Origin of the sequence: Actinoplanes sp. NPDC049668, assembly GCF_044465445.1 — a bacterium.
Classification (GTDB): Bacteria; Actinomycetota; Actinomycetes; order Mycobacteriales; family Micromonosporaceae; genus Actinoplanes.
On record NZ_JBITLR010000001.1, the window covers coordinates 1221511 to 1277678 of the forward strand.

Annotated in this window: 56 protein-coding genes (2 of these 56 only partly in view); 17 read left to right on the forward strand and 39 right to left on the reverse strand. The window is 72.9% G+C overall.

All coding sequences use genetic code 11. The annotated features are described in order from the left end of the window. Window positions 1-1706, reverse strand: the 5' portion of a protein-coding gene (locus ACIBSW_RS05715; RefSeq protein ID WP_354718362.1) for a BTAD domain-containing putative transcriptional regulator. The gene continues 1312 nt to the left of window position 1, outside the view; the window shows 1706 of its 3018 coding nt (coding positions 1-1706); its start codon is at window positions 1704-1706; the stop codon falls past the left edge of the window. 316 nt (window positions 1707-2022) lie between these two features. On the opposite strand from ACIBSW_RS05715, the gene ACIBSW_RS05720 reads away from it, so the two are divergent. Further along, entirely contained in the window at window positions 2023-2544 is a 522-nt protein-coding gene (locus ACIBSW_RS05720; RefSeq protein WP_354718360.1) for a hypothetical protein, read from the forward strand. 2 nt (window positions 2545-2546) lie between these two features. Here the strand turns inward: ACIBSW_RS05720 and ACIBSW_RS05725 are convergent, their stop codons facing one another. Further along, on the reverse strand, window positions 2547-2789 hold the full coding sequence (locus ACIBSW_RS05725; RefSeq protein WP_354718358.1) for a hypothetical protein: 243 nt from the start codon (window positions 2787-2789) through the stop codon (window positions 2547-2549). Window positions 2790-2946: 157 nt separating this feature from the next. Here ACIBSW_RS05725 and ACIBSW_RS05730 point away from each other — a divergent pair, with 157 nt between their 5' ends. Further along, window positions 2947-3174 carry a hypothetical protein gene (locus ACIBSW_RS05730; protein ID WP_354718356.1) on the forward strand — a complete coding sequence of 76 codons (228 nt, stop codon included), beginning with the start codon at window positions 2947-2949 and terminating at the stop codon, window positions 3172-3174. Between the two features lies 1 nt (window position 3175). Here the strand turns inward: ACIBSW_RS05730 and ACIBSW_RS05735 are convergent, their stop codons facing one another. From ACIBSW_RS05735 to ACIBSW_RS05745, 3 genes are all read right to left on the reverse strand, one after another. Then, window positions 3176-4852 carry a fumarate hydratase gene (locus ACIBSW_RS05735; protein WP_354718355.1) on the reverse strand — a complete coding sequence of 559 codons (1677 nt, stop codon included), beginning with the start codon at window positions 4850-4852 and terminating at the stop codon, window positions 3176-3178. A gap of 70 nt (window positions 4853-4922) precedes the next feature. Beyond that, window positions 4923-6239, reverse strand: coding sequence for a hypothetical protein (locus tag ACIBSW_RS05740; RefSeq protein WP_354718354.1), 1317 nt, complete (start codon window positions 6237-6239; stop codon window positions 4923-4925). A 62-nt stretch (window positions 6240-6301) separates the two neighbouring features. Continuing rightward, on the reverse strand, window positions 6302-6787 hold the full coding sequence (locus ACIBSW_RS05745) for an Lrp/AsnC family transcriptional regulator (protein ID WP_184988298.1): 486 nt from the start codon (window positions 6785-6787) through the stop codon (window positions 6302-6304). A gap of 88 nt (window positions 6788-6875) precedes the next feature. Between ACIBSW_RS05745 and hppD the strand changes: the two genes are divergently transcribed. From hppD to hisC, 4 genes are read left to right on the forward strand one after another with little or no spacing between them, the layout of a single operon-like run. Then, complete coding sequence (gene hppD, locus ACIBSW_RS05750) at window positions 6876-8030, forward strand: 4-hydroxyphenylpyruvate dioxygenase (RefSeq protein ID WP_354718352.1); 1155 nt, start codon at window positions 6876-6878, stop codon at window positions 8028-8030. Between the two features lie 10 nt (window positions 8031-8040). Further along, window positions 8041-8727, forward strand: coding sequence for an RDD family protein (locus tag ACIBSW_RS05755; RefSeq protein WP_354718350.1), 687 nt, complete (start codon window positions 8041-8043; stop codon window positions 8725-8727). After that, window positions 8724-9740 carry an RDD family protein gene (locus ACIBSW_RS05760; protein ID WP_354718348.1) on the forward strand — a complete coding sequence of 339 codons (1017 nt, stop codon included), beginning with the start codon at window positions 8724-8726 and terminating at the stop codon, window positions 9738-9740. Before ACIBSW_RS05755 ends, ACIBSW_RS05760 begins: the two co-directional genes overlap by 4 nt. Then, a complete protein-coding gene (gene hisC / locus ACIBSW_RS05765) occupies window positions 9737-10813 on the forward strand; it encodes a histidinol-phosphate transaminase (protein WP_354718346.1) in 1077 nt (358 codons plus the stop codon). Before ACIBSW_RS05760 ends, hisC begins: the two co-directional genes overlap by 4 nt. A gap of 40 nt (window positions 10814-10853) precedes the next feature. Here the strand turns inward: hisC and ACIBSW_RS05770 are convergent, their stop codons facing one another. After that, window positions 10854-12053, reverse strand: a complete 1200-nt coding sequence (locus ACIBSW_RS05770; protein WP_354718344.1) for an MFS transporter — start codon at window positions 12051-12053, stop codon at window positions 10854-10856. A gap of 46 nt (window positions 12054-12099) precedes the next feature. Here ACIBSW_RS05770 and ACIBSW_RS05775 point away from each other — a divergent pair, with 46 nt between their 5' ends. Beyond that, a complete protein-coding gene (locus ACIBSW_RS05775) occupies window positions 12100-13212 on the forward strand; it encodes an ROK family protein (RefSeq protein WP_354718342.1) in 1113 nt (370 codons plus the stop codon). Here the strand turns inward: ACIBSW_RS05775 and ACIBSW_RS05780 are convergent, their stop codons facing one another. From ACIBSW_RS05780 to ACIBSW_RS05800, 5 genes are all read right to left on the reverse strand, one after another. Further along, entirely contained in the window at window positions 13213-14361 is a 1149-nt protein-coding gene (locus ACIBSW_RS05780) for a PQQ-binding-like beta-propeller repeat protein (protein ID WP_354718340.1), read from the reverse strand. Window positions 14362-14376: 15 nt separating this feature from the next. Further along, window positions 14377-14835, reverse strand: coding sequence for an SRPBCC family protein (locus ACIBSW_RS05785; protein WP_354718338.1), 459 nt, complete (start codon window positions 14833-14835; stop codon window positions 14377-14379). Between the two features lie 39 nt (window positions 14836-14874). Beyond that, the gene (locus ACIBSW_RS05790; protein WP_354718336.1) at window positions 14875-15999 is read right to left on the reverse strand and encodes a fumarylacetoacetate hydrolase family protein; all 1125 of its coding nucleotides are present in this window, start codon (window positions 15997-15999) and stop codon (window positions 14875-14877) included. After that, complete coding sequence (locus ACIBSW_RS05795; RefSeq protein ID WP_354718334.1) at window positions 15996-16841, reverse strand: hypothetical protein; 846 nt, start codon at window positions 16839-16841, stop codon at window positions 15996-15998. Before ACIBSW_RS05795 ends, ACIBSW_RS05790 begins: the two co-directional genes overlap by 4 nt. A 117-nt stretch (window positions 16842-16958) precedes the next feature. After that, window positions 16959-18200: a chitosanase gene (locus tag ACIBSW_RS05800; RefSeq protein WP_354718332.1), complete on the reverse strand. Its 1242-nt coding sequence runs from the start codon at window positions 18198-18200 to the stop codon at window positions 16959-16961. Between the two features lie 273 nt (window positions 18201-18473). On the opposite strand from ACIBSW_RS05800, the gene ACIBSW_RS05805 reads away from it, so the two are divergent. Further along, window positions 18474-19658 (forward strand): ROK family transcriptional regulator, encoded by a 1185-nt coding sequence (locus ACIBSW_RS05805; RefSeq protein ID WP_354718330.1) that lies wholly within the window; start codon window positions 18474-18476, stop codon window positions 19656-19658. A 10-nt stretch (window positions 19659-19668) separates the two neighbouring features. Here the strand turns inward: ACIBSW_RS05805 and ACIBSW_RS05810 are convergent, their stop codons facing one another. The 4 genes from ACIBSW_RS05810 to ACIBSW_RS05825 all read right to left on the reverse strand — a co-directional run bounded on the left by ACIBSW_RS05810 (window position 19669) and on the right by ACIBSW_RS05825 (window position 22589). Then, entirely contained in the window at window positions 19669-20754 is a 1086-nt protein-coding gene (locus ACIBSW_RS05810) for a hypothetical protein (protein WP_354718328.1), read from the reverse strand. Between the two features lie 61 nt (window positions 20755-20815). Then, a complete protein-coding gene (gene ispF / locus ACIBSW_RS05815; protein WP_354718438.1) occupies window positions 20816-21313 on the reverse strand; it encodes a 2-C-methyl-D-erythritol 2,4-cyclodiphosphate synthase in 498 nt (165 codons plus the stop codon). Between the two features lie 13 nt (window positions 21314-21326). Then, on the reverse strand, window positions 21327-22043 hold the full coding sequence (gene ispD, locus ACIBSW_RS05820; RefSeq protein ID WP_354718326.1) for a 2-C-methyl-D-erythritol 4-phosphate cytidylyltransferase: 717 nt from the start codon (window positions 22041-22043) through the stop codon (window positions 21327-21329). 60 nt (window positions 22044-22103) lie between these two features. Further along, window positions 22104-22589, reverse strand: a complete 486-nt coding sequence (locus ACIBSW_RS05825; RefSeq protein WP_184988251.1) for a CarD family transcriptional regulator — start codon at window positions 22587-22589, stop codon at window positions 22104-22106. A gap of 332 nt (window positions 22590-22921) precedes the next feature. On the opposite strand from ACIBSW_RS05825, the gene ACIBSW_RS05830 reads away from it, so the two are divergent. Further along, a complete protein-coding gene (locus ACIBSW_RS05830; protein ID WP_354718324.1) occupies window positions 22922-23695 on the forward strand; it encodes a hypothetical protein in 774 nt (257 codons plus the stop codon). 31 nt (window positions 23696-23726) lie between these two features. Here the strand turns inward: ACIBSW_RS05830 and ACIBSW_RS05835 are convergent, their stop codons facing one another. The 4 genes from ACIBSW_RS05835 to ACIBSW_RS05850 are packed head-to-tail and all read right to left on the reverse strand — an operon-like array spanning window position 23727 to window position 27179. Next, window positions 23727-24185, reverse strand: a complete 459-nt coding sequence (locus ACIBSW_RS05835; protein ID WP_404799230.1) for a DUF6023 family protein — start codon at window positions 24183-24185, stop codon at window positions 23727-23729. A 3-nt stretch (window positions 24186-24188) separates the two neighbouring features. Next, complete coding sequence (locus ACIBSW_RS05840; RefSeq protein ID WP_354718320.1) at window positions 24189-25247, reverse strand: type III polyketide synthase; 1059 nt, start codon at window positions 25245-25247, stop codon at window positions 24189-24191. Window positions 25248-25296: 49 nt separating this feature from the next. Then, window positions 25297-26454 (reverse strand): acyl-CoA dehydrogenase family protein, encoded by a 1158-nt coding sequence (locus tag ACIBSW_RS05845; RefSeq protein ID WP_354718318.1) that lies wholly within the window; start codon window positions 26452-26454, stop codon window positions 25297-25299. Then, window positions 26451-27179, reverse strand: a complete 729-nt coding sequence (locus ACIBSW_RS05850) for a methyltransferase domain-containing protein (protein WP_354718316.1) — start codon at window positions 27177-27179, stop codon at window positions 26451-26453. Before ACIBSW_RS05850 ends, ACIBSW_RS05845 begins: the two co-directional genes overlap by 4 nt. On the opposite strand from ACIBSW_RS05850, the gene ACIBSW_RS05855 reads away from it, so the two are divergent. The 4 genes from ACIBSW_RS05855 (at window position 27178) to disA (ending at window position 31619) form a co-directional block, all read left to right on the forward strand. Then, window positions 27178-28062 (forward strand): UbiA family prenyltransferase, encoded by an 885-nt coding sequence (locus tag ACIBSW_RS05855; protein WP_404799231.1) that lies wholly within the window; start codon window positions 27178-27180, stop codon window positions 28060-28062. The genes ACIBSW_RS05850 and ACIBSW_RS05855 overlap by 2 nt on opposite strands. A gap of 91 nt (window positions 28063-28153) precedes the next feature. Beyond that, on the forward strand, window positions 28154-28876 hold the full coding sequence (locus ACIBSW_RS05860; protein WP_354718313.1) for a hypothetical protein: 723 nt from the start codon (window positions 28154-28156) through the stop codon (window positions 28874-28876). A 36-nt stretch (window positions 28877-28912) separates the two neighbouring features. Beyond that, a complete protein-coding gene (gene radA, locus ACIBSW_RS05865) occupies window positions 28913-30334 on the forward strand; it encodes a DNA repair protein RadA (RefSeq protein ID WP_354718311.1) in 1422 nt (473 codons plus the stop codon). Window positions 30335-30434: 100 nt separating this feature from the next. After that, entirely contained in the window at window positions 30435-31619 is a 1185-nt protein-coding gene (gene disA / locus ACIBSW_RS05870; protein WP_354718310.1) for a DNA integrity scanning diadenylate cyclase DisA, read from the forward strand. A 30-nt stretch (window positions 31620-31649) separates the two neighbouring features. On the opposite strand, the gene ACIBSW_RS05875 is transcribed toward disA, so the two are convergent. The 3 genes from ACIBSW_RS05875 to ACIBSW_RS05885 form a co-directional block, all read right to left on the reverse strand. After that, window positions 31650-32402 (reverse strand): adhesin, encoded by a 753-nt coding sequence (locus ACIBSW_RS05875; protein WP_354718308.1) that lies wholly within the window; start codon window positions 32400-32402, stop codon window positions 31650-31652. Window positions 32403-32483: 81 nt separating this feature from the next. Further along, window positions 32484-33035: a peptide deformylase gene (locus tag ACIBSW_RS05880; RefSeq protein WP_354718306.1), complete on the reverse strand. Its 552-nt coding sequence runs from the start codon at window positions 33033-33035 to the stop codon at window positions 32484-32486. Then, window positions 33032-33535 carry an ACT domain-containing protein gene (locus ACIBSW_RS05885; protein WP_354718305.1) on the reverse strand — a complete coding sequence of 168 codons (504 nt, stop codon included), beginning with the start codon at window positions 33533-33535 and terminating at the stop codon, window positions 33032-33034. Before ACIBSW_RS05885 ends, ACIBSW_RS05880 begins: the two co-directional genes overlap by 4 nt. Before the next feature lie 25 nt (window positions 33536-33560). Here ACIBSW_RS05885 and ACIBSW_RS05890 point away from each other — a divergent pair, with 25 nt between their 5' ends. After that, the gene (locus tag ACIBSW_RS05890) at window positions 33561-34463 is read left to right on the forward strand and encodes an A/G-specific adenine glycosylase (RefSeq protein ID WP_354718303.1); all 903 of its coding nucleotides are present in this window, start codon (window positions 33561-33563) and stop codon (window positions 34461-34463) included. 54 nt (window positions 34464-34517) lie between these two features. Here ACIBSW_RS05890 and ACIBSW_RS05895 read toward each other — a convergent pair whose 3' ends face one another. The 10 genes from ACIBSW_RS05895 to ACIBSW_RS05940 all read right to left on the reverse strand — a co-directional run bounded on the left by ACIBSW_RS05895 (window position 34518) and on the right by ACIBSW_RS05940 (window position 46584). Continuing rightward, window positions 34518-35129, reverse strand: a complete 612-nt coding sequence (locus tag ACIBSW_RS05895; protein ID WP_354718301.1) for a DUF4291 domain-containing protein — start codon at window positions 35127-35129, stop codon at window positions 34518-34520. A gap of 100 nt (window positions 35130-35229) precedes the next feature. After that, window positions 35230-37752, reverse strand: coding sequence for an ATP-dependent Clp protease ATP-binding subunit (locus tag ACIBSW_RS05900; RefSeq protein WP_354718299.1), 2523 nt, complete (start codon window positions 37750-37752; stop codon window positions 35230-35232). Between the two features lie 355 nt (window positions 37753-38107). After that, the gene (locus tag ACIBSW_RS05905; protein WP_184988208.1) at window positions 38108-38461 is read right to left on the reverse strand and encodes an Lsr2 family protein; all 354 of its coding nucleotides are present in this window, start codon (window positions 38459-38461) and stop codon (window positions 38108-38110) included. Between the two features lie 129 nt (window positions 38462-38590). Next, the gene (gene lysS / locus ACIBSW_RS05910) at window positions 38591-40096 is read right to left on the reverse strand and encodes a lysine--tRNA ligase (RefSeq protein WP_354718297.1); all 1506 of its coding nucleotides are present in this window, start codon (window positions 40094-40096) and stop codon (window positions 38591-38593) included. A gap of 59 nt (window positions 40097-40155) precedes the next feature. Further along, window positions 40156-40914, reverse strand: coding sequence for a type III pantothenate kinase (locus ACIBSW_RS05915; protein ID WP_184988202.1), 759 nt, complete (start codon window positions 40912-40914; stop codon window positions 40156-40158). A 196-nt stretch (window positions 40915-41110) separates the two neighbouring features. Then, window positions 41111-41983, reverse strand: coding sequence for a carboxylating nicotinate-nucleotide diphosphorylase (gene nadC / locus ACIBSW_RS05920; protein WP_354718436.1), 873 nt, complete (start codon window positions 41981-41983; stop codon window positions 41111-41113). Window positions 41984-42039: 56 nt separating this feature from the next. Then, window positions 42040-43686: an L-aspartate oxidase gene (locus tag ACIBSW_RS05925; protein ID WP_354718295.1), complete on the reverse strand. Its 1647-nt coding sequence runs from the start codon at window positions 43684-43686 to the stop codon at window positions 42040-42042. A gap of 61 nt (window positions 43687-43747) precedes the next feature. Continuing rightward, entirely contained in the window at window positions 43748-44680 is a 933-nt protein-coding gene (locus ACIBSW_RS05930; RefSeq protein WP_354718293.1) for a septum formation family protein, read from the reverse strand. A 102-nt stretch (window positions 44681-44782) separates the two neighbouring features. Continuing rightward, window positions 44783-45616, reverse strand: coding sequence for a pantoate--beta-alanine ligase (gene panC, locus ACIBSW_RS05935; RefSeq protein ID WP_354718291.1), 834 nt, complete (start codon window positions 45614-45616; stop codon window positions 44783-44785). A 56-nt stretch (window positions 45617-45672) separates the two neighbouring features. Continuing rightward, window positions 45673-46584 (reverse strand): Rossmann-like and DUF2520 domain-containing protein, encoded by a 912-nt coding sequence (locus ACIBSW_RS05940; RefSeq protein WP_354718289.1) that lies wholly within the window; start codon window positions 46582-46584, stop codon window positions 45673-45675. A gap of 147 nt (window positions 46585-46731) precedes the next feature. Here ACIBSW_RS05940 and ACIBSW_RS05945 point away from each other — a divergent pair, with 147 nt between their 5' ends. Both ACIBSW_RS05945 and ACIBSW_RS05950 read left to right on the forward strand, forming a co-directional pair. After that, window positions 46732-47718, forward strand: a complete 987-nt coding sequence (locus ACIBSW_RS05945) for an SAM-dependent methyltransferase (RefSeq protein ID WP_354718434.1) — start codon at window positions 46732-46734, stop codon at window positions 47716-47718. Between the two features lie 14 nt (window positions 47719-47732). Beyond that, the gene (locus ACIBSW_RS05950) at window positions 47733-48857 is read left to right on the forward strand and encodes an NADH-quinone oxidoreductase subunit D (RefSeq protein ID WP_354718433.1); all 1125 of its coding nucleotides are present in this window, start codon (window positions 47733-47735) and stop codon (window positions 48855-48857) included. A gap of 5 nt (window positions 48858-48862) precedes the next feature. Here ACIBSW_RS05950 and ACIBSW_RS05955 read toward each other — a convergent pair whose 3' ends face one another. The 4 genes from ACIBSW_RS05955 to ACIBSW_RS05970 form a co-directional block, all read right to left on the reverse strand. Further along, a complete protein-coding gene (locus ACIBSW_RS05955; RefSeq protein ID WP_354718287.1) occupies window positions 48863-50695 on the reverse strand; it encodes a hypothetical protein in 1833 nt (610 codons plus the stop codon). A 190-nt stretch (window positions 50696-50885) separates the two neighbouring features. Further along, the gene (locus ACIBSW_RS05960; protein WP_354718286.1) at window positions 50886-51884 is read right to left on the reverse strand and encodes a glycine betaine ABC transporter substrate-binding protein; all 999 of its coding nucleotides are present in this window, start codon (window positions 51882-51884) and stop codon (window positions 50886-50888) included. Between the two features lie 140 nt (window positions 51885-52024). Beyond that, on the reverse strand, window positions 52025-52741 hold the full coding sequence (locus ACIBSW_RS05965) for an ABC transporter permease (RefSeq protein ID WP_354718284.1): 717 nt from the start codon (window positions 52739-52741) through the stop codon (window positions 52025-52027). Beyond that, window positions 52738-53460: an ABC transporter permease gene (locus ACIBSW_RS05970; protein ID WP_354718282.1), complete on the reverse strand. Its 723-nt coding sequence runs from the start codon at window positions 53458-53460 to the stop codon at window positions 52738-52740. Before ACIBSW_RS05970 ends, ACIBSW_RS05965 begins: the two co-directional genes overlap by 4 nt. Before the next feature lie 2 nt (window positions 53461-53462). Between ACIBSW_RS05970 and ACIBSW_RS05975 the strand changes: the two genes are divergently transcribed. Continuing rightward, window positions 53463-54476, forward strand: a complete 1014-nt coding sequence (locus tag ACIBSW_RS05975; protein ID WP_354718280.1) for an ATP-binding cassette domain-containing protein — start codon at window positions 53463-53465, stop codon at window positions 54474-54476. A 42-nt stretch (window positions 54477-54518) separates the two neighbouring features. On the opposite strand, the gene ACIBSW_RS05980 is transcribed toward ACIBSW_RS05975, so the two are convergent. From ACIBSW_RS05980 to ACIBSW_RS05990, 3 genes are all read right to left on the reverse strand, one after another. Next, the gene (locus ACIBSW_RS05980; RefSeq protein ID WP_354718278.1) at window positions 54519-55010 is read right to left on the reverse strand and encodes a hypothetical protein; all 492 of its coding nucleotides are present in this window, start codon (window positions 55008-55010) and stop codon (window positions 54519-54521) included. 79 nt (window positions 55011-55089) lie between these two features. After that, entirely contained in the window at window positions 55090-55374 is a 285-nt protein-coding gene (locus tag ACIBSW_RS05985; protein WP_354718276.1) for a hypothetical protein, read from the reverse strand. Between the two features lie 30 nt (window positions 55375-55404). Further along, a protein-coding gene (locus ACIBSW_RS05990; protein ID WP_354718274.1) for an ABC transporter permease crosses the window boundary here: on the reverse strand, window positions 55405-56168 show its 3' portion. The gene runs 499 nt beyond the window's last position; the window shows 764 of its 1263 coding nt (coding positions 500-1263); the start codon falls outside the window, past its right edge; it ends in the stop codon at window positions 55405-55407.

Sequence of the window (56168 nt, forward strand, 5' to 3'; positions counted from 1 at the left end):
GCGTACTGCCGCAGCAAGTCGTGCAGCCGGAACAACTCCGGCTCCGGCTCCTCGATCAGATTCACGTCCACCAGGTCGTCCAGGACGTCCTGCGCCCGGTCCCGCGGCAGCCCGGTCAGCGCCGCCACCGCCAGCGTCTCGAACCGCTCTCCCGGGTGCAGACCGAGCAGCCGGAACACCCGCTGCGCGGGCTCGCTCAGCTGCCGGTAGGAGAGTGCGAAGGCGCTTGCCACCGTCCGGTCCTCGGCCGCCAGCTCCGGCAACACCGACTCTCCCAGCCGCCGGACCAGGTCCGTCACCCGCCACCGCGGCCGGTGCGCCAGCCGGGAACCGGCCAGCCGGATCGCCAGGGGCAGCCGCCCGCAGCGCTGCACCACCTCCAGCGCCGCGGTCGGCTCCGCGGCCACCCGGAAACCGACGATCTTCTCCAGCAGCACGTACGCCTCGGACGCGCTCAGCACCGGCAGCGACTCCAGGCGCACGCTGTCGAGGCCGGCCAGCCGGCGCCGGCTGGTGATCAGACCCAGGCTTCCCGCCGAGGTGGGCAGCAGACTCGTGATCTGCGCGCTCGATGCCGCGTTGTCGAGAACGACCAGCGCCCGGCGCCGGCTGAGCTCGGTCCGCCACAGCGCGACCCGCTCGACCAGGCCCGCCGGTATCAGCTCCGCCTGCACGCCGAGCTGGCGCAGCAGGATCAGCAGCGCGGCGCCCGTCTCGAGCGGCTCGTTCTCGCTGTGTCCCTGCAGGTCCAGAAAGAGGTGGGCGTCCGGGTAGCCGTCGCCGACTTGGCTCGCGACGTGCAGCGCCAGCGTCGTCTTGCCGCAGCCGGCCATGCCGTCGATCATCACCAGGGCCGGGCCGTCGGCGGCGCCCGCCGCCGCGGCGGCGACCAGCCGGCGGACCGCGTCCTCGCGCCCGGTGAAGTCACCGACGGTGCGTGGCAGGCAGCGCACCGGGGCCGGCGACGGCACCGCCGCGGGCGCGATGTCGCCGGTCAGGACGCGCCGCTGCATCTCCTGCAACGCCGGACCGGGGTCGATACCCAGCTCGGTCTGTAGCAGTTCGCAGATCCGGCGGTACTCGGCCAGCGCGTCGGCCTGCCGGCCGATCCGGCACAGCGACAACATCAGCTGCCCCCGCAAGCGCTCGCGCAGCGGGAACCGCTCCACCAGCCCGGTCAGCTCGGCCACCAGATTGGGATCGCCGCCGCCGGCTAGCTCGAGTTCGGCCCAGTCCTCGGTCGCGACGGCGTGCCGCTCGTCCAGGGCGGCGGCGCGGTGCCGGACCGCGGGGGCGTCGAGTCCGGTCAGCGCCGGTCCCCGCCACAGCGCGAGCGCCTCCCGGAGGGACTTGCGGGCGGCGTCGGCATCGGCGCCCGCGACCGCCCGCGCCTGATCGACCAACCGGGTGAACACGGCGGCGTCGAGGTCGTCGTCGCCGAGCCGGATGCCGTACCCGGCGGGGTCGGTCAGGATCGCGCCCGGCGGCAGGTCGCGCCGCAGCCGGGAGACGCAGGTCTGCAGCTGGCCGCGCGCGGTGGCCGGCGGGCCGTCCTCCCAGACCGCGTCGATCAGGACATCCGCGCCGACGATCCGGCCCGGGTGCAGCAGGAGCATCGCCAGCACGACCCGGTCGCGGGCGGCGGTGATCGCCACCTCCCGCCCGGCAGCGGTCACGGAGAGGGCACCCAGAATGCCGAATCGCATCAGGCCACCCCCCGGTTCCGCCCGTCGAGGGATAGACGATAACGAACGCGGGCTCGGCGGGCGGCCCCGACGAGAGCCGTACGACAGCGGAACGAGAGCGACATCACCCAGCCTGTTCGGCAGGCCGTTCCGCTCCGGATGTCTCGACATCGCCCCAGACGGTGCGGAACGGCTTCGAACGGGGGCGTCCAGCTCGTCCGGCGCGGTGTCGCGGGCGGGCTGTTCGCGTATGGAGGATTACTCCCGGTTGGACGACGCCCGGGGCGGAACGTATCGTCGCGAAGGGTTTGGACCCCCCGACGAACAGGACTCTGTCATGCGAAGCGCCCTCCTCGCCGTCACCCTGTGCGGCCTGCTCCTCACCGGAGCCGCCTGCGGCAGCGGCGGCGACAGCGGCACGGAGAACATCGCAGAGGCACCCGCGGTGGACGTCACAGCACCGGCGACCACCGTCGCGGCGCCGAACTACTACGCGAACACCCGCATTGTCTGCACCGCGGTCAACAAGATCTTCGACGCGGACGTCGCCGAGTTCGGCACCGCGATGGGCCGGATGATCGCCTACAAGGAGGCGAAGCAGGCCGACGAGGCCGAGCTGGCCCGCAAGGCCGCGAGCAAGGAGCTCAAGGACGTCGGCGACAAGATCCGCAAGGAGACCGCGAAGGCCGAGGATCCCGACCTCAAGGCCGCGGGCCAGGTCTCGGCGACCAAGTTCTCCAAGAGCGCCGCGGACAAGGGCCTCTTCGACAAGGTCAAGACCACGACGGACCTGAACAAGACCCTGCTGGCGAAGATGCCGGACTGGATGGACCCGGTCGCCGGCCTCTGCGCCACCTGAGGCTATCCGGCCTCGACGCCCGCGGAGCGCAGGATCCGACGCACCTGCTCCCGGGAGTAGCCCGAGGCCGCCATCACGTCGACCTGGCGGACGCCCGCGAGGGTCGCCCGGACGATCTCCTGGCCCAGCCGCTCCCGGGCGGCGGGAACCTCCGCGCGGGCCTCGGCGACGCGTTGCTGGGCCTCGGTCACGGCGTCCTGCGCGGCCCGGTAGGCACGCGCCGCGTCCTCAAGGTCACTCAGCACGCCAGCGAGTCAAGCACCCGCGAGCGTGAGGCCACGCGAGAACCGGCGCAGATGGCCTCCTGCGGGTGACCGAAGAGGCCACATGGCACTACGGTATGGGGCACCCGTTGATCGGCACCGGCCGGTGCCCCGACCGACCCCGGAGGTCGACCCCGCCGTGACCGCACCCGATCTGGCCGTCTCGTTCCGGGACGGAGACGCGCCCCGCGCGCTGGCCGACCGGCCGCTCGCCTTCGCGCACCGGCACACCCGGGGCTGGACCCTGAACCTGGCCGGCGCGGGCCCCACCGAGCACCCGACCTTCGACGCGGTGGCCGACACGGTGGTCCGCGCGACCCGGGTCCGCCGCCTCCTGATCGTCTGGCCCGGCCTGGACGGGCCGTGACCTAGGTGCGGTTGCCCACCTGAAGAACGGTCTTGGGGCGGGTCACGTCGGCGAAGAAGTCGTTGCCCTTGTCGTCCACGACGATGAACGCCGGGAAGTCCTCGACATCGATCTTCCAGACCGCTTCCATGCCCAGCTCGGGGTACTCCAGCACCTCGACGTGCCGGATGCAGTCCTGCGCCAGCCGGGCCGCCGGGCCGCCGATCGAGCCGAGGTAGAAGCCGCCGTGGCTCTGGCAGGCCTTGGTCACCTGGCCGGAGCGGTTGCCCTTGGCCAGCATCACCAGCGAGCCGCCCGCGGCCTGGAACTTCTCCACGTAGGCGTCCATCCGGCCGGCCGTGGTCGGCCCGAACGAGCCGGACGCGTAGCCCTCGGGAGTCTTCGCCGGGCCCGCGTAGTAGACCGGGTGGTCCCGCAGGTACTGCGGCATCGGCTCGCCCGCGTCGAGGCGCTCGGCGATCTTCGCGTGCGCGATGTCGCGGGCGACGACCAGCGAGCCGGTCAGCGACAGCCGGGTCTTGACCGGGTACTCGCTCAGCTGGGCACGGATCTCGGCCATCGGTCGGTTGAGGTCGACGCGGACTACCTCGTCGGTCTCCAGCGTCTCGTCGGTCACGTCCGGCAGGAAGCGCGCGGGGTCCGGCTCGAGGCGCTCGAGCCACACCCCGGACGGGGTGATCTTCGCGAGCGCCTGGCGGTCGGCCGAGCAGGAGACCGCGATCGCCACCGGGCAGGAGGCGCCGTGCCGGGGCAGCCGGATCACCCGGACGTCGTGGCAGAAGTACCGGCCGCCGAACTGGGCGCCGATGCCGAAGTCGCGGGTCAGCTCGAGGACGGCCGCTTCGAGCTCGACGTCGCGGAAGCCGTGCGCGGTCATCGAGCCGGCGCGCGGCAGGTTATCCAGGTACTTGGCGCTGGCCAGCTTCGCGGTCTTGAGCGCGTACTCGGCGCTGGTGCCGCCGATGACGATGGCCAGGTGGTACGGCGGGCACGCGGACGTGCCGATGAGCCGCAGCTTCTCGTCCAGGAACTCCATCATCCGCGCCGGGTTCAGCAGCGCCTTGGTCTCCTGGTACAGGTACGACTTGTTGGCCGAACCGCCGCCCTTGGCCATGAACAGGAACTTGTACGCGTCCGGCTGGCCGCCCGGGTCTTCGGCGTAGAGCTCGATCTGCGCGGGCAGGTTGGAGCCGGTGTTGCGCTCGTCCCACATCGTCAGCGGCGCGAGCTGCGAGTAGCGCAGGTTCAGCCGGGTGTACGCCTGGTAGACGCCGAGGGCGATGGCCTGCTCGTCGGCGCCGTCGGTCAGCACGTGCCGTCCGCGCTTGCCCATGACGATCGCCGTGCCGGTGTCCTGGCACATCGGCAGCACGCCACCGGCCGAGATGTTCGCGTTGCGCAGCAGGTCCCGGGCGACGAAGCGGTCGTTCGGCGACGCCTTCGGGTCGTCGATGATCGCGCGCAGCTGCGCCAGGTGCGCGGGGCGCAGGAAGTGGGCGATGTCGTGCATCGCCTCGGCGGTCAGGAGCGTCAGCGCGCTCGGGTCGACGGTGAGAAACCGTCGGCCGCCGGGCCCCTCGACCACGTCGACGCCCTCGTCCGAGAGCAGTCGGTACTCGGTCAGGTCGTCAGCTTGCGGCAACAGCGGCGAATACGAGAAAGCGGCGGCTCTGCTCATGACGGGCAAGCCTAGGCCAGCGTGTGCACCAGGCGCGAACCAACCGGGTCACGCCCGGATACCGGTTCGATCAACCCGCCGGCGAGCCGCCGAACGGGAGGTAGGCCATGTCCCTGCCGGAGACCAGGATCATGCCGCCGCGGCCGACCGCGAAGACCTTCGCATCGGTACGCGCCTGCGTCAGCACGCCGCCGGTACGCGGACTCACCGCGACCACCCGGAACGGCTTCGTCTCGGCCACCACCGCCGCGTACGGCGTCAGCGCCGCCTGCGCGCCGGGGGTGACCGCCCGCCGCCAGCCGGCCCGGCCGCGGCCGAACGAGCGGGCCGCCAGGGTCGCCTGGTCCGAGCTGCGGATCAGCGCGTACGAGTCGTCGACGGCGAGCACGGTCTGCCCCTTCTCGCCGTGCCAGAGCACCCGCCCGTCGTGCGCGGCGATCAGCTCCTGCCGGCCGACCGGGTCGACGCCAAGCACGACGTCCTGGCCGCCGGCCGGGTCCCGGTCCTGCTTGCAGGCCGAGCCGTTGTCGGCCGTGCGCAGGTTGAGCCCGTCGCGCTGCCACACCGCCTGCCCGTTGGGCGGGTCGTGCGCGACGACGCCGTAGTAGCAGGTGCCGTCGCGCGCCTCGCCGGTGACCGTGAGCACCCGGGCGCCAACGACGGTGACGCGCTGGTCCCGGCCCGGCGTCCGGGTCTGCACGACCCGGCCCTGCGCGGTGTCGATCACCTGGATCCGGCCGTCGCCGGGCAGCCCGATGAGGTTGGGCAGCGGTCTCGGCCCGGCCGCGCCCTCGGCGAACTGCGACGAGGTGAGCGGCTGGGTGTCGGGCAGGTCGGGGTTCGACGCGTTGAGCACGAAGCCGATGCCCGGCGCGGCGATCGTCCACATCGGCCGGCTGCCGCGCGGTTCCCAGGCGCTGAGCTCGCAGTCGCCGGCGCCGGCGCAGCGCAGGTCGAGCACGGCGTCGGCGTACGTCCAGACGGCCGTCGCCTCGGTGTCCCGGCGCCGGACCGCGCCGGTGGCCGGGTCGAGCACCTCGTAGCCCTTGGTCAGCAGCCGCCCGACGACCACCACCGCGTCACTGTCGCCGCCGGCGACGCCGGCCCAGTCGGCGTCCGACTTCCAGAGCTTCACCCCGGCGGTGATCCCGTACGCCTCGACCGAGGTGCGGTACTCGACGACGACCGCGCCGCCGCTGATCGTGACGCTGCGCGGTGAGCCGCCGATGGTCGTCTGCCAGCTGGCGACACCCTCGGCGATCGGATCGCTCTGGTTGATCCAGGACCAGATCTTCGGGAACGGATTCCACACCCCGGTGGTGGCCAGGACGATGACGACCACGACGCCGACCAGCGCGTAGCCCTTCGCCGACCCGCCGGAAGCCACGCGGACACGGTAACGAGATCGACATGCCTCGACGATGAGCCCGAAAAGCCCGTGTCGAGTTGCTATGCCCCGCTTGCCGCCTTGACCAGCGGCATCGTGCGGTAGGGAATCTGCTCGGCCAGCGCGATGATCGTCGACGCCCGCAGGATCCCCTCGTAGGCCAGGATGGTGTCGATCACCCGCTGCAGGTCGGCGTTAGAGCGCGCCACGATCCGGCACATCAGGTCGCCGCTGCCGGTGATCGTGTGCGCCTCCAGGACCTCCGGGATGTCGGCCAGGTGGGTGGTGACGGCGGTGTGGCCGTACCGCTGACTGATCTCCAGGGTCACGAAGCTCATCACGCCGTAGCCGATCGCGGCGGGTGAGACGTCCGGGCCGAAGCCACGGATCGCGCCGCGCGCGGTCAGCTTGTCGAGGCGGGCCTGCGCCGTGCCGCGGGCGACCGCGAGCCGGCGCGACAGCTCGAGCACGCCGATCCGCGGCTCCTCGGCGAGCAGCGCGAGCAGGCGGCCGTCGAGGGCATCTAGTTGGACATCCTGTATAGCCATGTTGCCTGTGCACTCTACCGAATGCGCATACTGACCAGCAATTTTTTCCACTATTGCCCACGGCGCGGCAACGAGCAAGCCTCTGCACATGACCCAGGTGATGGAAAACGCCCAAGAGACCGTCGACGTGTTCCCCGTCAAGGGCGTCGACCATCTCCAGTTCCTGGTCGGCAACGCCAAGCAGGCCGCCCACTACTACTCGACCGCCTTCGGGATGACCTGCGTGGCGTACCGCGGGCCGGAGCAGGGCTACCGCGACCAGGCCGAGTACGTGCTGGTCAGCGGTTCGGCGCGGTTCGTGGTCACGGGCGCGGTGCACGCCGGCGCCCCGGGCTCCGAGCACGTCGCCAAGCACAGCGACGGCGTGCGCGACATCGCCCTCGCCGTACCGGACGTGGACAAGGCCTACGCGCACGCGCTCTCCGCCGGCGCCCGCGGCGTCACCGAGCCGCACGACGTCTGCGACGAGCACGGGATCGTCCGGCTGGCGTCCATCGCCGCGTACGGCGACACCATCCACACCCTGGTCGACCGGTCGAAGTACGACGGCCCGTTCCTGCCCGGCTTCGTGGCCCGCGACCCGATCGTCGACCGGCGGCCCGCGATCGACGCCGGCCTGCAGCCCAAGCGCTTCTTCCAGGCCGTCGACCACGTGGTCGGCAACGTCGAGCTCGGCAAGATGGACGAGTGGGTCGCGTTCTACGGCCGCGTGATGGGCTTCACCAACATGGCCGAGTTCATCGGCGACGACATCGCCACCGACTACTCGGCGCTGATGTCCAAGGTCGTCGCCGACGGCACCCGCAAGGTCAAGTTCCCGCTCAACGAGCCCGCCGTCTCCAAGCGCAAGTCGCAGATCGACGAGTACCTCGAGTTCTACGGCGGCCCGGGCGCCCAGCACATCGCGGTGGCGACCAACGACATCCTGGCCAGCGTCGACGCCATGCGCGCCGCCGGCGTCGAGTTCCTCGCCACCCCCGACTCGTACTACGACGACCCGGAGCTGCGCGCCCGGATCGGCGAGGTCCGGGCGCCGATCGAGGAGCTGAAGAAGCGCGCGATCCTGGTCGACCGGGACGAGGACGGCTACCTGCTGCAGATCTTCACACGGCCGGTGCAGGACCGCCCGACGGTCTTCTTCGAGCTGATCGAGCGGCACGGCTCGCTCGGATTCGGCAAGGGCAACTTCAAGGCCCTGTTCGAGGCCATCGAGCGGGAGCAAGAGCTGCGCGGAAACCTGTAACACTGTCTCCGTGACGCAAGCCAACGACGATCTGGTGCGGGCCGCGGCCCACCCGCCTGTGGGTGGGCCGGTCCGCCCCCCGGTGCCGCCGCAGGCCGGTGGCCCGCCCAGGGGCGGCCCACCGCCGCCCCCTCAGTACGGGTACCACGGGCCGCCGCGGCAGCCGTACCGGTGGCAGCCGCCGCCGCTGGCGCCGGACGGGCGGCCGCTGGCCGACTTCGCCACGAGGCTGCTGTCGTACCTCATCGACTACGCGATCATGACCGGCGTCATGATGGTCGTCCTCGTGCCCGCCGCGGTCGTCTTCATGTTCAAGGTGATGCCGGACTTCGACGAGGCACTGGACAGCCCGGCCCCCCTCGACTTCGGCGAGGTGGTGGTGCCGTTCCTGCTGCTCGAGCTCGGACTGCTCGTGCTGACGCTGGTGGGCTACTACGTCTACAACGTCGAGATGATGTTCCGGAGCGGCCAGACCGTCGGCAAGAAGCTGATGAAGATCAGGGTGGTCCCGCTCACGCCCGGCGCGGCACTGACCCGCGGCATGGCCGCGAAGCGGTACCTCATCGAGTACATCTGCGGGGTGTTCGTGCCGTTCTTCGCCTACCTGGACGGCCTCTGGCAGCTCTGGGACAAGCCCTTCCAGCAGACCCTGCACGACAAGGTCGCCAAGACCGTCGTGGTAAAGGTTGCGCCATGACTTCGCTGCCTGCCGGTTGGTACAAGGACCCGGCCGACCCGTCGACCCAGCGCTGGTGGGACGGCGACGGCTGGCTGGGCAAGGCCATACCGGCCGACGCGACCCCGCCCGACGGGCCACCGCCCGCCGAGGAGGAGGAGGACGAGACTCCCGAGCCCGCCGCTCCGGCACCGGCGTCGCCGGCTCAGACCGCTCAGCCCGTTCAGCCGGCTCAGCCCGACGCGCAGCTCGCCGGCGGTCCGCCGCCGGGTTATCAGCAGCCGCCGCCGGGATGGACCCTGCCGCCGCCGGGCGGTACGCCCCCGCCGCAGGGCTGGCAGCCGCCGCCCGGATATCCGCAGCCGCCGGCCGGCTGGCAGCCACCGCCGGGCTGGGTGCCGCCGCCCGGCTGGGTGCCGCACGCCTACGCGTACAAGGTGCAGGCCCGCCCGCACGGTCTTCCGCTGGCCGGCGTCGGTCAGCGCTTCGTCGCCCGGATCGTCGACATCCTCGCCCTGCTGGTCCTGAACGTCGTGGTCAACGGCTGGCTGGCGTACCAGTGGTGGCTCGAGGTCGAGCCGGTCTTCCGCTCCGCGATGGCCGACCCGTTCGCCACCCCCGAGCCGGTCTCGCCCCGCTCGAGCTATCTGGTCCTCACGATGCTCCTCATCGCGACGGCGCTCTGGTTCGCCTACGAGGTGCCGGCCCTGGCCAACAGCGGACAGACCCTCGGCAAGCGCCTGCTCCAGGTCAAGGTCGTGAAGCTGGAGGACACCGAGCCGCTGGGCTTCGGCCGGGCGTTCCGGCGCTGGTTCCGGTTCGGCATGTGGACGCCGCTGTGGAGCTGCTACGGCGTCGGCTTCCTGGTTCAGCTGGCCATGTCGGCGTCGGTCCTCTTCGACCAGCAGCTGCACCAGGGTTGGCACGACAAGTCGGCCGCGACGGTGGTCGTCGCGGTGCCGCCGGGTCGGCCGGAACAGCAGGTAAAGGCGGCGCCCGACCACGCCGACGACTCCACCGGAGGACAGAGATGAGCAGGTTGACCCGCGCCGACCTGGAGGCGCTGCCCGCGTACGTGCCGGGGCGCAACGTCGCCGACCTGGCCCGCGAGCTGGGCATCGCGGAGGCGATCAAGCTGGCCAGCAACGAGGTGCCGTTCGGGCCGCTGCCGGGCGTCGCGGAGGCGGTGGCCAAGGCGGTCACGGAGTCGCACCGCTACCCCGACATGGGCGTGATCGCGCTCCGTGGCCGGCTCGCGGAACGCTACGGAGTGGACCCCGACCGCATCGTCACCGGCTGCGGCTCGGTGGCGCTGGCCGAGCACCTGGCCAAGGCGACCTGCCTGCCGGGCGACGAGATCGTCTACTCGTGGCGCTCGTTCGAGGCCTACCCGATCATCGCGGCGGGCGTCGGCGCGACGAGCATCCGCGTCCCGAACACCCCGGAGCACGGCCACGACCTGCAGGCGATGGCCGACGCGATCACCGACCGCACCCGCCTGGTGATCGTCTGCAACCCGAACAACCCGACCGGCACGAGCGTACGCAGGCAGGAGCTGGACCGCTTCCTGTCCCGGGTCCCGTCGGACGTGCTGGTGGTCCTGGACGAGGCCTACCGCGAGTTCGTGACCGACGAGCAGGTGCCGGACGGCCTGGAGGCCTACGGCGACCGCGCGAACGTCGTCGTCCTGCGCACCATGTCCAAGGCCTGGGGCCTGGCCGGGCTGCGGGTCGGCTTCCTGGTGGCCCAGCCCGAGGTCGCGGCGGCGATCCGCAAGGTGCTGACCCCGTTCTCGACCAGCGCGGTCGCGCAGGCGGCGGCGCTCGCGGCGCTGGACGCGGAGGCCGAGGTGACCCGCCGCTGCGCGCTGGTCATCACGGAGCGCGAGCGGGTCACCGAGGCGCTCCGCAAGCTCTACCCGGACGTGCCGACCAGCCAGTCGAACTTCGTCTGGCTCCCGCTCGGCGACGGCGCTCTCGACTTCGGCGCGGCCTGCGAGAAGCAGGGCGTGATCGTCCGCCCGTTCGCGGGCGACGGCGTCCGCGTCACGATCGGCACACCGGAGGAGAACGACGCCTTCCTGGCGGCGGCTGAGGCGGCCCGGTAGGCAGAGCGGCCTGAGCGGCGCGAGCACAGCCTCGCGCCGCTCAAGCCGGCGCGGGGACCTCCTCGGGCGCCGGGAGGTGTGCCGGGAAGGTCCGCCGGGACGCCATCACCACCAGCACCGCCGCCAGGGCGAGCACCGCGGCCAGCGCCGGCAGCCAGGCCAGCAGGCCGGCCCGGACGAAACGCTCGCCGAGCAGCGCACCGGCGCCGATGCCGACCTGGAACGCGACGACATAGACCGCCGAGGCCGCGTCGCGGGCATCGGGCGCGACGCGCAGGATCGCGGCCTGCAGGATCACCGGCGTCGCCGTGAACACGCCGCCCCAGGCCAGCGCCGCGAGCACCGTCGGCACCGCGCCCAGCACCGGGATCAGCACCACCAGCGACGCGATCATGACGCCCCCGAGGGCGACGAGCAGCGTCCGGGGATGCCGGTCGACGAACCGCCCGACGATCCAGGTGCCGAACAGGCCGGCCGCGCCGTAACCGAGCAGCAGCGCGCTCAGCCCGGCACCCTCCAGGCCGCCGTCGCGCCGCACCAGCGGCGCGAGGTAGGTGTAGGCCGCGAAGTGCCCGGTCACCAGGACCGCCGTGACCAGGCAGACCACCGCGACCGGCCCGCGGCGAATGATCCTGATCGAGGCCTTGAGCTGTGCGCCCACCCGGACGGCCAGGTCCTGGGGCAGCGCCGGCAGCCTCGGTAGCACCGCGACCACCGCTACCGCGCAGATCGCGCCCGCGCCGGCCAGCACCGCGAGCGCGACCCGCCAGCCGAGCCACTGGCCCAGCGCGGTGCTCAGCGGCACGCCCAGCACGATCGCCAGCGAGTTGCCGAGGAAGACCAGCGCCGTCGCCCGGCCGGCGCTGCCCGGCGGCACCAGCCGGGCCGCCACCGGGGCGATCGTCGACCAGAAAACGCCGTGCGCCACGGCGCAGATCAGGCGCGACAGGGTGAGGATCGTGAACGTTGCCGCGAAAACGGCGTTGAGCTGGGAGATTGCAAAGATCGCCACGGTCGCGGCGATGAGCAGGTGTCGCGGTACCCGCATGGTGAGCGCGGTCAGCGGGATGGTGGACAGCGCCGCCACGACGGCGTAGCTGGTGAGCAGCAGACCGACGTCCGCCTCGCTGACCGACAGTCCGTCCGCGATCTGCGGGAGCAGCCCGACCGGGATGGTCTCCGCGGTGACATAGACGAAGCAGGATGCGCCGAGCACGAACAGCGCGCCGCGGTGTTTCATCGACCGACAATAAACTCCTGTTCCGAGCAAAAGAAGGGGGAACGCTGTGACGACGCGCGCAACCGAGCTGTTGCGGGTGGTGCACGCCCGACCCGGAGTCACCCGCGCCGACGCGGCCCGGATGATCGGCGTCGGCACCGGCGCCGCCACGGAACTGGTCGGCCGGCTCGGGCAGGCCCAGCTGCTCGCCGAGGGGCCGACGGCGCCGAGCGGCGCCCGGGGCCGCCCGACGACCGCGCTGATCCCGCACCCGCGCGGGCCGCTGATCGCCGCCGCCTCGATCACCCACGAATCCTGGCGGGTGGACGTGGTCGAGCTGGGCGGCAGCGTCCTGGCCACGGCGGGCGAGGAGCTCGCCGGCCGGGGCGGCGACGAGGTGGTCGCGGCGCTGGGCGCGGCGGTGCAGCGCCTGCGCCTGGAGCACGGCGACCGGATCCGCGGCATCGGCATCTCGGTGCCGGGCACGGTCTCCCGCGATCTGATGCTGGACGCGAGCCAGCTCGGCTGGCACGAAGTCGACCTGGCGGCCGCCTGGCCGCGGGCCGAGACGTTCGTGGCGGGCAACGACGCCACCCTCGCCGCGTCGGCCGAGTCCCGGCGCGGCGTGGCCGTCGGTGCGGCGGTGGCGCTGCACCTGCGCATCGAGGCCGGCCTCGGCGGCGCGGTAGTGGACGGCGGCAAGGTGCTGATCGGCGCGCTGGGCGCGTCCGGCGAGTTCGGCCACATGCCGTTCGGCGACCCGGCGGTCCGCTGCCCGTGCGGCGCGTACGGCTGCTGGGGCACCGCCGTCGACGGCTCGGCGCTGGCCCGCCTGCTCGGCCACGCCGCGCCCCGGGACCCGGTCTCCTACGCCCGCCGGATCATCAACTCGCCGGAACCGGGGCCGGTTGCCGCGACGGCGGCCGTGGCGACGGCCCTGGGCCGGGGCATCGCGGGCCTGGTCAACGGCCTGGACGCCGACCTGGTGACGCTCGGCGGCCTGGGCGTCGACCTGCTGGCGGCGGCGCCGGAGCGGATCGCCGCCGCGTACGGCGCCGGCCTGATGGACTTCCGCCGCGCGGCGCCACCGCCCGTGCTGCCGGCCCTGCTCGGCGACGACGGCCCGATCGCGGGCGCGGCCGAGGAGGCCTGGACGGCCCTGCTGACCCGCCTGGTGTAGCTAGAGCGCGGCGATGATCACCGGGTCCATCGTGTAGTAGTGGTTCGGCTCGTCCGGGTCGGTGCCCGCCGCCGGCCGCAGGCGCTCGATCGCCACGTAGCCGTCCGTGAGCTGCCAGGCGTGCGGCTTCCAGGCGTCCACCCGCTCCTTCGCCACGTACAGCGGGAAGGTCGCACGCTGCGCCCCGGTCGCCGCGTCCACGATGACCAGCCGGTCGTCCGGGGTGAGCAGCACGGCCTTGCCGGCGCGGACCCCGAGCACCCGCGCCGCGCCGTCCCACCGCCACAGCTCGCGGCCCGCGCGCGTGGCGGTCACCGCGACGCCCGACGCGGTGAGCACCAGGTCGCCCGCGGCGGTCGCGGCGGGGTCGTCGAGCGCCGGCGCGCGTTCGGGTCGCCGGCCGGCGACCAGCCAGCCCTGCCCGGACGCGTCGCGCAGGCCCGCGCACCCGGAGCGGGCCACGTCGCAGCCGGTCGCGGTCGACGGCCCGGCGGGCCAGCCCGGCACCGCGCCGCCGGAGATCACGTCCCAGGCCCCGGTGCCGCAGACGTACCGGCCGCCGGCGGTCACGAAGCCGTCGGCGCAGCCCGGCGGCAGCTCGACCGACCAGCGCTGCGCGCCGTCCGCGATCGCCCGGGCGGTCAGCCGCCGCCCGTCGGTGACCAGCACGCTCGTGCCGGCGATGTGCAGCCCCGGCGGCGCCCAGACCGCGGCCGACCCGGTCCGCCCCGCGAAGCCTTCCGCGGGGGGCCCGCCGGAGCGCCACACGAGCGTTCCGGTACGCCCGTCGAGCGCCACCAGGTCACCGTCCGACCAACGGGTGACCACCGTCGTGCCGGCCGCCACCACCCCGGTCAGCCGCTCCGGCCAGCGCCGGTACGACCACCGCGGCGTGTACATCGTCCGCGCCTCGACCGGGGCATCCGCCTTGACCAGGCGATCGGCCGCGTAGACCCGGATCCGGTCGTCGACGATCAGCGGCGCCATGGAGGTCTTGCCGGTGACTCCAGCCGGGAGCGTCACCGCGACCGGGTACGGGTCGACGGCCGGCTCGAGGACCTCCGCCGGCGCCAGCATCCGCCAGCCGACGGCGCCCGCGGCGAGCAGCACGGCCAGGGCGGCGACGGCGTACGGGAGCTTCCTGATCACGCCTGCGACGATAGGTCAGGCCGCGGCGGCCAGGTCGTCCAGGTCGCGCCGCAGCGCGCCCTCGACCGTACGCGCGGCCAGCCCGCCGAAGACCAGCGCGAGGAAACGTCCCGCCGGCGCGGTGGGGGTGCCGTCCTGCACGACGGCGACCATCGTGCCGCCGCGATGCCGGCCCGCGGTCACCGCGACGAACGTGTACGTCATCCGGTATTCCGCGCCGATGCCCGGCGAGGCGACGACGAAGCGCTCGGGCACGACGCACTCCTCAACGTGGAACTCCTCGGTGATCTCCCCGCCGTCCGCCATGGTGCGGGTCTCGCGCCACACCGTTCCCGCGCGGAAGGGTCCGGGGGTGAGCACCTCGACGGCGCTCACCGTCGACAGCCAGCCGCGGCGCCCGGGCAGGTCGGTGAAGACACGCCACACGGCCGCGACCGGCGCCTCGACCAACCGTGTCACCTCGACCGTCGACATTGCGTGACCTCCCGGATACAAGGTACGGGCAGTTTCCGGTCAGCGACAGACGGTTCCGCTTACCGCGCCGAGCCCGAGCGGCCTGCCGTCCGGGCCGGGCGCGGTGGCGCCGATCGTCACGGTGTCGCCGTCGAGCAGGAAGTCGCGGGTCGAACCGTCGTCGAGCTTGACCGGCTCGGCGCCGTTCCAGGTGAGCTCGAGGAACGAGCCGGCCTCGCGGCGGGCCGGGCCGGAGACGGTGCCGGAGGCGAAGAGGTCCCCGGTCCGCACGCCCGCGCCGTTGACGGTCAGGTGCGCGAGCTGCTGCGCGGGCGTCCAGTACAGCTGGGCGAACGGCGGCGAGCTGACCGGGGTGCCGTTCCACTCGACCGTCAGGGCCAGGTCCAGCCCGTCGCCGGGCGGCGTCAGGTAGGCGGCCGGCGCCGGATGCTGCGCCACGGCCGGCACCAGCGCGCCGGCGAGCGCCTCGAGCGGCACCACCCACGGCGACACCGACGTCGCGAACGACTTGCCGAGGAACGGCCCGAGCGGCTGGTATTCGAAGGCCTGGATGTCCCGCGCCGACCAGTCGTTGACCAGGACCACGCCGAAGACGTGCTCGGCGAAGTCGGTGGTGCGGATCCGGCTGCCGGGCAGGCCGACCACGAAGCCGACCTCGGCCTCGACGTCGAGGCGCCGGGTCGGGCCGAACTCGCCGGGGCCGAGCTGCCCGGCGGGCCGGCTGATCGGGGTGCCCGAGACGACGACGGTGCCGGCGCGGCCGTGGTAGCCGACCGGCAGGTGCTTCCAGTTGGGCTGCAGGCCGGGCCGGTCCGGCCGCAGGATCCGGCCGACGTTCGTGGCGTGGTGCTCGCTGGAGTAGAAGTCCGTGTAGTCGGCCACCTCGAACGGCAGGTGCAGCTCCACCTCCGTCAGCGGCACGGCCGGCAGCGTCGGCGCCAGCTCGACGACCCGGGCCCGGACCGCCATCCACTGCGGACGCCCGAGGGACATCAGCACGTTGAGCGACGGCCGGCACAGCGCGCCGCCGGCCAGGATCAGCTCCGCCGACTCGGCCCGGGACAGGTCGAGCACGGCGTCGCCCAGCCGGACGCCGATCCGCCGCACCCCGTCGGGCCCGCTGAACACGCCGTACGGAAGGTTGCGCAGGTCGAAGAGGGTCACTCGTAGCCGCCGTTGATCAGGCCGAGGCGGATCAGCTCGGTCAACGGCTCCAGCACGTTGGGCGCGCCGAAGCCGACCCAGAGCGGCCGCGGCTCGTCGCGGCGGACCCGGGCCGGCTCGATCAGCGGCACCGGATGCGTCGCGCCCAGCACCTCGGCCACCTCGGCCACCTCGGCGCCGTCGGCCGCCGCGGCGGACGCGACCAGCACGTTCAGGAATCCGTGGTGGGTGAAGCCGGTCTCGGGGTCGGTGTGCCGCAGCGCGTGCCGCAGCCCGGCGGCGAGCTTGAACGGCAGGGCCCGGTCGCGGCAGGCGCAGATGACCGCGGCGAGCTCGACCGGGGTCGGGAACAGCTCGGCGGCGAGCCCGCCGACCCGGAACTTCGGCGCGATCCGCCATCCCTCGGCGCGCTGCCCGGCCACGGTGTCCAGGCCCGCCAGCAGGCCCCAGCTCAGCGGGATCTCCGCGTACACGTCGAGGTCGGGCTCGGCGGCGGCGAGCCTGCCGAGCGCGCCCAGGCCGGGCTGCGGGTCCTCACCGCGGCGCGCGACCGCCGCCTCGACCGCGCCGACCACGGCCCCGGCGGACCGCAGCTTGGCGACCACGGCGGGCAGGGCGCCGAGCGCGGCGTCGTTCACGACGCCGACCGCGAGCCCGCCCGGGGACAAATCAAGATCAACAGCCGACGACGGTACGAGCAACGAGCCGACAAGTCCGGCGTACCAGGCGTCGCGGTGCTTTCCGTGCACCTCGAGCACCTCGCGGAACCCGAAGACGCCGGGTGGAAGCAGGGACGCGTCGTCGACGAGCCCTGCGAACAGCGGCGGCACGAGGGTTGACACGAACTGAACCTAATGGACGTTCCGAGGACCGGACAGCTCCGTCCGTAATGTCAGTTTTCTTAGAGGTGGTGGCCGGATCGTGTCCGGCCACCACCCTTTCCTCCCCCGGAGCGGTCGTCATCCGATGTGGTAACGGTCCCCGTAGATCGAGAAGTCAAGCGGGGTGTTCAGGTCGAGGTTGCCGTTGCGCAGGAACACCCGCTGGGCGGTGTCGATGCGGGTGACGTCCTCGTGCGCCGCCTCCTTCTTCATCTCGACGACGCGCTCGTCCAGGAACGCGTCGAGCCACGCGGTCTCGTTGCCGCCCTGCGCCGGCGGCCGGGCCCGGCGCAGCGCCCGGTCGCGAATCGAGCGCATGCCCTCGTAGCCGTGCACGACCGCGGCGTCGTAGTAGGCGAACTGGCCCAGCGCCCGCACCCCGTCGGCCTTGCCGTCGCGCACCGACGGGTTGAAGTAGACCCGGTCGCGCTCGGACTCCTGCGCGGCCCGGAACACCGGGTCGGCCGCCGCCGACCGCCAGTCGCCGGTGAAGCCCGGGTCGAGGCCCGCGTGCGACGAGCTGCCGTTGACGTTGCGCAGCGCCGGCAGGTACCTGGCCAGCACGTTGCCCGGCTTGGTCGCCGTGTACGCCTCGACCAGCTCCAGCATGTCTCCGGTGCCGGAGCAGAAGCCGATGATGCCGGCGGTGTAGCCACGCCCGTCGCCGATGTCCTCGATGTACGAGAACTGCGCGCGCCAGTCCAGCGAGGAGTTCTCGGCCGCGGAGACGATCTGCATCGCCACGTCCTTCTTCGCCGGGTTGTCCAGGTTCACCCCGCTACCCGTCGGGGCAGTGGTCGGCGTCGTGGTTCCGCCAGGCAGCGTCCACCGCTGGTTCGCGCCCGTGCCGCAGGACCAGATCTGCAGCCGGTTGCCGTTGGCCGAGCTGTTGTTCGGCGCGTCGAGGCACTTGCCGGAGCCGGTGTTGACCAGCGTGCCGTTCGCCGCGGCGGCCCACTTCTGCGCGGCCGTGCCGTTGCAGTCGTACAGCTGGATCCGGGTGCCGTCCGCGGTGCCGGCCGCCGTGACGTCCAGGCACTTGCCCAGCGCCTTGATCGAGTTGTCGGCGTTGCCGACGGTCCAGGTCTGCGCGCTGGTGCCGTTGCAGTCGTACAGCTGGATGGCGGTGCCGTTCGCGCTGCTCGCGGCGGCGACGTCGACGCACTTGCCGCCGAGGCCCCGGATCGGGCCGGCGGTCGCGGCGCTGGCCGGCAGGAGCCCGAAGGCGAGGCCGGCGGCGGGGATCAGCACGCCGACGAGGGAGTAGGCGATCGCCCTCGTCCGGCGGCGGCGCGGGGGGTCGGGGATGGGGATGGTCATGGCGCTCCTCGAGGGGGTTGAGGCGGTGGCGCGCGGGATGAAGCCATCGATGACCGGCATGGGGGATCGGTCGTCGCGGCGATGAGTGGTCACGCTAGGTCAGTTAAGATGATTAATCAATAGCCGTCAATTGATGCCTGGGGACCGATATGCCCGGCGATTGAGGCCGTGTCGGAGCAGCCGCGCGGCCCAGGGGCGCACGCAGCGCAACCGGGGATTGACAGCACGGGCCGCTTATTGTTAACTGACTTGCCAATCACCCGGGAGGGCCGCGTGCCGAGACTGGCGGGATCGTCCAAGCTGCTGCGCGCCATGAACGAGAGCGCGGCGCTCGCCCACCTGCTCGAGCCCGGCATGCTCACCCGCGCCGACCTGCGCAGGCTCACCGCGCTGTCCACCCCGACCATCTCCGAGGTGCTGCGCCGGCTCACGGACGCCGGGCTGGTGACCGTCGTCGGTCACAACAGCGGCCGGCCGGGGCCGAACGCGGAGATCTACGCCGCGAACCCGGACGCGGCGTATGCCGCCGCGGTTTCCGTCCGCGACATCGGCGCGAGCGGGGCACCCTCGGTCGTCGGCGCGCTCTGCGACCTGACCGGAGCCGTGCGGGCCCGGATCGAGTCGCGGATCGACTTCCTGCGCACCGACCCGAAAACCGCCCTGGTCGAGGTGGTCGCCGAGCTGCGCGCGAAGGCGGGCGTACCCGCCGAGCGCGTCAGCCACGTGCAGCTCGGCGTGGCCGGCTCCTACGACAGCGGCGCCGAGACCATCCACCACGTCGACGTGCCCGGCTTCGGCCGCGCCGGCCTGGTGCCGGAGATCGCCGAGGCGCTCGGCACCCACGTCGGCGTCGACAACGACGTCAACCTCGCCGCGGTCGCCGAGCGGCGCCGGGGCGTCGGGCGGCAGGCGGACGGCTTCGCCCTGCTCTGGCTGAGCCAGGAGGGCCTCGGCCTGGCCATCGACATCGGCGGCACGCTGCTGCGCGGCGCGCGCGGCGGCGCGGGCGAGATCGGCTACATGCCGCTGTACGCGCCGGACTCCACCCACCGCAAGGTCGACCTGCAGGACCTGGTCGGCGGCGCGGCCATCCTGGCGCTGGGTCAGGACCACGGCGTCGCCGGCCGCACCCCGCTCGAGGTCGTCCTCGCCGCCGCGGCCGACCCGGGTGCCGGCGAGTTCATCGCGCAGCTGGCCGACCGGATCGCGGTCGGCCTCGCCGCCGTGATCGCCGTGCTCGACCCGCCGCTGGTCGTCCTGGCCGGCCCGGTCGCACAGGCCGGCGGGCAGACCCTGCTCGACGCGGTCACCGGGGCACTGCACCGCGCCGCCCCGCTGGAGAGCACCGTCGCCGTCACCACGATCGACGACGACGCCGTGCTGCTCGGCGCCCTGGACGCCGGGCTCGGCGCGGTCCGCGGGGCGCTCATCGCCGCCATCCGCGACAACCAGGCCTGAGGTCCGGCACTCAGGTGCGCTGCGTCAGTACCAGGATCTCGGCGAGGCCGGCCAGGACCATCGCGATGATCAGCGGGACCACCCCGCCGAACACGGTGAACCCCAGCAGCCCGAGCGGCGCCAGGAACATCGCGTAACCGGCGACGGCCAGCCGGCGCGAGGTGACCGAGACGCGGTGCAGCGCCGCGCCCATCGGCTCCGGCAGGGCCCGCGCCAGCCACCAGCCGACGGCGACCAGCACCGCGACGCCGATGAAGCCGGCCCACGTCCGGGCGACCCCGGTGCTGGCCAGCGTCATCACGGCGGCGAGGACCGCGGCGATCAGCACGCCGTTGCTGCCGTAGAGCACGGCCTGGCGGAAGGCGTCGAGCGTGACCGACGAGGTGTCCAGCACCGGGCCGCGCGGCAGGCTCACGTCGGGCGCGGGCGCCGACGGATCGGCCGGCGCCGGCACCGGCAGCGCCGCGTCGGCCAGACCCTCGAGGGCCAACGCCCAGCGCCGCCGCTCGAGCCGGACGACGCCGACGTCGCGCTGGGCTTCGCCGATGACGGGGTCCAGGTCGAGGGACTCGCCGTAGGCGCGCTGCGCGAGGGCGAAGAGCCGCAGCCGGGCGGCGACCACGGCCAGCACCAGGTGCGCCTCGGCATCGGTCGGCGCCAGCCGCACCCCGTTCCAGGCGGCGTTGAGCGCCTCCTGCCCGTTGCGCGACTCGCTGAGCAGCGCCGCGCCGGTGCGCTGCGCGTACGGGTCCTCGGGCCAGGCCGACAGGATGGAGATCGCCACCTGGGCCGCCTCGCCGAACCGCCGGTCGTCGGCGAGCGCCATGGCCCGCACCGCGAGTGGACCGATCGTCCCGGGCGCGGCCGCGACGGCCCGGTCGGCGGCGGCCAGCGCGTCGGCCGGCTGCTCCGCGATCACATGCACCCGGGCCAGGGTGCTCAGCAGCCCGGGGTCGTCGGGCGCGGCCGACAGGCCCGCCGCGATCTCGCCGACCGCCTCGTCGTAGCGGCCGAGATCGGCCATCAGGAGGGCCCGCTGCCGGTACTCCTCGGGGGTGGTCTCCGGCTCGGACTGCGACGTGGGCTCACTGGACACCCATCGAGGGTAGGGCCTGCGCCGTGAGTTCGGCGTGTGTGGGGTGAGCCGGCGGATCGGCTCAGGACCCCGGCGGCCCGGTCTCGGTGGCGATCTCGTAGACGAGCGCGGTGGCGATGGCGGCGAGGCCCTCGCCCCGGCCGGTGAGACCCAGCCCGTCGGTGGTCGTGCCGGAGACGGTGACCGGCGCGCCGACCGCCTCGGAGAGGACCTGCTGCGCCTCCGCGCGGCGCATGCCGATCTTCGGACGGTTGCCGATGACCTGGATCGAGACGTTGCCGACCGCGTAGCCGTGTACCCGCAGCCGCCGCGCCGTCTCGGCGAGCAGGGTCACCCCGGCGGCGCCGGCCCACTCGGGCTCGTCGGTGCCGAAGTTGCTGCCGAGGTCGCCGAGCCCGGCCGCGCTCAGCATCGCGTCGCAGGCGGCGTGCGCGGCCACGTCGGCGTCGGAGTGCCCGGACAGCCCGGACTCGCCCGGCCACATGAGGCCGGCCACCCAGCACACCCGGTCGGGATCGAAGGCGTGCACGTCCGTGCCGATGCCGACGCGCTGACTCAGAGGGCTCACCGCGTCAGGCTACGTGGAGCAGCGCCTCGGCGATCACCAGGTCCAGCGGACGGGTGATCTTCATGGCCAGCTCGGACCCGGGCACGCAGGTGACCGGCACGCCGGCCTTCTCCACCATCCCGGCGTCGTCGGTGTGCGCGGCCAGCCCGGCGGCGTGCGCCGCGGCGAGCACGTCGCGCCGGAAGCCCTGCGGCGTCTGCACGCTGCGCAGCACGGCCCGGTCGACGGTGCCGAGCACCACCTCGGCCGACCCGGGCGCCCCCGCACCGGCGGACCCGACCTCCTTGATGGTGTCCACCACGGGCAGGACCGGGATCACCGCCGCGCATCCGCCACGGACGGCGGCCGCGACCGACTCGACCAGCTCGGGCGGGGTGAGGGCGCGGGCGGCGTCGTGCACGAGCACGACGCCGACGTCCTGGGGCACGGCGGCCAGCGCCGCGGCGACGGAGTGCTGCCGCTCGGCGCCGCCGGCGACGACGGTCACCGGCGCGACCGGGGCGAGCAGGGCACGGACCGCCTCGACGTCCGCGGCCGGCGCGGCGACGACGATCAGGCGCACCGAAGGTGCGGCGGCGACGCGGCGCACGGCGTGCACGAGCAGGGGCTCGCCCGCCAGCAGGCGCAGGGCCTTCGGCCCGCCCGGGCCGAGGCGCAGGCCGGCGCCCGCCGCCGGAACGAGGACCGCGACGTCACCGCGAGCATTGAGCTGCGCGGTCACGTCGCGGTCCTGTTCGGCTGATAACACAGGTGGGGGTGGTGCACAGAGGTGGTGGGGACGTCAGGCCTCGGTGAGCACCTTGTCGAGGAGGACTTCCGCCTCGTCCTTGGTGCTCTTCTCGGCGAGGGCCACCTCGCCGACGAGGATGTCGCGGGCCTTGGCGAGCATGCGCTTCTCCCCAGCCGAGAGACCACGCTCACGCTCGCGACGCCAAAGGTCGCGAACGACCTCGGCTACCTTGAGCGGGTTACCGGACGCGAGCTTCTCAAGATTGGCCTTGTAACGCCGCGACCAGTTGGTCGGCTCCTCGGTGTGCGGCGCGCGGAGGACGTCGAAGACCTTGCCCAGGCCTTCCTCGCCGACCACTTCACGCACGCCGACGATCTCGGCGTTCTCAGCGGGCACGCGGACCGTCAGGTCGCCCTGGGCGACCCGAAGGACGAGGTAAAGCTTCTCCACGCCCTTGATAGTTCTAGTCTCGATTGCCTCGATGAGTGCGGCCCCGTGGTGGGGGTAAACAACGGTCTCGCCGACACTGAAAACCATAGGTTCGAAACCCCTTTCGCTGTGTCTAGGGTAACACGCTCAGGCAGCGATGTCCCACCCCGGCCGTGACTGTTAGTGCAGCTCAGAGGGCCTGTGAGCCGTCTTTCTACCGCTTGACATGCGAGCGAAGACCTGCCTCGGTCACCGAGGGTGATCGCAGCGTAACGACTCGAACCAGCGAGTCGGAAATTCCGGACCTGAAGCCTTTGCGAGGTCAAGCTTATCGCTTGGGACGGAGAGCGCCCACCACTGGCGGTCGGCCCCTCGGGTGGGGGAGGCTGGACGAAGGTCCCCGGCCACGCGAGACTTTCCGGCAGGGGGGAGGGTGAATCGTGGGCAGTTTGAGCGACAACGGTGGCAACTGGCCACCAGATGGCGGTTCCCCTGACGGCCTGCCCGACCTCCCCGAGGAGTGGGGCGTCATCGTCATCCCGGACGACCTCTCGGAGCTGTCCGAGGAGGTCACCGCCGTCCAGGACGAGCTGCGCCGGTCTCAGCCGCAGACCCGCTGGCAGCGGTTCACGCAGCGCCCGGGCATGCGCGCGCTGCGCCGCGCCGGCGCCGCCAGCCTCCGCGCACCGGTCCTGATCATCTCCATGGCGGTCCTGGTGACCGTCGCCAGCCTCTTCGCCTCCGCGTGGCCCGGGCCGGCCCGCTCACCCGCGACCCAGCGCACCGCCACCACGACCGACGACAAGGGCGACACGCTGCCCGCGCTCGAGCTGATCGGCACGGACGGGCGGACCGTCCCGCTCCGCGGGCAGTTACCCGCCGTGGTCCTGCTCACCGACGGTTGCGAATGCGACCGGTTGGTCGCCGACACCGCCGCGGCGGTAAAGCCCGAAATCGCCGTTGTGACGGTTGTCTCCGGCGCCGCTCCGGGACAGACCGGCGGCGCGCCGCCTACCGGGGCGACCCCGCAGGCGCAGGGCACGGCCGTCCGCGCGCTCCGCGACCCGACCGGCGAGCTCCGGGCCGGGTTCGAGCTCGGCCCGCCCGACGGCACCGCGGCGGCGCTGCTGGTCAACCGGGGCGGCGAGATCGTCCGCAAGGTGCCCCGAACCGTCTCGATCGAGGACCTCCGGCCGGACCTGGCCCGGCTCTGACGCCGCGCGCCGACCGCCCCCGGGCGGCCGGTCAGTACGCGCGGGTGCGGACCACCCGCCAGCGGAAGACCGCCGGCCCGTCCGTCTCGGCCGATACCGCCATGTAGAACTCGTCGGCCAGCCCGACCGTCAGCTCGACGGGCTGCGGCTCGCCCTGTCCGCACCGCACCGCCCGGCCCGAGTCGACGCCCTGCGTACTGAGCCGGACCCGGACCTGCCCGTCGCCGACGCAGAGCATCGCCAGCGCGTATGAGCCGCCGCGGACCGATGTGCTGCGCTCGGTGCGCACGCCGGCGGCCAGCACCATGGTCTCCGCCTCCGACTGCAGGGACAGGTCGGGCAGCAGCCGCTCGACGGTCTCGCGGCCCGCCGTGACCGCCGGATCCTCACCCGTCTCGGGCGCGGCCCGGACGAACCACAGCAGCCCGGCGAGGAGCAAGGCCGCGGCGAGACCGTAAATGGTCACGCTCCTCGCCCGGTCCCCCGTCACGCCTCAAGTCTCCAGCAGGACGCCGTAAAGCGTCAGCCCGGGACCGAATGCCAGCAGCACCACCCGCCGGGGCGGCGCCGGGCGCCGGCGGAGCGCGTCCAGCACCAGCAGCACGGTCGGCGACGAGCAGTTGCCGCGGGTGGCCAGCACCTCGCGGGAGGCGGCCAGCGCCTCGGCCGGCAGCCCGAGCCGGTCCTGGACCACGTCGAGGATCCTCGGGCCGCCGGGGTGCACCGCCCAGCCGTCGATGTCGCCGATCGACAGGCCGTGGCGGCCGAGCAGGTCGTCGACCATGGCACGGACGTGCGCCGACAGCACGTCCGGCACCTGCGCCGAGAGGCCCATGCGGAAGCCGAGGTCCGTGACGTCCCAGGTCATGTGGCCGGCCGTGGTGGTGTCGGTGAGCGCGATGACGTCGCGCACGGCGTACCCGCCGGGGGTCTCGGCCGGGGTGAGCACGACGGCGGCCGCGGCGTCCGAGAAGAGCGCGTGCGAGACGATCTGCTGAATGTCCGCCCGCGGATCGCTCGGCTGCAGGTGCAGGCTGGTCAGCTCGGCGCAGAGCAGCAGTGCCGGGCGGCCGCGGGCGGCGACGAAGTCGGCCGCCGTGCCCAGGCCGGGCAGCGCCGCGTAGCAGCCCATGTGCCCGACGAAGAGGCGCTGCAGCGACGCCGCCATGCCCATGTCCCGGGCCAGCAGGATGTCGATGCCCGGCGTCGCGTAGCCGGTGCAGGAGCAGACCACGAACAGGCCCAGCTCGTCGGCGGCGATCCCGGCCTCGGTGAGCGCCCGGCCGACCGCCTCCTTGGCCAGCGGCATGGCCTCCACCTGGTAGCGGCGCATCCGGCGCTCGGTCGACCAGCCGGAGATGTCCTCCAGCAACGGGCTGACCGCGGCCTGCCGGGTGCGCACGCCGGAGTTGGCGAAGATCCGCTCGGCCAGGGTCCGGCGGGCGCCCGCGTAGCGCCCGGAGAAGAAGTTCTCCCACAACTCGCTCTGCGTCGCCGACGGCGGCAGTGCCGTGCCGATCCCGGCGATCGTCACCCGACCGATTCTCTTCACTTGTGCCTCCCACGTGCCGACTCGCCAAGCTGGTAGCTACCTACGCGGATCACCACCGCGGGGCCGATCCTTGCGAGTCCGGGTCACCTCCGAGCGCCTCGACGCCGAGCCAGTCCGCGCACACGTCGGACGTCGCGGGCTGCAGCGAGCCGGCCCGGGCGTCGCGGTAGATGCGTTCCAGCGGATGCCCGCGCCGCATCGCCGACGTGCCGGCGGCCTCCAGCATCGACGCGGCGACCTCGGCGGCGGTGGTGCCCGCGATCAGCTTGGCCCGCCACACCCAGCGGTTGGTCGCCGCGTCGCCGGGATTCTCGTCGACCCGCCGGGCCGCCTCCATGACCGTCAGGTGCGCCGCCGCGACCGCCGCGTCGGCCCGGCCGATCCGGGCCCGCACGGCCGGCAGCTGCCCCAGGTTGCGCGCGTTGACGTGCGCGACCGCCGCGTCGACCGCCGCACGGGCGACGCCGACGTAAACGGCCGCGTAGCTGGCCACCATCCACTGCGGAGCGAGCTGGGCGATCACCACCGCCAGCCCCTCGACGCCGCCGAGCAGCGCGGTCTCCGGCACGGTGACATCGACGTGCACGTCGTGCGAGCCGGTCGCGCGCATGCCGAGCGCGTCCCACGTCGGCTCGACCGTCAGCCCGTCGCCCGCGGGGACCAGGAACTGCGAGACCTGCGCCGGGTCGGCGGCGCTGCGGGCCGCCACCAGGTAGGCGTCCGCGTGCCCGGCGCCCGAGCAGAACGTCTTGGCGCCCTTGATGTGGAAGCCCTCGCCCGTCCGCTCGTAGGTGGTGGTCAGCTGCGAGAGCCGGGAGCCGGCGCCGCGCTCGCTCATCGCCACCGCGTACCAGCTGCCCTCGGCGGCCGAGCGCAGAAAGCCGTCGCGGGCCTCGAGCGCCGCCGGCGGCAGGCCGAGCGCCTCGCCCAGTTCGTCGGTGACGCCGCTGAGCGCGCCGGTGACCGACGCGTGCATGTTGAAGATCAGAGCGGTCGCGCCGTTGCCGCGGGCCAGCTCGTACGCGATCGCCGCGTAGTCGGCGAAGCCCGCGCCGGCACCGCCGAGGCGCTCCGGGACCATCAGTCCGAACAGGCCGGAGCGGCGCAGGTCGGCGAAGTCGTCCGCCGGGAACGAGCCGTCCCGGTCATGATCGGCCGCGCGCGCCGCGAACCTCTCCGCGAGCCGTCGTGCCTCCGCTGCGGTCACCGGGTTTCCTCTCCCTGTTTGCGGCCCATGCCCTGATAGACCACGGCGGTGGACCGGGACGGGATCATCCGGCCCAGCGGCCGGCGCCGGGTGCCGACCGGCAGGAACAGCCAGCGGAGCAGCCCGGCCGTGCTCGGGCGCAGGCCGCGGACCCGCAGCCGGACGCCGTGCCGGGCGCATTCGGTGGTCAGCTCGCCCGGGTCGACGAACAGGTCGGGGTCGTGGATGCCGACCGGAGCCGCGCCGAAGCGCTCACCGAGGGTCACCGTGACGAACCGGCTCACCGCGGTGTCGTTCACCGTGTCGAGCACCAGCAGCCCGCCCGGGCGAAGCACCCGGCACAGCTCGGACACCGCGCCGGGCAAGTCACCCACGTGCTCGAGGATCTCGCCGGCGACCACCACGTCGGCCGCGCCGTCTGCCAGCGGCAGGGCCGTGATGTCACCGGCCACCGGGATCACCCCACGGTCCGCCGACTGCTCCAGCCCCGAGCGGCGCAGGTCGACCCCGACGTGCCGGTAGCCGAGCCGCTCGACGTGCGGCGCCAGCAGGCCGCCGCCGCAGCCCGCGTCGACCAGGACGGCACCGGCCCGGCCGGCCGGGGGCACCAGGGCGCCGCGGGCCGCCGCCAGCCAGTGCAGGAGCTCGAAGGTCCCGCCGGGCCGCCACCACTCGCCGGCAAGGTCGTCGTATTGGCGGGGGTCGTTGCGCGGCAGCAGACGCATGGGATCGAGCGTGGCATGCGCGGGTCAGAACCACCACACTGCTTTCATGTCCGGACCGGTCGCTCTACTCAAGGCCTCCCACCCCGAACCGGGCGGCGCCGTCACGCTGGCCATGACCCTGCTCGCCGTCGGCGTCGGGCACCGGGGCTGGAGCGTGCTCGGCGTCGCCGCCGCGATCGGCGCGACCCAGCTCTCGGTCGGCTGGGTCAACGACTGGCTGGACGCCGACCGGGACCGGGTGGCGGGGCGCACGGACAAGCCGGTGGCCTCGGGCGCCGTCTCCCGCCGTACCGTGGGAATCGCGGGCCTGATCGCCTCCCTGGCCATTCCCCTGCTGGGTCTGCCGTTCGGCCCGGCCGCGACGGCCTGCATCACCCTGGTCGGCGTGTTCGCGCTGCTCTATGACTGGCCGTTGAAGTCCACGCCGCTGTCGGTGCTGCCCTATCTGGTGGCGTTCGGCCTGATGCCCGCGTTCGTGGTGATCGCGCTGCCCGGCCACCCCTGGCCGCCGGCCTGGCTGGTCGCCGCCGGCGCGCTGCTCGGCGGCGGCGCGCACTTCGCCAACGTACTGCCGGACCTGGACGACGACGCCGCGACCGGCGTCGTCGGCCTGCCGCACCGCATCGGCGCGACCGGCTCACAGATAGCCGCCGGGTGCCTGCTGCTGGCGGCGACCCTCACCCTGGTGCTCGGGCCGCCCGGGCCGCCGTCGTGGGCGGGCATCGCGGCCGCCGCGGCCGCCGCGGTGGTCCTTCCCCTCGGCTGGTACGCGGGCCGGCGCGCGCAGCGCGCGGGCGGGCGGCAGGTGGCGATGTTCCGCTCGGTCATCGTCGTCGCCCTGCTGGATGTGGTCCTGCTCGTCCTCAGCGGCCGGGTGCTGTGAATGGACGGGTCGGCGTACGCGCCGGATCTACGCCCTCTAGGCTGATCGCGGAGCCTTACCTGAAATTTGCCGCGTTTCTTGGAGGACTGTGATGCGCTCGCTGGGATCCCGCCGCGCCGCCCTCGCCACGGGTGTCGCCGCGGTGGCCGCCGTCGCGCTCGCCGGTTGCAGCGCCGGCCAGGTTGCCGAGACCGCGAACAAGAGGCCCTCGAACATGGGTGTCAACGCGGCCAACTCCGACGGCAGCATCCTGATCCGCAACCTCGCGGTGCAGTACCCCGGTACGACGGGCTACGCGGCCGGCGAGAACGCGCCGCTGGAGCTGGGCCTCTTCAACCAGACCCGGCAGTCGATCACGGTGCTGGTGAGCAGCCGACCGGCGCCCTCCGGCGCCGGCGAGACCGAGGGGGCCGCCGCGATCGTCTCCGCGCGCTCCGTCGGCCTGACCGGCGGCCCCGCCGCTTCGGCGAAGCCCGCGGCCGAGCCCTCCGCCGAGCCCTCCGCCAGCGGGCCGCAGCCGGAACCCGGTGTCAAGGCGAGCGCGAGCCCGTCGGCGTCCGCCGCCGGGCCTGCCGGCCCGGTCTTCCGGCCGGCGCGGATCGAGGTCGCGCCGCTGAGCTCGGTCACGTTCCTGCCGGGCGACATCGTGCAGCTGCAGGCCATCGGCCTCGCCGGCAAGCTGGCGCCGGGCCAGGCGCTGAACCTGGTCTTCGAGTTCAGCAACGGCGCGAACGAACTCGTCCTGCAGGCCCCGGTCGGCATCCCGCTGACCCCGGCCTCGCGCGGCCCCGGCCTCGAGTCGCACGAGGAGTAACCCCGGTTTGTCGTACCGCCCGGCTAGCGTGACCGCGTGACGACTTCCCGCACCCCGTCCCGCGCCCGCTCTGAGCCGCGACCCGCCTATCAGTGCGACGCCTGCGGCCACCAGCCTCCCAAATGGCTCGGCCGCTGCCCGGAGTGCAACGAGTGGGGCTCGGTCATCGAGTCCACGATGACCGGTCCGGTGGTGGCCGGGCGCGTGGTCAGCTCCCGGCTGCCGTCCGAGCCGGCCCGTCCCATCGCGACGATCAGCGCCGCGCCCGCCAAGGCGGTGCCCAGCGGCGTCGGCGAGCTCGACCGGGTCCTCGGCGGCGGGCTGGTGCCGGGCGCCGTGGTGCTGCTGGCCGGCGAGCCCGGGGTCGGCAAGTCGACCCTGCTGCTCGACGTCGCACAGCAGTGGGCGGCCGGCACGAGCACGCCGTCGCTGGTGGTCAGCGGCGAGGAGTCGGTCAGCCAGGTCCGGCTGCGCGCCGAGCGGCTCGGCGCGCTGCACGACAACCTCTACCTCGCCTCCGAGAGCGACCTCGGCGCGGTGCTCGGCCACCTCGACGCGGTCAAGCCCGGCCTGCTCATCATCGACTCGGTGCAGACCATCTCCGCCCCCGGCACCGAGGGGGTGCCGGGCGGCGTGACCCAGGTCCGCGCCGTGACCGCCGCGCTGGTCAGCATCGCCAAGGAGCGCGGCGTCGCCACCGTCCTGGTGGGGCACGTCACCAAGGACGGCTCGGTCGCCGGCCCCCGGGTCCTCGAGCACCTGGTCGACGTGGTGCTGCACTTCGAGGGCGACAAGCACTCGTCGCTGCGCCTGGTCCGCGGCGTGAAGAACCGCTACGGCCCGGCCGACGAGGTGGGCTGCTTCGAGATGCACGAGAGCGGCATCGTCAGCCTCGCCGACCCGTCCGGGCTGTTCCTGACCCGCTACAACGAGCCGGTGCCCGGCACCTGCGTCACGGTGGCGATGGAGGGCCGCCGGGCGATGGTGACCGAGGTGCAGGCCCTGATCGGCGCGCAGGTGCAGGGCTCGCCCCGGCGGACCGTCTCGGGCCTCGACAGCGCCCGGCTGGCCATGGTGCTGGCCGTGCTGCAGCGCCGGATGGAAAAGATCAAGCTGCACGACCGGGAGGTCTTCGCGGCGACGGTCGGCGGCATCCGGGTCACCGAGCCCTCGGCCGACCTGGCCATGGCGCTCGCGGTCGCGTCCGGCGCGCTCAACCTGGCGATGGCGCCACACCTGGTGGCGATCGGCGAGGTCGGGCTGACCGGGGAGGTGCGCCGGGTCGGCGCGGTGGGCCGGCGGCTGGCCGAGGCGGCCCGACTCGGGTTCCGCTTCGCGCTCGTCCCGCCCGGCTGCGGGCCCGCCGAGGGTGACAGCGCGCCCAAGGGCATGCGCGTCGTCGAGGTCGGCGACCTGCAGACCGCGGTGCAGTGGGCGGCCCGGGCGTCAGCCGAATGACGCTCGCCTTTCGATTACACGCAGTGACGCCAGATAACGCTATGGAGCATCGACCGAACCACGACTCGTTGACCTGGATGGCAGTTCGTAGAATGTACAGGTGCCGCTCGACCGCGAGGCCTCATCCCACCGCTATGCCGGCGGCGCTGCCGCCGGCGTCAACGGCTCGGCAGCCCGTCCGATGAACACGACGGCGCCGGGCCTCACCGGCGGCGGAGTCAGCGGCGATCCGTTGCGCGCCAACCTCGCGCTGATGGCGCCGGGCACCGCGCTGCGCGACGGCCTCGAACGCATCCTCCGCGGGCGCACCGGCGCGCTGATCGTGCTCGGCTACGACGCGACGGTGGAGACGATCTGCACCGGCGGCTTCCCGCTCGACGTCGAGTTCTCCGCGACCCGCCTGCGCGAGCTGTGCAAGATGGACGGCGCGGTCGTGCTCTCCAGCGACGGCACCCGCATCGTCCGCGCCGCCGTGCACCTGATGCCCGACCCGGGCATCCACTCCGAGGAGTCGGGCACCCGGCACCGCACGGCCGAGCGCGTCGCCAAGCAGTCCGGCTTCCCGGTGATCTCGGTCAGCCAGTCGATGCACATCATCGGCCTCTACGTGAACGGCCAGCGCCACGTCCTGGACGACTCGGCGGCCATCCTCTCCCGCGCCAACCAGGCCCTGGCCACTCTCGAGCGCTACAAGCTGCGCCTCGACGAGGTCTCGGGCACGCTGTCGGCGCTCGAGATCGAGGACCTGGTCACGGTCCGCGACGCGGTGGCGGTGGTGCAGCGCCTCGAGATGGTGCGCCGGATCGCCGACGAGATCTCCGGCTACGTGGTCGAGCTGGGCACGGACGGCCGGCTGCTCGCCCTGCAGCTCGACGAGCTGATGGCGGGCGTCGACTCCGACCGCACCCTGGTCATCCGCGACTACCTGCCGACCGGCCGCAAGGCCCGCACGCTGGACGAGGCGCTGGTCGAGCTCGACCTGCTGACCGCCACCGAGATGATCGACCTGGTCGCGGTGGCCAAGGCGATCGGCTACCCGGGCGCCTCCGACGCGCTCGACGCCGCGGTGAGCCCGCGCGGCTTCCGGCTGCTGGCCAAGGTTCCCCGGCTCCCGGCCCAGATCGTCGAGCGACTGGTCGACCACTTCGGCAGCCTGCAGCGCCTGCTCGGCGCGACGGTGGAGGACCTGCAGGCGGTCGAGGGCGTCGGCGACGCCCGGGCGCGCGGCGTCCGCGAGGGCCTCTCCCGCCTCGCCGAGGCCTCGATCCTCGAGCGCTACGTCTGAACCGTCCCCGGCGACCGGGGACGGTCCGGGTCAGGCCGTGATCTCGAGCAGGACCGGTTCGCTGACCTTCGCGCCCAACCGACCGTGCACCTGGTACTGCGCCGCGGGCGGCGCGGTGCCGGCGGCCAGGCCGGCCGAGCACCTGTTCGACTGCTTGCCGTTCCAGGTCACGTTGTAGGTGCGCTCGTCGTTCGGCGAGAACGGCCGGAGCTCGGAGCCCTTGGTCGTGCTGCAGGTGTCCGACGACCAGATCTTCTTCGCGCCGTACATGATGTAGAGCTCCTGCAGGTCGGCGCCGACGTCCCGGGAGCAGGTACGGGCCGAGGTATTCTTGATCTTCAGGCGGATCGCCAGCGGCACGCCGCGGCGCACCGTCGCGGCCTCCGGCACCGGGATCACGGACATCTCCGCGTCCGTGCAGACACCGCTCGCGGCCGCGTTGACGTTCGTATCGTCGCCGGTGCCGGTGCCGGTGCCATTGCCGGTTCCCGCGGAGGGGCCGGCGCCCGGGCCGGTGGCGGTCAGCTCACCCGGGTCCGGCAGGGACGGGTTGCCCGCGCCCGGGCCCGGGTCGGTGAAGGAAGGCTCCTCGTCCGGCGTCGATGCCGCGGGAGCCGGGGTCGGGGCCTTGGATGACGCCGAGCCCGTGCCGCGCCTGTCGTCCTCGCCCCCGCCGGAGCAGGAAACGAACAACACGATGACGCCGAGCAGCAGTGCACCGAGCACCACAGCACGACGCCGCCAGTACACGGCGGCAGGAAGGGGACCAACCGTCGCACGCATGATGGGTTGCACCGTACGCCCAGGCGCCCTTCACGACGCCGCGACGCGCCGGTCCCGCGACACCGACTCGCCGACAAATCGTTAGAGATAGACCTTGCGCTGGTACACGGCGTGCGCGCCGGCGACCCGATCGAGGAATAGTTTTCCGGCACAGTGATCGATCTCGTGCTGCAGGGCCCGCGCCTCGAACGCGTCGGTGGTCAGCCGGACCGCCGCGCCCGTACCCGGGAGGACGGCCTCGACCACGACGCGGCCGGCGCGTTTCACGTCGCCGGTCAGGTCCGGCACGGACATGCAGCCCTCCCGGCCCAGCCGCCACCGGCTCGCCTCGACGACCCGGGCGTTGCACAGCACGAACGTGCCGTGCGAGGTCGCCGTCTTCGGGTGCTGGGTCACGTCGACGGCGAAGACCTGCGCGCCGACGCCGACCTGCGGCGCGGCGAGGCCCACGCAGCCCGGCGAGACCCGCATCGTGGCCACCAGGTCCGCGGCGAGCTGCACGACCTCGGGATCCTGCGGGTCGACCTCGGCGCCGACGCCGCTCAGCACGCCCGCCGGCGCGGTCACCACCGGCAGCACGCGTCCGTCGACGCCGAGGACGTCGGGCTTCCAGTCGGCCAGGACGTCGCTCACAACAGGTCCGACTCGGCGCGGCGCAGGGTCACCTCGACGCCCAGTTCGTCCGCCGCCTCGGCGAGGTGCGCCGCGAGGCCGTCGGCGACGCCCGGCGGCAGGTCGACCTCGGCGATCAGCACGTAGAGCGGGCCGGTCAGCCGGGTGGTGAGGTCGGTGATGTTGCCGCCGGACGCGGCGACCACCCGGGTGACGGCCGCGACGATGCCGAGCCGGTCGGCGCCGTGGACGCTCACCAGGTACGGCTCGCCGGCGACCTCCGCGTCCGCCTCCTGCTCGACCACCCGGACGGTGGAGATCAGGTCGCCGAGCGGCGCCAGGGCCTTCTCGACGTCCGCGGCGGCGGGCCCGGTGCAGATCAGGGTCATCGCGAAATGACCACGCAGCCGGGTCATCGTGGAGTCGGACAGGTTCGCCCCGACCCCGGCGAGGGCCTCGGAGACCTCCGCGATGATGCCGGTCCGGTCGGTACCGATGACGGTGATGGCAAGCTCGTTCACCCCGGCATCTTAAGCTGGGCGGGCTATGACGCTCGCCGACTCGGTCATTCAGTGGTACGACAGGAACGCCCGCGACCTGCCCTGGCGGGTGCCCGGCACCAGCGCCTGGGCGGTGCTGGTCAGCGAGGTGATGCTCCAGCAGACGCCGGTGGTGCGGGTGACGCCGGCCTGGCAGGCCTGGATGCTGCGCTGGCCGAACCCGGCCGCGCTGGCCGAGGATCCCCCGTCCGAGGCGATCCGGATGTGGGGCCGGCTGGGCTACCCTCGCCGGGCGATGCGGCTGCACGCCTGCGCAGTGGCGCTCGTGGAGCGGCACGGCGGGCGGGTGCCGGACGATCTCGATCAACTGCTGGCGCTGCCCGGTGTCGGCACCTACACGGCCCGGGCGGTGGCGACCTTCGCGTACGGGCAGCGTCACCCGGTCGTGGACACCAACGTGCGCCGGGTGGTGTCCCGGGCGGTCGCCGGCGACCCGGACGCGGGACCGGCCACGACCACGGCGGACCTGGCGGCGATGGCCGAGCTGCTGCCGCTGGATCCGGCCCGGGCGGCCCGGGCGAGCATCGCGTTCATGGAGCTCGGCGCGATCGTCTGCACGGCGCGCTCCCCGCGCTGCGCGGACTGCCCGTTCGAGGCGGTCTGCGCCTGGCGCCGCAGCGGGGCACCCGCCCCGACGGGCCCGACCCGCAGACCGCAGCGGTACGCGGGCACCGACCGCCAGGTCCGGGGCCTGCTGATGGAGGTGCTGCGGCACGCCACCGGCCCGGTGCCACGGCAGCGGCTGGACGCGGTCTGGGTCGACGAGGCGCAGCGGGCCCGCGCCCTGGCCGGCCTCGTCGCGGACGGCCTGGTGGAACCCCTCGACTCGGACGCGGACCGCTTCGTCCTCGCCGGCGACCACCCACCCCGCTTCCCACCGCTCACCTGAACCGCTTCTCGGCCCGGTAGGCGCTGTAGCCGCCGCGGCCGGGCCGGCCGCTCGCTACCGGTCAGCCGGAAGAGCGGCCGACGCGGCGATCGTCTCCGCGAGGTCCGGGGCGAGGGGGTAGGGGCGCTCCGGCGGGAGCAGCGCAGGGTCGCGGGTGGATTGGACCCGGTGCGCGAGTTCGGTGACGTCGCGGATGGCCACCGTCCACTCGTCCACGTAGCGGTCGGCCGCCTCGCCGCTCAGGCCCAGCTGCAGCGACCGGTGCGGCAGCGCGCCCAGCTGGATCGACCGTTCCGGGTCCCATTGCACCCGGACCGGGCTGCGCCGCAGCCGCCGCGACCACTCGGCACGGTCCTCCGCGTCGCCGTGATCGGCTTCGCCGTGCCCGTAGGAGCTGAGGCACGCGCGGGCGAGTGCCCACTCGAACCCGGCGCGGGTGATCTCCACGGCGAGCACCCGCTCCTGCCCAGGCTTCGCGCCCCATCCGCAGCGGTACATCATCCACAGGAACGACGGCTTGACCCAGGTCATCCGCTCGCGCTTGAACGGCGGCACGAAGCGGCCCGCGCGGACCGCGGCCTCGGCGATGTCCGGCCGGTACGCCTGGTAGACGGTGATCGTCGCGGGGGTGTAGACGGCCCGGATCTCCCGCTGGGGAACTGCCATGCGTCGATGATCAGCGAAGTGGCGTACCGAAGCGAGCCGTTTAACGCGCGAAACGGCCCGGCACCTCGAGGGTGCCGGGCCGCTGCTCAGTCGGTGCTGCCTACTCCTCCGCGGAGGCCGCGCCGAGGTCGGCGGGCACCGCGTCGGGGACCACGGCGCCGCGGTCGGCTCCCGTGAAGGTCAGCTTGGACTTCTCGATGTTCTGCGGGTCGCCCTCGCAGTCCACCACCACGATCTGGCCGGGGCGCAGCTCGTTGAAGAGGATCTGCTCGGAGAGGGTGTCCTCCAGGTCGCGCTGGATCGTCCGGCGCAGCGGCCGGGCGCCGAGGACCGGGTCGAAGCCCTTCTTCGCCAGGTACTTCTTCGCGTTGTCGGTCAGCTCGAGGCCCATGTCCTTGTTCTTGAGCTGGGTCTCGATCCGGGCGGTGAAGATGTCCACGATGTGCAGGATCTCGTCCTGGCGCAGCTGGTGGAAGACGATCGTGTCGTCGATGCGGTTCAGGAACTCCGGGCGGAAGTGCTGCTTCAGCTCGTCGTTGACCTTGACCTTCATCCGGTCGTAGTTGCTCTCCACGTCCTCGGAGGCCTGGAAGCCCAGCGACACCGCCTTGGCCACGTCGCGCGTGCCGAGGTTGGTGGTCAGGATGATCACCGTGTTCTTGAAGTCCACGATGCGGCCCTGACCGTCGGTGAGGCGGCCGTCCTCCAGGATCTGCAGGAGCGTGTTGAACACGTCCGGGTGCGCCTTCTCGATCTCGTCGAAGAGGACCACGGAGAACGGCTTGCGGCGGACCTTCTCGGTCAGCTGGCCGCCCTCGTCGTAGCCGACGTAGCCGGGAGGGGCACCGACGAGCCGGGACACCGTGTAGCGGTCGTGGAACTCGGACATGTCGAGCTGGATCAGCGCGTCCTCGGAGCCGAAGAGGAACTCCGCGAGCGCCTTGGAGAGCTCGGTCTTACCGACGCCGGACGGGCCGGCGAAGATGAACGAGCCCGAGGGCCGCTTCGGGTCCTTCAGGCCGGCGCGGGTACGCCGGATCGCCTTCGAGACCGCCTTGACGGCGTCCTCCTGGCCGATGACGCGCTTGTGGAGCTCGTCCTCCATGCGCAGCAGCCGGGAGGTCTCCTCCTCGGTCAGCTTGTAGACCGGGATGCCGGTCCAGTTGCCCAGGACCTCGGCGATCTGCTCGTCGTCGACCTCGGACACCACGTCCAGGTCGCCGGCCTTCCACTCCTTCTCCCGCTGCGCCTTCTGCCCGAGGAGCTGCTTCTCCTTGTCGCGCAGCTGCGCGGCCCGCTCGAAGTCCTGCGCGTCGATCGCGGACTCCTTGTCGCGGCGCACCTGGGCGATGCGCTCGTCGAAGTCGCGCAGGTCCGGCGGCGCGGTCATCCGGCGGATGCGCATCCGGGCGCCGGCCTCGTCGATCAGGTCGATCGCCTTGTCCGGCAGGAAGCGGTCCGAGATGTAGCGGTCGGCCAGCGTCGCCGCGGCCACCAGGGCGGCGTCGGTGATGCTGATCCGGTGGTGCGCCTCGTAGCGGTCGCGCAGACCCTTGAGGATCTCGATGGTGTGCGCCAGCGACGGCTCACCCACCTGGATGGGCTGGAAGCGGCGCTCGAGCGCGGCGTCCTTCTCGAGGTGCTTGCGGTACTCGTCCAGGGTGGTCGCGCCGATGGTCTGCAGCTCACCACGCGCCAGCATGGGCTTGAGGATCGAGGCGGCGTCGATGGCGCCCTCGGCGGCACCCGCACCGACCAGGGTGTGGATCTCGTCGATGAACAGGATGATGTCGCCGCGCGTGCGGATCTCCTTGAGCACCTTCTTGAGGCGCTCCTCGAAGTCACCGCGGTAGCGGGAGCCGGCGACCAGCGCGCCGAGGTCGAGCGTGTAGAGCTGCTTGTCCTTGAGCGTCTCGGGCACCTCGCCCTTGACGATGGACTGCGACAGCCCCTCGACGACGGCCGTCTTGCCGACGCCGGGCTCTCCGATCAGCACCGGGTTGTTCTTGGTGCGGCGGGAGAGCACCTGCATGACCCGCTCGATTTCCTTCTCCCGGCCGATGACCGGGTCGAGCTTGCCCTCGCGGGCGGCCTGGGTCAGGTTGCGTCCGAACTGGTCGAGCACCAGGCTGGTCGACGGGGCGGCCTCGCCCGCGGCGGCGCCGGCTGCCGCCGGCTCCTTGCCCTGGTAGCCCGAGAGCAGCTGGATGACCTGCTGGCGGACCCGGTTGAGGTCGGCGCCGAGCTTGACCAGCACCTGGGCGGCGACGCCCTCGCCCTCGCGGATCAGCCCGAGCAGGATGTGCTCCGTGCCGATGTAGTTGTGGCCGAGCTGCAGGGCCTCGCGCAGCGAGAGCTCCAGCACCTTCTTGGCCCGCGGCGTGAACGGGATGTGCCCGCTCGGCGCCTGCTGACCCTGGCCGATGATCTCTTCGACCTGCTGCCGGACCCCCTCGAGGGAGATGCCGAGGCTCTCGAGAGCCTTCGCGGCGACGCCTTCGCCCTCGTGGATCAGGCCGAGCAGGATGTGCTCTGTCCCGATGTAGTTGTGGTTGAGCATCCGGGCCTCTTCTTGGGCCAGGACGACAACCCGTCGCGCTCGGTCGGTGAACCGCTCGAACATGCCCTCGTGCTCCTCACGTGCCGTGCGCCAATGAACTGGCGGGGCCAGCGCACGGGTATCGGTGATTCCCGTGCTCTCCTACTCTATCGCCGTCGGGAGACTCTGCCGGGCCCTCGAGCCCTGTCGGGACGTCCTGCGCCGATGTTCTCCCCAACTTCGCACGCTCAACGGCTGTTCCCCACCCTTGGGGAGTACGCGCACAGCGAAATCCACCGCCTCGCGAGGTCCATCCACAGCCTGTGGACAACGCCTTCTGCCCTGTGGATAACTTACGCAGAATCGGCGGGGAGCGAGCCGAAAGCAGCAGGGTCCGCGGCGCCGAACGCGCCACGGACCCTGCCTGCGTCGGATCGGCTCAGCGGCCGGGACCCTTCACGTGGAACTCGTCCACGATCTCCTGCGGGATGCGCCCCCGGTCGGAGATGTCCTTGCCGGCCTTCTTCGCCCACTCCCGGATCGCCTTGTTCTGCTCCCGGTCGGCGGTCGCGCCGCCACGGCCGCGGGCAGCACGCCCGCCGACGACGACACCACCGCGCGCGGCCTTCGAACCCGCGCCCACGTACGGGGCGAAGACTTCCCGCAATTTCGCCGCGTTCTTGTCGGACAGGTCGATCTCGTACTGAATGCCGTCGAGGGCGAACTTGACCGTCTCCTCGGCGTCACCGCCGTCGAGGTCATCGACCAGCTTGTGAATGATCTGCTTGGCCACGCGCCGTTATCCTCTCGAACACAGGTTCTCTATCCACGCAATCACGTGAACAATAACGCGCGGGCCGCGTGTTCCGTCAATGGCGGGTAGTCGATTGACGTGGACGCGACGCAAATCGTGTGCCCGCGGCTACTCCGGGCGCACCAACGGGAACAGGATCGTTTCGCGAATGCCCAGGCCGGTCAGCGCCATCAGCAGCCGGTCGATTCCCATTCCCATCCCGCCGGTGGGCGGCATTCCGTACTCCATCGCACGCAGGAAATCCTCGTCGAGCTGCATAGCCTCCGCGTCGCCCCCGGCGGCGAGCAGCGACTGCGCGGTCAGCCGCTCGCGCTGCACCACCGGGTCGATCAGCTCCGAGTAGGCGGTCGCCAGCTCGAAGCCCATGACGTAGAGGTCCCACTTCTCGGTCAGGCCCGGCGTCTCCCGGTGCCCGCGGGTCAGCGGCGCGGTCTCCTCCGGATAGTCCCGCACGAACGTCGGCGCCTGCAGCGTCGGCTGGACGAGATGCTCGAAGAGTTCCTCGGCCAGCTTGCCCGGGCCCCACTTCGGGTCGACCGCGAGGTCGTGCTTCTCCGCGTACCGCTGTAGCTGCGCCAGATCGGTCTGCACTGTCACTTCTTCGCCGAGCGCCGCGGAGAGGGAACCGAACAGGGTGACCGATGCCCACTCCCCGCCGAGATCCAACTCGGTGCCGTCGAAGTGGGTGACGATGTGTGATCCGGCGATCGCTTCGGCGGCCTCCTGAATCCACTCACGCGTCTGCCGCTGCATCTCGTTGTAGTCGGCATACGCCTGGTAGGCCTCGAGCATCGCGAACTCCGGCGAGTGCGTGGAATCCATGCCCTCATTGCGGAAGTTACGGTTGATCTCGAAGACGCGTTCGATGCCGCCGACCGCGGCGCGCTTCAAAAACAGTTCCGGCGCGATACGCAGATAGAGATCTATATCGAGTGCGTTGCTGTGCGTCACAAACGGGCGGGCCGTCGCGCCGCCGTGCAGCAACTGCAACATCGGCGTTTCCACTTCGAGATAATTGCGCCGGAAGAGCGACTCGCGCAGGCTGCGTACCGTAGTCGCCCGGGCCCGGACGATCTCCCGGGCCTGCGGGCGGACGATCAGATCGACATAACGCTGCCGGACCCGGGTCTCCTCGCTGAGCGGCTTGTGCGCGACCGGAAGCGGGCGCAGGGCCTTGGCCGTCATGGTCCAGGAATCGGCGAGAACGGACAGCTCACCGCGGCGGCTGGTGATCACCTCGCCGGCGATCCCGACCAGGTCGCCCAGGTCGACGGCGCGCTTCCACTGCTCGAGGGCCTCGGCGCCGACCTTGTCGAGGGAGAGCATGGCCTGCAGCTCGGTGCCGTCACCGTCGCGCAGCGTGGCGAAGCAGAGCTTCCCGCCGTTGCGCACGAAGATCACCCGGCCGGTGATGCCGACCTTGTCCCCCGACGCCGTGTCGGTCTCGAGCTCCGCGTACCGGGCGCGGACCTCGGCGAGCGTCGCGGTGCGGTCGAAACCGACCGGGTACGGCTCGATGCCGTCGGCCAGCAGCCGGTCCCGCTTCGACCGGCGGACCCGCATCTGTTCGGGAAGGTCCTCGGCGGGGTCAACTGCGGGATTCTGCTCGGTCACGGCACGACTCTCTGTGGAAGACGACATCTCGGGGTTCCGGAAAGCCTACTAAGCCATCCTCAGACGTTCCGCTCATATACCATCCGCAGCCCGATCAGCGTGATCATCGGCTCGTGCGCGGTGATGGTCCGGCACTCGTCCTTGACCAGCCAGGCGAGCCCGCCGGTGGCGATGACCGAGCGCACGCCGCCCAGCTCGGCGGTCATCAGGTCGACGATCCGGTCGACCTGCCCGGCGACGCCGAAATAGAGGCCGGACTGCAGGCACTCGACGGTGTTCTTGCCGATCACCGAGCGCGGCTTGGCCGGCTCGACCTTGCGCAGCTGCGCCGCGCGGGCGGCGAGCGCGTCGAAGGAGATCTCGATGCCGGGCGCGAACGCGCCGCCGAGGAATTCACCCCGGGCGCTGATCACGTCGAAGTTCGTCGTCGTGCCGAAGTCCACCACGATCGAGGGACCCCCGTAGAGCGCGTGCGCCGCGAGGGTGTTGACCACCCGGTCGGCGCCGACCTCCTTGGGGTTGTCGATGGCGAGCTGCACCCCGGTCTTCACGCCCGGCTCGACGATGACATTGGGCAGGTCGGCGTAGTAGCGCCCGAGCATCGTGCGCAGCGAGCGCAGCGCGGCCGGCACGGTGGAGCAGGCCGCCACCCCGGTGATCTCCACGGCGTCCCCGGCCAGCAGGCCGCGGAACATCAGACCGAGCTCGTCGGCGGTGGACCGGGCGTCGGTCTTGATCCGCCAACTGTGAACGAGCTTGTCCCCGTCAAACGTAGCGAGAACAGTGTTCGTGTTTCCGATGTCGATGCAGAGCAGCACGGAGGGAGCCTAATTCAACGCGCCCGGGGATCTCTCGGCGGCGGCCGACGGGTGAAACGCATATTCGAAGGTACGGGCGCCGGGGCCGGGCAACCGCAACACCGGCGACCACGCCACCCGGCTTGATTGCCGCGCCGCGTGGGCCGCCCACCCCGGGCGGCCCAAGCTCACGTGCAGAGACCCGGCGACCTTGCGGTCAGCGCACGCGGAGGTCGAGCGCGATGTCGAGGATCGGGGACGAGTGGGTCAGTCCGCCGACCGAGAGGTAGTCGACGCCGGTGGTCGCGTAGGCCTTCGCGGTTGCGAGCGTCAGGTTGCCGGTGGCTTCCAGCTCGGCTCGGTCACCCACTGCCGACACCACCTCGCGTAGCAGGTCCGGGGCCATGTTGTCGCAGAGAAGGAAGTCCGCGCCTGCCTCCACTGCCTCCTGGGCCTCGGCCACCGTGGTGATCTCGACCTGGACGGGCACGTCCGGGAAGGTGGAGCGGACCAGGCGGTAGGCGGCGGTGATGCCGCCGGCCGCGAGCTTGTGGTTGTCCTTGATCATGGCGACGTCGTAGAGGCCCATGCGCTTGTTCGTGCCGCCGCCGGCCCGGACCGCGTACTTCTCCAGGACGCGCAGGCCCGGTGTCGTCTTGCGGGTGTCCAGCACGGTCGCCTTCGTGCCCGCCAGCTCGTCGGCCCACCTGCGGGTGTGGGTCGCGACGCCGGACATCCGGCAGAGCAGGTTGAGCGCGGTGCGCTCGGCGGTGAGCAGGGACCGGGTCGGGCCGGTGACCACCGCGAGGACGTCGCCGCGGGCCACCCGGGCGCCCTCCTCGACCCGCTGGTCGAACTCGGCGGTGCCGCCGGAGGTCGCCGCGAAGACCAGCGCCGCGACCGGCAGGCCGGCCACCACGCCGGGTGCGCGGGCGATCAGCTCGGCCGTGTCGACCTGGCCGGCCGGGATCGTCGCCTCGCTGGTCACGTCGCGGGGCGGGTCGCCGAGGTCCTCGGCGAGCGCCGTGTAGACGATCCGCTCGACCTCCGCGAGGTCCAGCCCGATCACGCCCTCGGTGCGGTCGGTCATGCTCTGCCCGCCCTTCGGCATGCCCTCCTGGCCCTCACTGCGCTCGGTGCAGTCGGTCATGCCATCTCCTCGAAGGTCTGGGTCAGGTGGCCGCCGGCGTCGATGGCGCCGAGCAGGTGGCCGCGCCATTCGTCCGCCGCGTTCGGGTGGTCCTCGCGCCAGTGGCAGCCCCGCGTCTCGCGCCGCTCGGAGGCCGAGGCGACGAGCGCGCTCGCCACGGTCAGCAGGTTGGTCGCCTCCCAGGCCGCGTTGCGCGGCACGCCGCGCTGCTCGCCGAGGCGGGCCAGTTCCTTGGCCGTGACGGCGAGCGAGTCCGCCGAGCGCAGCACCCCGGCGCCGCGGGTCATCGCCCGCTGGAGGTCGCCGCGGATCGCTGGGGCGACGACCCAGCCCGGTCCGCCGGCCGGCGGCGCCGGGTCCGCCTGCGGCGGCAGCTCGCGGGCGATGTCGTCGGCGATGCGCCGGGCGAAGACCAGGCCCTCCAGCAGCGAGTTGCTCGCCAGCCGGTTCGCGCCGTGCACGCCGGTGCAGGCCACCTCGCCGCAGGCGTAGAGGCCCGGGATCGAGGTGCGGCCGTGCAGGTCGGTGCGGACGCCGCCGGAGGCGTAGTGCGCCGCCGGTGCCACCGGGATCAGCTCGGTCGCCGGGTCGATCCCGGCGGCCCGGGTGGACGCCACGATCGTCGGGAAGCGCTGCTCGAGGAACTCCCGGCCCAGGTGCCGGGCGTCCAGGTAGACATGGTCGGCGCCGGTGGCGCGCAGCACCCGGTGGATGCCCTTGGCGACGATGTCGCGCGGCGCCAGCTCGGCGAGCTCGTGCTGGCCGACCATGAACCGCTTGCCGGCCTCGTCGACCAGGTGTGCGCCCTCGCCGCGCAGCGCCTCGGAGATCAGCGGGCGCTGCACCGAGGTCACGCTCGCCGTCACGAACGACGTCGGGTGGAACTGGACGAACTCCACGTCGTTGACCTTGGCGCCGGCCCGCAGCGCGAGCGCGACGCCGTCGCCGGTCGAGACCGCCGGGTTGGTGGTGGAGGCGAAGATCTGGCCCATCCCGCCGGTGGCCAGCACCACCGCCCGGGCCAGGATCGCGCCGACGCCGTCCTCGCTGCCCTCGCCGAGTACGTGCAGCGTGATGCCGCAGGCCCGGCCGTCGGCCGCGCGCAGCAGGTCCAGCACCAGGGCGTGCTCGACCAGCCTGATCCACGGGTCCCGGCGCACCGCCTCGTGCAGGGCGCGCTGCACCTCGGCGCCGGTGGCGTCGCCGCCGGCGTGCACGATCCGGTCGGCGCGGTGGCCGCCCTCGCGGGTCAGCATCAGCGACCCGTCGACGTTGCGGTCGAACTCGGCGCCGATCCGCATCAGCTCCCGGATCCGCGCCGGCCCCTCCTCGACGAGCACCCGCACGGCCGCGGGGTCGCACAGGCCGACCCCGGCGATCTCGGTGTCGAAGGCGTGCGCCTCCGGCGTGTCGAGGGGGTCGAGCACGGCCGCGATGCCGCCCTGCGCCCAGCGGGTGGACCCGTCGTCGATGTTGACCTTGGTGACCACGGTGACGTGCAGGCCGGCCTCGCGCAGGTAGAGGGCGGCGGTGAGGCCCGCGACGCCGGAGCCGACAACCAGCACGTCGGTGGTCTCGGTCCAGCCGGGCTCGGCGGCGGCCAGGCGGCGCGGGAGCACCGGAAGGTCGGCAGAATGCGACATGGCCTCAGTCAACCCCGCCCGCCCGGCGAAATCACGGCCGGGGGTCAATAAGTGCCGGGCGTTACTGATACTGGACGGGCAGGGCCTTTGGGCCCTTGCCCTTCAGCGAGGTCGTGAGGTTGGCGCCGTCGACCCACAGGTAGCAGCGCACGTACCGATCGCCCAGCGCCCAGACGTCGTCGCCACCGGGCAGCGAGATCACCCCGGCCCGGTACTTCAGGTCGGCGTCGTCGGGCACGCCGACGTACGAGGCGATCAGGCCCCGGCAGCCCTCGTGGAACTCGTCCCAGTCCTTGGTCGTCTTCGGGTAGCCGCGGTCGCCCGCGTTCCAGACGCCGACGAACTCGGAGTTGTGCTTGGTGTCGCACGGCACGCTGGGCATCGAGGCGATCTCGCCCGCCCGGTCCAGCAGCGCGGTGTAGCAGGTCAGCAGCAGCGGGGACTTCGGGTCCTTGAGCGCGTCGCGCAGCGTGCCGACCCGCTGTACCAGCCCGCCGTCGTCCTCGATCGAGCTGCTGACCAGCACCTCGCAGCGGAACCAGCGGGCGCCGCCCGCCCAGGCGGCCGCGGTCGGCTGGGTGACGCCGACCCACAGCCGGGCGGTGCGCCACGGCGCCCCGACGTACTCGGTCGTCTTGCGGTCGCAGGTCTGGTACGCCGCCCGGGCGGCGGCCGAGTCCGGCGCGGGCGGCTCGTCCGCGTCGGCGGCCGGGCTCGGATAGGTGCCCACGTAGACGGTCTCGGTGCGGTGCTTGAGCTTGCAGGCGACCACCTCGTAGGTGGCCCGGGCGCCGGCGGTCGAGAAGTTGGCGAGGTGGCAGGTCTGCGCCGCGGGCGTGAAGCCGGTCGGCGCGCCGATCGCACCCCAGCCCTCGGTGAGGTCACCGTCGACGCCGGCGGGGTAGCCGCAGCCGCCGGCCGCCAGGACGGCGGACAGGCTCAGCGCGGCCGCGATCGCCCAGCGCTTGTATGACCGCCGCCGAGGCGAGTGCATGAAACCCGAGCCTCCCCAGGGCCGCCGATGTCCGATTTGTCAATCATATGGCAATCGGTTCGGCGGCCACGCGGCTTCGGCCCCCGCGGACCGGTCCGGCCGTCAGGCGGCGTTGCCGAGCAGGACCGGCACGTTGTCGATCAGGCGGGTGGTGCCCACCTTGGCGGCGACCAGCAGCCGGGCCGCGCCGTCGACCGGGGGCACACCCAGCAGCGGGTCGGTCAGGGCCAGGTAGTCGACCTGCACGCCGGGCTCGTCGGCGAGGATCTTGCCGGCCGCCTCCAGCGCGCTCTGCGCGTCGCTCTGCGCCGCGCCCTCGCGCAGGGCGTGCGAGAGCGCGAGTGCGGCCCGCCGCTGCTCGGCCGAGAGGTAGCGGTTGCGGCTGGACAGGGCCAGGCCGTCGGTCTCCCGTACGGTCGGCACGCCGATGATCTCCGCGCCGATCTCCAGGTCGCGGACCATCCGGCGGATCAGGGACAGCTGCTGGAAGTCCTTCTCGCCGAAGAACGCCAGGTCGGCGCGGGTCAGCATGAGCAGCTTGGCGACGACGGTGAGCATCCCGGAGAAGTGCCCGGGCCGGCTCGCGCCCTCCAGGATCGTGCCCATCGGCCCGGCTTCCAGGGTCACCTGCGGCGTGCCGCCGGGGTACATCTCGTCGCGGTCCGGGGCGAATACCAGGTCGACCCCCTCGGCCCGGCAGGCCTCGAGGTCGGCCGCCAGCGTGCGCGGGTACTTGTCGAAGTCCTCGTTCGGGCCGAACTGCAGCGGGTTCACGAAGATCGTGACGAGCACGAAGTCGCCGCGCTCGCGGGCCTCGCGCATCAGCTGGCGGTGGCCCTCGTGCAGGGCGCCCATGGTCATCACGACGGCCACCCGGCCGGGCGCGGCGGCCCGGGCGGCGGCGAGCTCGGCGCGGGTGTGTACGAGCGCGGTCATGCTGTGCCCTCCTTCGGCATGCCCTCCTGGCCCTTGCTCCGCTGCGGTGCAGTCGGTCATGCCAAGCTCCCTACGGTCGCCGGTGCGGTCGCGTGCGCGCCCGCCTGAGCAAGAACGTCCAGCAGCAGCGCCGCGTCCTGCGGCCGCAGCCGCCCGGCGGCGATGGCCCGGTCGGCGGTGCGCCGGGCCAGAGCGAGATAGGCCGGCGCGGACTGCGGCGCGACGCGGTCCAGGTGCTTGCGCACGGTCCCGGCGTCGCCGCGGGAGACCGGCCCGGTGAGCGCGGCGTCGCCGAGCAGCAGGGCGTTGTCCAGCGCGGCGTGCAGCAGCGGCGACAGGACCGCCTCCGGGTGCTCGACGCCGGCGGCGCGCAGCAGGTCGGCGGCCTCGTTGACGAGCGTGACCAGGTGGTTCGCGCCGTGCGCGAGGGCGGCGTGATAGAGCGGCCGGGCGTCCTCGGCGACCCACTCGGGGATGCCGCCGAGGTCGGTGACCAGCCGCGACGCGAAGGCGCGGTCCCGCGCGGTGACGCCCCAGGCGATGCCGGGCAGCCGCTCGAGGTCGGCGTCCGCGCCCGTGAAGGTCATCGCCGGGTGCAGCGCGATGCCGTCGGTGTCGCCGAGGACGGCCAGGCCGTGCGCGCCCGAGGTGTGCGCGACGGTCGTGCCGGCGCGCAGGGATCCGGTGGCGGCCAGGCCGGAGACGACCCCGGCCAGATGATCGTCGGGAACGGAGAGCAGCAGCAGATCGGTGGCGGCGCGGGCGACCTCGTCCGCGGGGAGGATCCCGGCCCGCGGAAGCAGCCGGCGGGCCCGCTCACGGGAGGCGGCGGAGACGGCCGCGACGGCGACCACGTGGTGTCCGGCGGCCTCGAGGGCGGCACCGAGCACCGCACCCACCCGCCCGGCGCCGACAACGCCTACGACCAGGGCATTCGCACGCTTTCCGGCGCGCGGCAGAGCGCTCATTTACAGATCCAGTCCTCGCGAAAGGGGTACCGGTCGACCGCAATTATGCGCCGATGTAACAGGCGTGTGACAAGAGCGTGTGAACAACCGCACCGGCGTTTTGCGCCTAGATTGGCGGACGTGACAAACGTCGGCTGGCGCTCCGCGATGGCGGGGGCACTGTACGGAACCGGGGGCTTCTTCACCCGCGCGGCCGAGGGCCCCGCGGACCACTTCCGGACGAGCGTGCACGCCTCCCCGCTGTTCGCGAGCGCCCTGCTGCGGCTGATCCGGCGGGTGGACTCGGCGCTGGGCGGCCCGGACCGCCTGGACGTGGTCGACGTGGGCGCCGGCCGCGGCGAGCTGCTCGCCGCCCTGCGCGCCCTGGTGAACGCCGACCCGGCCGCGGGGGCTCGTGGCCTCGCCGCGCGGATCCGCTTCACCGGCGTCGAGATCGCACCGCGGCCCGCCGGGCTGCCCCGCGAGATCGGCTGGCGGCGCGACGTGCCGGAGCAGCTCATCGGGGTGCTGCTGGCGACCGAATGGCTGGACAACGTGCCGCTCGACGTCGCCGAGATCGACACCGAGGGGCGGCTGCGCCGGGTGCTCGTCGACCGGGTGACCGGGCTGGAGTCGCTCGGGCCGGACGTCGGCGCCGCCGACCGCTTCTGGGCCGCGCGGTGGTGGCCGGACGCCGGTCTCGGCGACCGGATCGAGATCGGCTGGCCCCGCGACACCGCCTGGGCCGATGCCGTCGGCGCGCTGCGGTTCGGCTGCGCGCTGGCCGTCGACTACGGGCACCTGCGCGCGGCCCGGCCGCCGCTGGGCACCCTGACCGGCTACCGGGACGGGCGGCAGATCGAGCCGGTGCCCGACGGCACCTGCGACATCACGGCACACGTCGCCGTGGACTCCGCCGCGGCCGCGGCCGGGACCGCGTACCGGATCATCGGCCAGCGCGAGGCGCTGCGCGGCCTCGGTGTCGACGGCGGCCGACCGGCGCTCGACCTGGCGCGCACGGACCCGGCGGGATATCTGCGGGCGCTGAGCGCGGCGGGCGCCGCCGCCGAACTCACCGACCCCGCCGGGCTGGGCGGGCACTGGTGGCTGCTGCACGAGGTCGGCATCGAGCTTCGTGGGACGATGCTGCCGTGAGCGAGCTGCAGGAGATGACGGTCGGCACCGGGTCCGGGCTGGAGACGGCCGACATGGTGCTCAACATCGGCCCGCAGCACCCGTCGACGCACGGCGTGCTGCGACTCAAGCTCACCCTGGACGGTGAGCGGGTGACCGCCTGCGAACCGATCGTCGGCTACATGCACCGCGGCGCCGAGAAGCTGTTCGAGGTGCGCGACTACCGGCAGATCATCGTGCTGGCCAACCGGCACGACTGGCTGTCGGCCTTCAGCAACGAGCTCGGCGTCGCGCTCGCCGTCGAGCGGCTCATGGGCATCGAGGTTCCCGAGCGCGCGACCTGGCTGCGGATGGCCCTCGCCGAGCTGAACCGGGTGCTCAACCACCTGATGTTCCTCGGCTCGTACCCGCTGGAGATCGGCGCGATCACGCCGATGTTCTACGCCTTCCGGGAGCGGGAGACGCTGCAGGCGGTCATGGAGGAGGTCTCCGGCGGCCGGATCCACTACATGTTCAACCGCGTCGGCGGGCTCAAGGAGGAGGTGCCGGCGGGCTGGACCGGCCGGGCCCGGGAGGCGATCGACAAGGTGCGCCGCCGGATGCCGGACATCGACCGGCTGATCCGCGGCAACGACATCTTCCTCGCCCGCACGGTCGGCGTCGGGGTGCTGACCGCCGAGCAGGCGGCGGCGTACGGCGCGTCCGGGCCGGTGGCGCGGGCCAGCGGCCTCGACATCGACCTGCGGCGCGACGAGCCGTACCTGGCCTACGACCAGCTCGACGTTCCGGTGGTGACCCGGACGGCCGGTGACTGCCACTCGCGCTTCGAGGTGCTGCTGGATCAGGTGTACGTCTCCCTCGACCTGGCGCAGGCCTGCCTGGACCGGGTCGACCAGATCGGCGGGCCGGTGAACGTGCGCCTGCCGAAGGTGGTCAAGGCGCCGGAGGGCCACACGTACGCCTGGACGGAGAACCCGCTGGGCATCAACGGCTACTACCTGGTGTCCCGCGGCGAGAAGACGCCCTGGCGGCTGAAGCTGAGAACGGCGTCCTACGCGAACGTGCAGGCGCTGGCGACGCTGATCCCGGGGTGCCTGGTGCCGGACCTGATCGCGATCCTCGGGTCGATGTTCTTCGTGGTCGGGGACATCGACAAGTAGCGGGCCTACCAGCGGCCGTATTCGCCCGGGGCGCGGTCGCTCCGGCCGTTACGGGCGGCCATGGGGTCCGGGCCGAACTGGTCGGCGTGGCCGGCCGGCTGACCATATGCGGTCCCCCTGCCGTAAGCGGTTCCCTGGCCATACACGGCTGCCTGCTCAAAGGCGGCGCCCTGGTCGTAGCCGCCCACCTGCGCGTAGCCATCCGACTGGTCGTAGCCATCCGACTGGGCGTAGCCGCCCACCTGGTCGTAGCCGGCCGCCTCGGCGTAGCCGCCCGCCATGCCGTAGCCGTCCGACTGGTCATAGCCCGCCGACTGGGCGTAGCCGCCCACCTGGTCGTAGCCGCCCACCTCGTCGTAGCCGGCCGCCTCGTCGTAGCCGGCCGCCTGGCCGTAGGCGGCTTCCGCGGCGAAGCCGGTGTTCTGCCACCCCGCGTCCTGCCAGGCGGCGTCGTTCCCGGCGGCCGGCTCGGAGTAGCCGTAGTCGTAGCCGCCGTTCGCGGACGCCTGGTGGCCGCCGTAGGGGCCGTAGCCGTCGGCGCCGCCGTGGCCCGCCTGGTCGCTGATTCCGAAGCGGGCCAGGTCGGTGCCCGTGTCGGGTGCCGCGTGCCGCCGTGACGGCCGCTGCTCGACCGCCGCCGCGGGCCCGGCGTCGTAGTCGTCGCCGTCCTCGGTGACCGGCCCGAACTCGGAGGCCTGCCAGTACTCGGCGCTCGCGCCCCGCTCCGCCCAGGCCGAACCGGATTGTCCCAGCTCGTAGCCGCCGGCCCGGCGCTGCGCGGGCGGGAGGACACCGCCCTGGAAGACCAGATCCACCTGGGAGATCGGCCCACCACGGGAGACCTCACCCGCCGGGGCCGTGCCGTGCCCGTTCCGGGGGTGCGCCCCGCCCGAGGACGGCGCGACCGAGGCGACGCGGGCCCGCGGAATCACGCCGTTCGCCACCGGGCCGGCTCCGACATGTCCGCCCCGTGCGGACCCGGATCCGGCGCCGGAACCCGCCGAGGCCGAGGCGACGCGGGCCGAGCCGACCCGGGCCGAACCCACGGAAGCCGAACCGACGGACGCCGAACCCATCGGGGCCGAGCCCATCGGGGCCGAGCCCATCGGGGCCGAGCCCATCGGGGCCGAACCGGCGGAGGCCGAGCCGACCCGGGCCGAACCCACGGAAGCCGAGCCGACGGAGGCCAATCCCGTCACGGGCTGAGCAACGGGCGCGGACACCGAGGCCGCGGCCGCGACGCGGGCGACCCCGCCGGCGCTGACCGAAGCGGCGGCCGTCGCCGGCACGCGGGCGCCGGCCGGGTGCACGGACCCCGGCACCGGCCCACCCGGGCGGGACCCGGGAACCGGCCCGCCCATGCGGCCACCGGCGCCGGGCCCGACGGGCGGGCTGACGGGGCGGCCCACGACCGCGGCGGCGGCAACGGCGACTCCCGCCGGCCGGGCCGCCGACGGCGGCGCCGGTGGGAGGCCCGCGACCGGGGAGCCCGCCGCGCGCAGGCGGGTGATCTCGTCCTGGAGCACCTGCACCCGGTGACCCGTCGCGCGGGCCGCCGCGGCGATCTCCTCGCGGAACCGCTCGCGCAGGCCGTCGACCTCGGCCGCGACCCGCTCCTCGACGTCCATGCGGTGCAGCACCGGATCGTTTCTGATCAGCATCGACGCGCCCATCAGCACGACGCAGACCGCGAGCAGCAGCGCCGCGACGCGGGCCGAGCCGACGCCGCCGCCGAGCAGCACGATGAGCGCGGCGACCGGGGCCATGACGACGCCGGCCCAGATCAGCGCCGTGATGAGGCGCGCTGAGTGCTGCGCCTCGGGGTCCCGGTCAGGCATGGTCGCAGATGCTACCGAGAGTGGTGCCCGTCACGAAACGGGTGGACGCCGGGCTCCCGCGATCGGGTGCCCGGCGTCCGTGACGCATCAGCCTGTGCGCAATTTCAACCTGGCCTATGGCCGGCCGCATCCGGGCCGTCGGCCGCCGCCGGGAGTTGCCGCCCTGGCCACGTTGAAAAAGGCTCAGTCATCAACCGGCCGCGAGGGCTCCGTCCGAGCTGAAGACGAGGCCGACGCTGATCGTCCCCTGCTTGAGGCCGGTCTTGGTGAGCGGACCGCCCGCGTCCAGGGAGCTGAACTCGCCCGCCTTGAAGCCGTAGGTCTCGACCAGGCCCTGCTGGCACTTCGGCCGCTGCGGGCACTCCGCCGGGCCGCCGAGGATGGTGGCCGCGCCCGAGCACTTGGCGGCGAGGTCCGAGAGGGTCTTGACGCCGTACTTGGTGGCGAACGCCTCGGTGACGGCGAACGCGTTCTGGTCCTGCGCCGCGGAGGCCTTGCCGAAGACCAGGCCCACCTTGTCGCCGAGCGCGGTCAGGTTGGTCATCGTGGTCTCGAGCTCCGGCGAGGACGGGTCCTTGGCGTCCTTGCCCTCGACCTTGCCCGAGAGGAACGTCGCCAGGGTGGCCGCGTACTCCGGGACGACGTCGATGTCGCCCTTCTCCAGGGCCGGCTCGTAGAGCTCGCGGTTGCCGATCTGCTGCACCTCGACCTTGTAGCCCGCCGCCGTCAGAGCGATCTTGTAGAGCTCGCCGAGGGTCGCGTTCTCGCTGAAGTTGGCGGCGCCGACCTTCAGGTCGCCGCCGGGCCCCTTCTCGATGCCCGCGGTGATGTTGTTGGCGGCCGCGAACTCCTCGGCCGCGGTCTTCGAGGACTTGCGGTCGACGTCGACGGCCTTGTTGAGCTCGATCAGCTTGGTCGTGTCGAGCGCCGCGGAGACCTTGTCGAGCGCCGCGACGAGCTGCGGCGACGAGGACTTCTTGTGAATCGCCGGGACGATGTTGTCGGTGTTCTGCAGGTGCTTGTCGTCGGTGAGGACGACCAGGGTGTCGCCGGCAACGGGTGCGCAGCCGGCGCCGGCCGCGGCGCTCGGGGGCGCCTCGGTGCCGGAGGAGCCGGACTCACCACAGCCGGCGAGGATGACGGCGGCCGTCATGAGGGTGCCGGCCGTCAGGAGGAGTTGTCGGTGCATTACTGCCGCCTTCTGTGTCCCGGCACGGCGGACTGCCGCGCCGCGTGTCCGACGGGCAGTCGGTGTTCGATGCCCGCGTGGTTTGGCCACACACATTCCTACCCGCAGGGTGTGACATCTTGCGTAACGATGCGGGACCGTTACCCGGCGGGCGCCGCCGCGGTCGGCCGGGCTCGCCGCCCGGTCCGTAGTGGAGGCGGTGTCACCAGCCTTTGTACGCCCGCCAGCAGCGCCTCGACCAGCAATGCGACCAGCGCCACAACGAGGGCCCCGGCCACGATCTGCCCGGCGCCGCCGTTGCTGATGCCGATGCCGAAGCCGGCCAGGATGATCTCGCCGAGCCCGCCGCCGTTGACGAACGCGGCCAGCCCGGCCGTGGCCACCACCTGCACGGCCGCCGTCCGCAACCCGGCCGCGAGGTACGGCACCGCGAGCGGCAGCTCGACCCGGCGGAGCAGCTGCCCGCCGGACAGGCCCATGCCCCGCGCGGCGTCCCGCGTCTCGGGATCGATCTGCCGCAGCCCCGTGTACGCGTTCGCCAGCAGCGGCGGCACCGCGAAGACGGCCAGCGCCACCACGACGGGCGGCTTGCCGAAGCCCAGCGGGGTCAGCGGCAGGATGGTCAGCATCGCCAGCGTCGGTAGCGCCAGGGTCAGGTTGGCCAGCACGACGACCCCGCCGCCGCCGCGCCCGCGGTGGCCGAGCCAGATGCCGAGCGGCCAGGCGACGACGCAGCCCAGCAGCACCGCCCACGCGCAGATGATCAGATGCTCCGCGAGCCGGTCGAGCAGCCCGCCGGGGTTGGTCCAGTTGAGCGGGTCGTTGAGCCAGACGAAGCCCTCTTGGAGGTAGTTCACAGCTTCCGCTCCCGCGTCCAGGGCGTCAGCACCCGTCCCAGCCCGGCAAGGAGCAGGTCGAGCACCAGGGCCAGGCCGACGCAGAGGATGGTGCCGGTCATGATCTCGGCCTTGTAGAAGTTGTTCCGGAAGCCGCCGAGGATCATGTCGCCGAGTCCGCCCCGGCCGATCAACGCGCCGACCGTGACCAGCGCGACCGTCGACACCGTCGCGAGCCGCAGGCCGGTGAGGATGCCGGGCAGCGCCAGCGGCAGCTCGATGCGCCACAGCCGGCCGAGGCGCCCGTAGCCCATGCCAGCCGCGGCGTCGCGCACCTCGCCGGGCACCTGGGTGAGCCCGGCCAGCGAGTTGCGCACGAGCACCAGCAGGGCGTACAGCACGAGCGCGATCAGGACCGCGGTGTCGGTCGTGGTGCCGACCGCGGGGGCGAGCAGGGCGAGAAGCGCCAGCGACGGAATCGTGTACAGGATGCCGGAGAGTGCGAGAATCGGGCCGGTCAGCGGTCGCCACCAGTAGGAGACGACCGCAAGCGGCAGTGCGACGATCAACGCGATGATCACCGCACGCGCGGTGAGACCCACGTGGAACTGCAGTGCGGCGAGGATCTCATCGGCGTTGTCGTGGACGTAGCGCCACGAGAACCACGGATTTCCCGGCCCGTCATCAGCGGGGGCGGCCAGGGGCCACGCAGGCGCCGGGCCCCTCGACAGGAAGGACATACGTGGACGCTACCGCGATCAAGGACTCCGGTGCCCGCCGGAGCGCGGCGTCTATCACGCTCGCGAACCTCGGCAAGGTCTATCCGGACGGCACGGTAGCGGTCGGCGACATCAGCCTGGAGGTGCCGGCGGGCGAGCTGGTCGTGCTGATCGGCCCGTCGGGCTGCGGCAAGTCCACCGTGCTTCGGATGATCAATCGGCTGATCGAGCCGTCCAAGGGCCGGGTCCTGATCGACGGCGAGGACGTCTCGGCGCAGGATCCGGTCGAGCTGCGCCGGCAGATCGGCTACGTGATCCAGAACGTCGGGCTCTTTCCGCATCAGACGATCCGCACGAACGTCGGCACGGTGCCGCGGCTGCTCGGCTGGGACCGCAAGCGGATCAGGTCCCGCGCCGACGAGCTGCTCGACCTGGTCGGCCTCGACCCGGCGCGGCACGGCGGCCGCTACCCGCACGAGCTCTCCGGCGGTCAGCGTCAGCGGGTCGGCGTGGCCCGCGCGCTCGCCGCGGATCCGGTGGTGCTGCTCATGGACGAGCCGTTCTCCGCGGTGGACCCGATCGTGCGCGGCCGGCTGCAGGAGGAGTTCCTCCGGCTGCAGGCCACGGTCCGCAAGACCATCGTGCTGGTCACCCACGACATCGACGAGGCGGTACGGCTCGGCGACCGGATCGCGGTGCTGGCCGAGGGCGGCCACCTGCTGCAGTACGCGACCCCGGCCGAGCTGCTGAGCCGGCCGGCGTCACCGGCGGTGCGCGAGTTCGTCGGCGCCGATCGAGGCATCCGCCGGCTGGCGGTCACCCCGGTCCGGGACGCGATGCGCCCGATCGGACACGTCGAGGAGATCTCCCGGCTGCCCACGGTGGACCTGTCCGGCACCCTCCACGACGCGCTCGCGGTGATGCTGACCAGCGACGCTCTCAACGTCATCGTGGTCGACGACGGCACGCCGGTCGGCGCCGTCTCGCGTTCGGCGCTCTTCGACGTGCCCAACGAGGATGCCGCCGCCCTTGCCTGACCTGACCACCCGGCCCGCGGGCCGGGTGGCACGGCCGTCCGGCTAACGGGTTCCTCGGCGTCCGCCGAGGGTGGCGATGCCGACGATCCAGCCGACGAAGAGGCCGTAGGCGGCGCCCTCCCCGGCGGTACGGAACGCGCCGAGCAGCGACGGGTTGGCCAGGAACAGGGTGGTCAGCAGCGCGGCGAAGCCGGCGGCGAAGATGTACGCCGCCCAGCCGGCGAAGAACTGGCTGAGGGTGCCGCGGGCGCGGGCCAGCTGCGAGCCGGGCAGCAGGTAGAGGAAGAGCAGGGTCAGCACGACGACCAGGATCGCCCGGAGATCGGTGATCAGGATCGAGCGCAGCGAGTCGTCGGAGTCGAAGCGCCAGTGTGGCCACGCGAGCAGGCGCAGCCACCAGCCTCCGGCGGTGTCGGGGTTGGTGTTGTCGGCGGCCCAGTCGGCGTACCAGGGGCTGCCGAAGACCAGGACCAGTATCAGCGCGGCGAGCGTGCCCGCACCGGGCGCGGTTTTGTAGCGGTTGGTGAGAGCCATGAATCCGTTATTGCCCAGCGGATTCCGGTCGCCAAACGCGCGGAAGCTGATATCCGTGAATGCGTCCCTTGCGGGGGAATCAGTGCTTTTGCAGGTAGTCGATGAACGCCGCCCGCAACAGCGGCTCCTGCTCGCCGAAGCCGTGCCCGGTCAGCTCGCGCCACAGCGCGACCGCCTCGTCGATGGTCGGGCCGACCGAGTTCGGCGCGCCGTCCAGCGATTCGGCCTCGTCCGCGTCCGGCAGGTGCCGGAACACCGACCAGAAGAACTTGAGGTCGCGCCGCTCGCGGGCCTTCGCGAAGGCGCGCTCGCGCAGCTCCTCGGTAGGCAGGGCGTCAAGCTCGGCGAAGGTCGAGTCGGTCATGGTGTCAGCATAGGGCGGACTTCCGAGTGATCAGCGGGCGCTTCCCCACGGGCCCTCGTCCCAGCGACCCGCGGTGGTCTCCGGCGGGGTCGCCGAGGTCGCCCACGTCTCCGGCATGTCGGGCGACCAGGTGGTGCCCGACGACGCGGCGGCGTTCCAGTCCTCGCCGACTGCGGGCACCGGCAGCGGGCGCCCGTACGTCTCGACCAGCCGGCTCACGATCAGCCCGGCGGCGATCGTGCAGCCCGCGATGGCGAACAGCGCGATGTCGAGGTCGCGCCGCTCCGCGTAGTCGATGAACAGCGTGACGCCGGCGACCGCGAGCAGGGTGCCGAAGATGCCGCCGCGCCGGCCGTACGCGCTGGTGCCGGCGAGCAGGGCGGTGCCGAACGCGATGCCGGTCCACTCCAGCCCGGTGCCGGGGCGGATCGGCGCGCTCGACTGCGCCGCCATCAGGATGCCGGCGCCGACCGCGAACGCCGAGGAGAGCACGAACGCGGCGATCACCGGCAGCGCCGCCGCGGCACCCCGGCGCACCGCCGGATCGCCGTACGGGCGCAGCCGGCCGACCATCCGGCGGATCGGCGTGACCGTGCCGAGCGCGCCGCCGATGACCGCGAGCAGCGCGAAGCCGCCGAAGAGGTAGAACGCGTGGTCCGACGGGTCGTAGCCGCCCTGCACGGCGACCGGCGCCGTGCGCAGCTGGTCGTAGACGACCACGCCCATGGCCGCGCCGAGCGACGCGATCCAGCCGGGCACGTGCAGGACGATCACGAACAGCGCCACCACCAGGC

Bases quoted from the DNA above. Each gene is read 5' to 3' on its own strand.
- ACIBSW_RS05720 (WP_354718360.1), top strand. From the start codon at position 2,023: ATGCGAAGCGCCCTCCTCGCCGTCACCCTGTGCGGCCTGCTCCTCACC.
- ACIBSW_RS05735 (WP_354718355.1), bottom strand. From the start codon at position 4,852: ATGAGCAGAGCCGCCGCTTTCTCGTATTCGCCGCTGTTGCCGCAAGCT.
- ACIBSW_RS05745 (WP_184988298.1), bottom strand. From the start codon at position 6,787: ATGGCTATACAGGATGTCCAACTAGATGCCCTCGACGGCCGCCTGCTC.
- hppD (WP_354718352.1), top strand. From the start codon at position 6,876: ATGACCCAGGTGATGGAAAACGCCCAAGAGACCGTCGACGTGTTCCCC.
- ACIBSW_RS05760 (WP_354718348.1), top strand. From the start codon at position 8,724: ATGACTTCGCTGCCTGCCGGTTGGTACAAGGACCCGGCCGACCCGTCG.
- hisC (WP_354718346.1), top strand. From the start codon at position 9,737: ATGAGCAGGTTGACCCGCGCCGACCTGGAGGCGCTGCCCGCGTACGTG.
- ACIBSW_RS05770 (WP_354718344.1), bottom strand. From the start codon at position 12,053: ATGAAACACCGCGGCGCGCTGTTCGTGCTCGGCGCATCCTGCTTCGTC.
- ACIBSW_RS05785 (WP_354718338.1), bottom strand. From the start codon at position 14,835: ATGTCGACGGTCGAGGTGACACGGTTGGTCGAGGCGCCGGTCGCGGCC.
- ACIBSW_RS05800 (WP_354718332.1), bottom strand. From the start codon at position 18,200: ATGACCATCCCCATCCCCGACCCCCCGCGCCGCCGCCGGACGAGGGCG.
- ACIBSW_RS05825 (WP_184988251.1), bottom strand. From the start codon at position 22,589: ATGGTTTTCAGTGTCGGCGAGACCGTTGTTTACCCCCACCACGGGGCC.
- ACIBSW_RS05855 (WP_404799231.1), top strand. From the start codon at position 27,178: ATGGGATCGAGCGTGGCATGCGCGGGTCAGAACCACCACACTGCTTTC.
- ACIBSW_RS05850 (WP_354718316.1), bottom strand. From the start codon at position 27,179: ATGCGTCTGCTGCCGCGCAACGACCCCCGCCAATACGACGACCTTGCC.
- ACIBSW_RS05860 (WP_354718313.1), top strand. From the start codon at position 28,154: ATGCGCTCGCTGGGATCCCGCCGCGCCGCCCTCGCCACGGGTGTCGCC.
- ACIBSW_RS05875 (WP_354718308.1), bottom strand. From the start codon at position 32,402: ATGCGTGCGACGGTTGGTCCCCTTCCTGCCGCCGTGTACTGGCGGCGT.
- ACIBSW_RS05890 (WP_354718303.1), top strand. From the start codon at position 33,561: ATGACGCTCGCCGACTCGGTCATTCAGTGGTACGACAGGAACGCCCGC.
- ACIBSW_RS05895 (WP_354718301.1), bottom strand. From the start codon at position 35,129: ATGGCAGTTCCCCAGCGGGAGATCCGGGCCGTCTACACCCCCGCGACG.
- ACIBSW_RS05900 (WP_354718299.1), bottom strand. From the start codon at position 37,752: ATGTTCGAGCGGTTCACCGACCGAGCGCGACGGGTTGTCGTCCTGGCC.
- nadC (WP_354718436.1), bottom strand. From the start codon at position 41,983: ATGACCGACCGCACCGAGGGCGTGATCGGGCTGGACCTCGCGGAGGTC.
- ACIBSW_RS05925 (WP_354718295.1), bottom strand. From the start codon at position 43,686: ATGTCGCATTCTGCCGACCTTCCGGTGCTCCCGCGCCGCCTGGCCGCC.
- ACIBSW_RS05930 (WP_354718293.1), bottom strand. From the start codon at position 44,680: ATGCACTCGCCTCGGCGGCGGTCATACAAGCGCTGGGCGATCGCGGCC.
- panC (WP_354718291.1), bottom strand. From the start codon at position 45,616: ATGACCGCGCTCGTACACACCCGCGCCGAGCTCGCCGCCGCCCGGGCC.
- ACIBSW_RS05940 (WP_354718289.1), bottom strand. From the start codon at position 46,584: ATGAGCGCTCTGCCGCGCGCCGGAAAGCGTGCGAATGCCCTGGTCGTA.
- ACIBSW_RS05945 (WP_354718434.1), top strand. From the start codon at position 46,732: ATGGCGGGGGCACTGTACGGAACCGGGGGCTTCTTCACCCGCGCGGCC.
- ACIBSW_RS05950 (WP_354718433.1), top strand. From the start codon at position 47,733: ATGACGGTCGGCACCGGGTCCGGGCTGGAGACGGCCGACATGGTGCTC.
- ACIBSW_RS05955 (WP_354718287.1), bottom strand. From the start codon at position 50,695: ATGCCTGACCGGGACCCCGAGGCGCAGCACTCAGCGCGCCTCATCACG.
- ACIBSW_RS05960 (WP_354718286.1), bottom strand. From the start codon at position 51,884: ATGCACCGACAACTCCTCCTGACGGCCGGCACCCTCATGACGGCCGCC.
- ACIBSW_RS05970 (WP_354718282.1), bottom strand. From the start codon at position 53,460: ATGTCCTTCCTGTCGAGGGGCCCGGCGCCTGCGTGGCCCCTGGCCGCC.
- ACIBSW_RS05980 (WP_354718278.1), bottom strand. From the start codon at position 55,010: ATGGCTCTCACCAACCGCTACAAAACCGCGCCCGGTGCGGGCACGCTC.
- ACIBSW_RS05985 (WP_354718276.1), bottom strand. From the start codon at position 55,374: ATGACCGACTCGACCTTCGCCGAGCTTGACGCCCTGCCTACCGAGGAG.